The sequence below is a fragment of the Flavobacterium sp. ABG genome (assembly GCF_001027725.1).
In the GTDB taxonomy this organism is placed as follows: Bacteria; Bacteroidota; Bacteroidia; order Flavobacteriales; family Flavobacteriaceae; genus Flavobacterium; species Flavobacterium cupriresistens.
On sequence record NZ_LEKS01000010.1, the window covers coordinates 115343 to 173013 of the forward strand.

Genomic DNA, 57671 nt, shown 5'->3' on the forward strand with positions numbered 1-57671 from the left:
ATGCAATAATTCTTCAAAGGCAGGAGCAAGTTCAAATAGACGATTTGTACCGTCGGATTCTTCATCAAAATCAAATGTTGCATTTGAATTTTCGTGTTTGGTACATAATATGAGAACAAAATATTCATTGTTTTCTTTTACAAAGCTATAATCATTATCTCTATAGGTAAATACAATTGCTTTTTCCTTTGTTGTTTCATTGTTATTTTGAGATTCTAAGATATCAATAAGGTTATTTTTTGTGTCAATATCATCTAAACCAAAAAACGTATCGGATTCTATTTTTCGAAGTACAATTTTTTCAATTCCTGTTTTGCTGTTTACAAGTATTTTATTCGTAAAGTCTAGTTTTTTGTTTCCTAATAAAACAGATTTAGTGAAATCAATATCTATAGAATCTGGATAAACTAAATGAAATTTTGTAAAGGCTAGACAGATTTTATCTAGAACATTATTACTCTCCAAAAGTAAATAGCAGTTATTTAAAACAGTTTCATTCTCTTTGAGTTGCTTTTTTAAGAACTTTTTAGCAAATAGTATGTCATTTTTGTTTTCGAAGTATTCTCCAAATTCAACTTCTTTGTCAATTCTTTTAAATAACAGTTCTTCTTTGTTGTTTTTTACCGAACTTATTAAATAAAGCCACTCTTCTTTTATTTTTCCTTTAAAAATCTCCACAGCATAATCAAAATGAATTCCTTGATACTCACATTCAATTCTAAAAGTTGAAGGTTTGTCGAGATAGGTTTTGTCTAGCCTGAATCTTTTGCTTTGTGGGACTAATAGGTCAGCATCGTTTACAACAATAGATTTTAAAAATGCAATTGCTCTTACTAAATTACTTTTACCTGCAGCATTAGCTCCATAGATTGCTGCAGTTTTTAAAACTTCAACACCGGATTTAGTTTTTTTTATATGATTTGTAAGCTGACGAGAGCCATTTCCTTTTGCGGGAAGCATGTTAAATTCTGTCTCATCCTTAAAAGACATAAAATTACTGACAACAAATCGGATTAGCATGGTTTTACGATTTTTTCGTTAAAAATTAAATTTATAATGTAAAATAACAAATATAATAGCGTGAAAAAAAATAGTTATCGATTTTTTCGAAAATATTAACTAATCTAAGGTGACTTTTGTAATTGTAGACTACTGTTTTTCTAGTCTACAAATTTTCTAATGATGTATTCTTTTGTTTTGGTATCGTAGTAACCAAAATAATAGGCATCTGTTTTAAATAGTGTCTGAGATGAAACATCATTGTCTTTGTCGAGAAAAGTTCTGATTTTATCAAATGCCAATGGTTGCAAATCTCCTTTTACGTGTTTTCCTTCTTTATCGAAAAGACCTTCCATTTTAACCACTTTTCGGTTAGAATAAGCGTTAAAACTCTCCATAGTAGGATTAAATGCGAAAGATCCGATTAAAGAACCAATAAATCCAAATTGGTTCATTACAGATTGTCCGCCTGATTGCTGAGATCCTGCAGAAACACCTCCGAAAGTTATTAAAGTAGTATCACCAAGGCGATAACACGCAAGAGCTGAATTTAGATTAGTTGTTTTTCTAATAAATTGAGAAGAAGTTTCGAGCGTTTTTTTGCCACCAAAGAACTCATTGCCTTCCTGAGAAATCTCTGAATTTTTAAACTCAATTGGTTTATCTTCCGTAGCAGTATATTGCTGTAGCAGATTGCCGTCTAAATCGTTTATAGTAAAATGAAGGATATCAGACGAAGATTTTGTCTGGTATATTTTATGGTCAAAATAGAAAGAATTTGAGTTGATGTAGATCGAAAATCCTGAACTGCTTATATCAGAAATAGGTGGAGATTTAATAATCTTTTCAACGGCAGAATATTTCTCCAGATTAATTACAATGACTTGTGTGAAATTTACATTCAGGTCAATTGTTATAACGAGTTGGTTTTTGCTAAAATAACACTTTCTCTTTTTCGAACTATCGTTTAACGAAACAGGGTTTTCAGTATTGATGTTCTGTAATGAAAAAGGGGCTTCGGCAGGTAGTAAATTTTGTTCCAACACACCATATAAATCAGACTTTACATATTTGCTTTTGAAAAAATGAAATCCTTCCAGATCAATAACTTTTTCGATGTAATTGCCTTGTTTGTCAAAGATGTGAAGTTTTAGACTATTACTGTTTTTTAGTACAGTCAGAATATAAAAGTTGTCATTTTCGCTGAACTTTTGCAAAACTTTTTCGTTTTTTAATGCTAAAGTATATTCTTTGGTAGTGATTTTGCGACTAGTGAAATCATACAACTGAGCAAAGATATTTTTATAGTCATCAGAAGACCAAAAGAGTCTCGTATTGTTGCTGCTTCTATTGTAGCCAATCATAAAGTCGTATTTTTTTGCATCAGGTTTTGCTGTAGAAATACTATCTGTGATTTGCATTTTTTCATTAAGCTGAATAGCTTTTACATTTGTCTTGTCGCTTAGAAACAAAGTAACTTCTTTGGTATCATTGTTTACAGACGGAAAAATATTGAGATTCTTTTTTAAAGTAAGCGGAGTTGAGCTCACGATGTCCTGAGAAAAAGAAGTCATACTGTTTAATGTCAAACAGATGAACAGTATTTTTTTGATCATGATATAGTTTTTTGCAAATATCTTGATTTTCTGACAAAAAAAGGGTTATGTTGAATGTTAATTGTTTGAGCTACTGTTAAATATGCGAATCTGTTAAGTAAGTTTCATACGCTTTCTTGCGAAAATATCATTTTGAATAGCCTCCTAGCTTTAGCTCAATGTCATTAAGTTAAGGATCGCTTAAAAAAAGTCTCACGTAGATTCTGCAGATTTTAGCAGAATGTAATAAAAAAAATCCGCAAAATCCGCGTGAAAAAATCTCTTAACTTAATGACATTGTGCTCTAGCTGGAGGAATATAGTTAAGATTAAACATTAAATGGCTTTAGCCAAAATATATCCAGCTTCTTTTGGCTAAAGCCAATTGCTCATCTCTCAATCAATGTACCTCCAGCTAAAGCAGGAGGCTATTCAAATAGCAACAAATGGAAAAAGAATAATTAACTAGCAACGTTTGTGCAATCGGAAATAATAGATACAAGAAACCCTCGCTTTAGATGTGCAAAAATACTCACATGAGTAGGTTTCTCGTGTTTCCGTAGGGCCATCATGACGAGGGAGTGTTTATGTTAAATTTAAACGAACGAAACCCTCGCTTTAGATGTGACAAAATACCCATATGGGCAGATTTCCCGTGTTTCCGTAGGGACATCATGGCGAGGGAGCTGTTTATGTTAATTTTAAACGTAAGTTTAATGGTTATTTCCTGTAATTCTGTCATTTCGACGAAGGAGAAATCACACCAGAAATTCCACATAGAAAATCGCCAATCTTTGTCGAGTTACGCGTGTGATTTCTCCTTCGTCGAAATGACAAAACGAGGTTTTTTTTAATAAACTAAATTTTTACATCCAATTTTTTAGTTCTCCACAGTTTTTGAAATTGATCCTTTTTTTAGACAATTAATTATTGGTGTAAAAAATAAAACGCGCGAATCTATTGGTAGTTTCACGCGTTTTGCTTTAGTCGCTAGGCATTCATAATTTGATTACAAGCCTGCTCAATTTGTTGCTCCGAAAATGGTTCCAACGCTTTTGCTAACATGCGACTGGTTTTTAGACAGCATTTCATCTTAGCTCTTAGCTCGAGGTTATTACCCATTTCGGTTTCCAGAATCATGTCGAAGATTTCGGCTAGGTATTCTGGTTGATCTTTAAATTCTCCTTCGAACCAAAGTTCTGAAAGGAAATTTGCTACGGATAGCATTACATCTTGATGCGATGTGTTTTGATTTTCTTTAGTCATAATCGAAAAATTTAAAACGTACGAAACCCTCGCTTTAGGTGTGACTAAATATCTCGAAAGATAGATTTAGGGCAGTTTCCTGCTCCCGCACCATGGCAAGGGTTCGCTTATGTTAACTTTTAATAAAATTTATTGAAAGTTTTGTAAGATATTTAGTCGATACAAAAGTATTAATAAATATCGATTTGACTGTTTAATAAGTAGGAAATTCCTTTAATTATTTATATCTGTAGAGGCCTAATTTACCGTTTCACCATTCGGAGCATCAGCATCCGGATTAATGAAAACCAATTTGCCTTCTGCATTTGTAGTCATTAGAATCATTCCCTGACTTTCTACACCACGTAATGCTCTAGGTGCTAAATTGGCCAGAACAGAAACGCGTTTTCCGATAATTTCTTCAGGAGTGAAGCTTTCTGCAATTCCCGAAACAATCGTACGAACGTCAATTCCTGTGTCTACTTTAAGCACTAAAAGTTTGTTGGCTTTTGGCATTTTTTCAGCCTCAAGGATCGTTCCTACGCGAATGTCCATTTTAGCGAAATCTTCAAACTGAATTAAATCTTTCTGTGGTTCAGCCTTTTTGTTCTCAGCGATATTAGCCGTTTTGGTAGCTTCCAATTTATCTATTTGTTTTTGTATTTCTTCGTCTTCTATTTTAGCGAAAAGTAATTCAGCTTCACCAATTTTATGTCCTGTTGGGAATAAATTCCAATCGTTAAATTCCAAATTCCAATTTAGGTCTTTGATGTTTAGTATTTTAGAAAGTTTTGTAGCTGTAAAAGGTAAAAATGGTTCTGCCAAAATGCTTAGCGCTGCTGCGATTTGCAAGGCTACATACATTTGAGTTTTTACACGCTCCGGATTGTCTTTTATTACTTTCCAAGGCTCTTCGTCGGCCAGATATTTATTTCCTAAACGAGCCACATTCATCAATTCACCTAAAGCTTCACGGAATCTGTAACGCTCAACTGAGCTTGAAATCACGGCTGGGTAGGCTTTTAATTCTGCTAAAGTTGCTTCGTCAATTTCTGTAAATTCATTTGGCGTCGGAATAAATCCGTCGTAGTATTTGTTCGTTAAAACAACCACACGATTAATGAAGTTTCCGAAAATAGCAACTAATTCATTATTGTTTCTTGCCTGAAAATCTTTCCAGGTAAAATCATTATCCTTTGTTTCCGGAGCGTTAGAAGTCAATGCATAACGCAAAACGTCTTGTTTTTCCGGGAATTCTTCTAAATATTCGTGTAACCATACGGCCCAGTTTTTAGAAGTCGAAAGTTTATTTCCTTCCAAATTCAAAAACTCATTTGCAGGTACATTGTCCGGTAAAATATAACTTCCTTCTGCTTTTAACATCGCAGGGAAAATGATACAGTGAAAAACGATATTGTCTTTTCCGATAAAGTGCACCAATTTTGTGTCTTCATCCTTCCAATACGGTTCCCAGTCTTTTCCTTCACGTGCCGCCCATTCTTTGGTCGACGAAATGTATCCGATAGGAGCATCAAACCAAACGTATAGTTTTTTGCCTTCAGCACCTTCAACCGGAACATCAATTCCCCAGTCTAAGTCACGCGTTACTGCACGAGGTTCTAATCCACCGTCTACCCAGGATTTAACCTGTCCGTAAACATTCGGTTTCCAATCGTTTTTATGTCCAACCAAAATCCATTCCTGCAAGAATTCAGTATATCGATCTAAAGGTAAAAACCAGTGTTTTGTTGATTTCAGAATCGGAGTTTCTCCTGTAATCGTTGATTTAGGATTGATTAAATCGGTTGCATTTAGCGTAGAGCCACATTTTTCGCACTGATCGCCGTAGGCTTCTTCGTTACCACATTTTGGGCACGTTCCAACTACAAAACGATCTGCCAAAAACTGATTGGCTTTTGCATCGTACAATTGTTCTGTAACTTCTTCAATAAAATCGCCTTTATCATACAACGTTCTAAAGAATTCCGAAGCGGTATCATGATGAATTTTAGCAGAAGTTCTGGAATAATTATCAAACGAAATTCCGAAATCAGCAAATGATTTTCTGATAATTCCGTCGTATTTATCAATAACTTCCTGCGGTGTAATTCCTTCTTTTTTAGCTTTCATCGAAATGGCAACACCATGTTCATCACTTCCGCAAATAAAAGCAACATCTTTTCCTTGTAAGCGTAAATATCTTGAATAAATATCTGCAGGCACGTAAACCCCCGCCAAATGCCCAATGTGAATAGGTCCGTTGGTATAAGGCAATGCAGCTGTAATAGTATATCTCTTTGGATTCTGTATCATAACTCAATTTTATTGGGTGCAAAAATAAGCAATAGAATCGAGATTTTAGTATGTCACTGAGATTCGGTATGAAAAGACAGAATTTTAGAGAGGAGATGTTTGGTGTTTTTTAAGCGTTTTGAATTAATCTCGCAAAGTCGCGGAGTCGCAAAGTTTTTTTGGTTTTGTGTTTCTTTTAAAAAATGGGGTGAAGTTTTGTCTTTTGAATTAATCTCGCAAAGTCGCGGAGTCGCAAAGTTTTTTTTTGGTTTGGGGGTAAAGTTTGGAGTCTTTTTCTTTGCGTCTCTGCGACTTTGCGAGATTTTAGCTATCAGCGAGATTCGTTGTAAAAACATAGACCTTTGCAGAGAAGATGTTTTGTAAGTCTAAGGAAAGCCGAACAGTCAGGCTAAGCGAAGTCGAATTGTCAGGCTGAGCGAAGTCGAAGCCCCGATTTCTCCCCAACTCACAAACCCCAAAAACCGTATATTTGCAAACGCAATTACTAAGAGTAGAAATCATGGCAAAAGGACCCGAAAAAAACACCAAAAACAAGGCTTTACATACCAAATTGCTAAATCGGAAAAAGGCTAAGCTTCAGGAAGAAAAAAGAGAAAGAGCCTTGCGATTGAAAGAGCTGGTAACAAAAATGAATCAGAAAAAGAAAGATGACGAGGCTAATAACCAATAAATTCTTTTGTTTTTAAGTTGAAAAACGTTCGTTTAAATAGACTTAATTTAAACTAGCCTCTTTGAACTAAAAAACCTCCAGTTCTTGCAAATCCTTCGCAATATATTTTGCAATCTTTGTTGAAAAAACAAAGCAATTTTATGAGCAAGACTAAATTAATCATCAATAAAAACGGATCTATTAAGATAGAAGGTGATTTCGAAATAATGGACCCGGAAGGAACAGTATACGGATTACAAGGAAGAGCTGCATTAGGTCTTTGCCGTTGCGGATTATCAGCAAACAAACCTTTTTGTGACGGTGGACACCGTAATAATTTCGAACACGATTCAATTGCATTCGATTTGCCACCAATGAAAACGAATTAAGAATTTGATTTTTAGTTTATTTAAAATATAGGAAAACCGCATTACTGATGCGGTTTTTTTTATGTATTTGTTTTTTGAAAGAGCAATAAAAGCTGCTGATTTACATGGCATTTCAATCGATTATAAAAAGCTTGCATAATATTATAAATTGATAACTAATGGTTGTAAAGCATAAGTTTAATTAAAGCATTGTTTTTTTATTTGTTATGTGCCATTCTTTATCGGGATGATTTGGCTGATTATAAGGATTATGAAGATTACTTTTATTCCCGCAATAATTGTTTCTTTGTAATTCGGGCGATTTGTTTTGGTGGCGAGACGATCAATACCGCATTAAAAGGCAGACATTATTTTTTATATCAGGGAAAGGAATATTATCTTCGAATTATCGTTCATATTGTTTTATGTTTGGAGGTGATAAAAGTTCAAAACAACGTTTTTCATGCTGTTTTGGTAGCATTATTTATTGTTTGCGAACTTTCGTTTATTTTCAGATTATTTGATATGGAATAGAAGACCAATTTATTTGTAATAGGATATGGTACAAAAAAGAGTTAAAATATTATTTTTTATTCTTGTTTTTCTAAACAAAGGAATAGCTCAAAACAAGATAAATCTTTTTTCAGAAATCAACTACAATTCAATTCCCTCGGTAGCTTTAAAGGAATACAAATCGGTTCAGGATCGTGACAGTAGATTTCAAAATCCCAAGATTGCTTTAGGAGTCGGAATTTCAGGAGGTGGATCCAGAGCACAGTTTTTTAGTATGGGGGTGCTTTTGGGACTGGAAGAAATAGAAGAAAGCAATTCGCAGCGTAACTTTTTAAGTGAAATAGACTATTTTTCAACCGTTTCAGGAGGCTGTTATTCAGCCGGATATTATTTAACCATATTGAAAAATAAATTGCATCATGACAACTGTAGTTTTAATGAGTTTTATTTTTCTAAAGCAGACGCTTACAAATCAGATATAAATAAATCGGCTAATGTTTTCTCGCTTCTCAATAATAGCAGAAACGAAAAAGGGGAAAAAGTATCCATGTCACAGCGTTTAGATTTGGAGGTGTTGCAGTTTGACAGTTCAAATCCGGAAAACCCGGAGAAATTTAAAACTCAAATGCTTTTGTCTGATTTTTTTATTCCAAAAGAAAGCAAGCAGAATCCCGAGTTGCCAATGTTGGTTGCCAACGGAACGGCCTATAATAATGGGGAGCGTTTCCCGTTTATGCCGCATATTATTCGAGGTTTAAAAATAAATTCTTCACTGGCTCCCAATAAAGCAACGATTTCACTTAATGAAAATAACATCAACGATGGTTATGACTTCCCGTTGACGTATGCCATTACGGCTAGTTCTGCCTTTCCGGGTGTGCTTCCCAAAACAAAATTCGGGATCAAAGGTCAGGACAAAATACTATGTGTGATCGATGGCGGGGCTTCTGATAACATGGGATATCAAACCCTAATAGAATTACTTCATGACGATGTCAAAGTAGAAGATAAGAACAAAAAAGCCCTTTTTATAGATTGTTTGGGACAGGGAAAGAAGGAGCCCTTTATAAATGATGTAAAAATCAGATTGATTTCGTTGTTAGAGACCGCTTCCTTATATACCGTTCAGACGCGATACATCACTTTTGAAAATGATGTTGAAAATGTGCTGGAGAAGTATAAAATACCAATTAACAATTACCAAGTGATTGGTTTTACGACATTACGGGATTACTTATCAAATTTGAAGAAAGATCAGGATTATGAAGATTTGGTTATAGAACTAAAAAACACGGATGACACAGCCAGTAACTGGTTGAAACTACAAACGGATTTTAAAACGCAATTAGTTGCAAAGTTTGGGACTGATCGTTTTGCAAAAGACAAAAATGGCGAAGTAATTCTATCCAGTCTAGGAAAAGATATGTTTAAAGATTTTGGGGCGAGTGAAGTTTTAATGCTGTATGAATATGCCTCCCATGTGGAAACAAAGTTGAAGACAAAAAACGAAGAAAAAGAGATGTTGTTATTGGCCGGACGTTTTGCGGTTTTTATAAAAACTAACGAATTAAAGGAGTTGCTAGTGGAACATAAAGGATTTTAGAAAGGACTAAAAAGCCGCATAGTAATGTGACTTTTTAGCAGAAATAAGTAGTTAGATGTACAGTTCGCCACGCATTGTAATAACAGAAGAACCTCCAACTAAAATATCATTTTTGCGTTCCATAACCTCAATCAACGAAGCCTGGTTTAGTTTGACACCTTGCAGGATTTTATATTCTTTATTAGGTTCTGCATATCTGTTTTTTGTTAAAAAACCAATTAAAGGCCCAGCTGCAGTACCTGTAGCGGGATCTTCTTCAATTCCGATAATAGGATTAAAAAACCGTGCTTCAACAATATGATCCTCAGATTGATCGGAAATAGAGAAACAATAGAATCCCTCAAATTGATATTCTTTTGAGATTTCTATTAAAAGTTTACTGTCTGGAGTACACTCGTTAAGTAATTTACTATTTCTCAACGGAACCATTGTATGTGCAACCTCTGTCTCAACAACAGTCGGAACTAACATGTCGATTTCTAAGTCTTTTATTTTTAAACCAAGCGCAATGGCAATTTTATAAGTCGGTATCTGTTGTTTAATAACGGCAGATTTTTGGTGCATCTGCACAATAGGGTAGTGTGTTTCGGGATCAAATTTTACCGTTATAGGTATCGGAGCATTTTTCATAATCACAAAACGATTGTGCTCTTCTTGTTCTTCAAATATGGGGATTTTTTTTAATAATGCACCACAAACTGCACCAAGCAGATTGTGTCCGGCACCGTCAATTTCAAAACCAATCGGCGTAAACGATCGTACATTCAGCGCTTTTTGTTCTGCAGAATAATAAACAAATGAAGTTTCAGAATAGCCAAATTCTTTCGCAATATTTTGATAGACTTCTAATTCTAAATTACCATCGGTAAAAACAACAGACAATGGATTGCCTTTATAACTTGTATTAGAGAATACATCTAAAACATAATATTCTAAAGCGATCTTTGCTCTCATTGATTTTCTTTTTAAATAGATTTTTGTTGATTTTATAAAATGCTACAAGTTAGCGATTGTTTTTATTGCCCATAAAAATAGTGTAAATAAGATAAAGTAAAGTAGTACTTTGTTTACTTTTTGGTTTTCAAATTTCATAACAAAAAATAAAAGGTTTGTAAAAGTGTCATTTCGAGCGAAGTCGAGAAATCACTCCTGAAATTCGACGAAGCAATAAGTAGTATAGATTGAGTAAGCTAAGACTTCTGCTTGTTATAAAGGGCAAGATTTTGAAAACCAAAGGGCTAAAAGAACTATTGACAGAGTATTAAGGATTTTAGTTTTTATTTTTATCTCGTACTGGCTTTAAGAGTAGGAAATATCTATATATTTGCGATCTTAAAAAAAATAAATAAAGCCATTTATGATGAAAAATCTAAAGAAAATTGTGTTTTTTGCTATCGCTGTTTTTGCGTTTGTTCTATCGTCTTCTTGTAGTAGTGATGACGCTCCAAAAGAGAATCCGGATGAAATTCAAACAAAAGGAGAATTTATCAAATTCAAATACAAAGGAACTTCTTATTCTTTTGAACCTGGAGTATCGAGTTCATTAAATTTGCTTATAAAGGGAAGTCAAGGAATAGACAATACCTACAAAAGTATTGGTTTATGGATGCCTTTGATTGTAACAAAAGGTAGTCACCCGATTGTTCTTGATTTGTCAAAGCTTGAAACAACTTATCAGGTAGATTTTGCCTTTATGCCAGAATTTAGTAATGTAAATGCGACATCAGGGACAATGAATATTACGCTTATAAATAGCGAAAGAATTGAAGGAACATTTAATTTTTCTGCAACTAAAAACGGAGCAGCGGTTGAAGTTACAGAAGGTAGCTTTAGCGTGAAAGCACTAAGATAGATTTTAAGAATAAAAATTGTGATAAAAAGCAGCAGTAAGCAAAAGTTTACTGCTGCTTTTTTTAGTAGCACTTTTCTTTTCTCCATTATTTTAGTCGAAATTTGCATCAAAACCCATTAAAACAAAACTCAAATGGAATTCGGTAGAATCATTATATCAGAAACCGCAGCAAACAGCGCAAGCCCTCAAGATATTATCAACTCAAATATATCGGTAATTAATCTGATGCGCGAGGAAAAAATCGACGACGATTTGATTCACGAAGATGCGCTGATGAGTTATTATTTAGATTATTATACATCACAATATACCGAAGGCAATTTTGCACAATTCGTATACAACTCGGGTTGGAACAAAGAATTGAACGAATTGATCGAAGAAGGGCTAGCTTTAATTGGTGCTGAAAAACATTTAGAATTATTTCAAACACAGGCTAAAAGAGTTCGATTATTAAGCAGTGTCAAAATTGGTAAGTTTTTAAAAGGAAAACTGGAAGGTGTAAACCCAACAAGAGATTTATTAAACAATGATACCTTTTTCGAATTAGAAGAAAATCTGGTTACTCTTAATGCGGAATTTCTAAAATCACATCCCGATACAGAAGTGCTTTCGGTAGATGAAATGTTTGCAGTTTTAGAGGAATTTGTGGGGCATGAGATTAAGAGAGCTTAGTTTTTTTGTTCCACAGAGATTCGCAAAGAAAAAGTACAGAGGCACGCAGAGTTTAATATAAATCTTTGCGAATCTCTGTGTTAACTCTGTGCAACTCTGCGAAATTCTCTTTCTAGATTATTTAGGCTCATGAGATTAAGAGAGTTTAGTTTTTTGTTCCACAGAGATTCGCAAAGAAAAAACACAGAGATACACAGAGTTTAATATAAATCTTTGCGAATCTCTGTGTTAGCTTCGTGCAACTCTGCGAAATTCTTTTTTGGAGAACTGTGGCTCACGGAGTCCTATATAAATCTTATCGAATCTCTATGCCAGCTTCGTGCAACTCCGTGGAATTAACCTGAATTTTGGTAAATCGCCACATTAGTATTACGAAAGTCCGTGAAATTCTCTTTTACACACAACTTTGTCCTTAATCTTAACAAACATTTCCTTAAATTTGCTTCCTTTATATAAAAATAAAATAGTTACAAAAATCAAGCTATGTTACAAATCGCATTTATTAGAGAAAATCAGGAGAAAGTAATCAAGGCTTTAGCAAAACGAAATATCGATGCTAAAAGCGTTGTTGAAGAAGTGGTGCAATTAGATGAAAACCGTCGTGCTGCGCAGGCAGAATTAGACAATGTTTTATCTGAATCTAATAAATTGTCCAAAGATATCGGTGAACTGATGAAAGCGGGAGAGAAATCGAAAGCTGCAATCTTAAAAGAAAAAACAGTTTCCTTAAAAGAAAAAAGTAAAGAATTAGGCGAAAGAGCAGAAGCTTTGGCTGTCGAATTAACAAACAAACTATACACATTACCTAATCTTCCCGCAGATATTGTTCCGGAAGGAAAAACACCGGACGACAATCTGAATGTTTTTGAAGAAGGAGAAATTCCGGTTTTACACGAAGGTGCTCAGCCTCACTGGGATCTAGTGAAAAAATACGATATCATCGATTTCGAATTGGGTGTAAAAATTACAGGTGCCGGATTTCCGGTTTACAAAGGAAAAGGAGCTCGTTTGCAACGTGCTTTAATCAATTACTTTTTAGATAAAAATACAGCCGCAGGATATAATGAAGTTCAGGTACCTCATTTGGTAAACGAAGCTTCAGGATACGGAACAGGACAATTGCCGGACAAAGAAGGACAAATGTATCACTCAACGATTGATGATTTGTATTTGATTCCAACAGCTGAGGTTCCCGTGACCAATTTGTTCCGCGATGTTCTTTTAAGCGAAAGTGAATTACCGGTTTTACATACGGCATACACACCATGTTTCCGTCGTGAAGCAGGTTCTTACGGAGCACACGTTCGTGGATTAAACCGTTTGCACCAATTTGATAAAGTAGAAATCGTTCGAATCGAGCATCCGGACAATTCTTATAAAGCGCTTGACGGAATGGTGGAGCATGTAAAAAACATTTTACAGGAATTGAAATTACCCTACAGAGTTTTACGTCTTTGTGGTGGCGATATGGGTTTTACTTCAGCGTTGACGTATGATTTTGAGGTGTTTTCTACGGCACAAGATCGTTGGTTAGAAATCAGTTCAGTATCTAACTTCGAAACTTTTCAGGCCAATCGCTTGAAATTACGTTTCAAAGACAAAGACGGTAAAAACCAATTGGCACATACACTTAACGGAAGTTCATTGGCGTTACCTAGAGTTTTGGCCGGAATTTTAGAAAACTACCAAACTCCGGAAGGAATCGTAATCCCGGAAGTATTACGTCCTTACTGCGGATTTGACATTATAGATTAACTTTTATAGTTACAATACAAACCTAACAGGCTTTTAAAACCTGTTAGGTTTAATTTAGTAACGGCAACTACAACTCAAAAAAACTGAAATATGAAAAACATCTTTATCTATATCGTTTTGTTGTGGTCCACCCTTACATTTGCACAAAATGAGCAACTCGCTCAATATTACTACGATAAAGGCGATTTTGAAAAAGCTAAAGTCAGTTACGAACAGCTTTTAAGTGGTTCACCATCCAACAGTCAGTATTTTTTAAGAACTGTAGATTGCTATCAGCAATTGCAGCAATTTGATATTGCTCAAAAAGCGATTCAGGAAAGATACAACCGATACAAACAAGGTATTTTTTTAGTAGAATTAGGATATAATTTTCAACTTCAGAAAAACGAATCCAAAGCCAAAGACTATTACGAGCAAGCAATTGAAAAAATCCGAACAAACCCAAATGATGTTTACGGAATCGGAAATTCATTCGAGAAAAAAGTATTGTTGGAATATGCTTTAAAAGCGTATCAAACGGCAATGGAAATACAGCCGAATTACAATTTTAATTTTCAAATCGGAATGTTGTACGGTCAGTTAGGAAAGACCGATTTGATGATTGATCTTTTGTTAACCGAGTCCTATCAGAATCCGCAAAATGCCAATTTAATTCAGACACAATTGTCCCGTTTTATGAATGGCGAGGCAGATAATACGAGTTTTAAAGATGCCATGAGAAAGGCATTAATCCTGAGAACACAAAAAGATCAGGACGTGTTCTGGAATCATTATCTGAGTTGGTTTTATGTGCAACAGAAGGAATTCGGAAAGGCTTTTATTCAGGAGAAAGCCATTTATAAAAGAGAACCGGAATCGTTGATGAGTATTGTGAATCTGAGTCAGTTTGCATTGAATGAAGACGATACCGAAACGGCCTCAGAAATTTTAAATTTTATTCTTTTAAATACCAGAGATTTAGATTTATTGATTCAGACAAACGCACGTCTGATGGAGATTAAAATTGCAAAAGCACAAGAAAAAGACTACCCTGCAATCGATACAGAACTGCAACAATTGCTTACAACCTATGAAATCACTCCTTTTACCTTATCTTTGCAAATAATTCAGGCACATTTTCTGGCTTTCAATTTAAAAAAACCGGAAGAAGGCAAGGCAATTATTAAAAAAGCATTAGAGCTTAATCTGAACGATTATCAACAGGCTGATGCTAAAATGGAGTTGGGAGATATTTTGCTTTTGGAAGAAAAATTCAATCAGGCCTTGATTTATTATTCGCAAATTCAATTGGATTTAAAGAATGATGTCATGTCACATGAGGCGAGTTTGAAAGCGGCTAAAACAAGTTATTATAAAACCGATTTTGAATGGGCTTTAAAACAGTTTAAAGAACTTAAATCGGCCAATACACAATTGATTGCCAATGATGCTCTTGAATATTTTTTGCTGATAAACGATAATACCGTTGCCGATTCGACACAAACGGCATTGAAACAGTTTGCTAAAGGCGATTTTCTGCTATATCAAAATAAAAAACAGGAAGCTATAGCCCAGTTTCAGGGGATTTTGAAAACCTTTAAAGGGCAGGAAATTGAAGCGGTTACTATGTTGCGTTTAGGTAAAATTTATGAAAGTTTGGCAGATTATAGTGCAGCTTTAAGTCAATATCAGCAAATTATTGACCATCATAGTGACGGAATTTATGTAGACGAGGCGTTGTACTTTTCAGCAGAAATTTACAACGATGAATTGAAAGATACAGAAAAGGCAAAGCCTTTATATGAAAAGATAATTTTTAACCATCAGGACAGTATTTACTTTGTTGATGCGAGAAAAAAATACCGCCAATTGCGGGGAGATACCAATTTGTAAAATTCCAAAAAAAGGAAATTCCAAATTCCAAACTCTGAGAATAATAAGAATTAAAAGAAGAGACAGAATGATTATTTACAACGTTACCACAAACATACACGAGAGCGTTCATGACCAATGGTTAAAATGGATGCAGGAAAAACATATACCGGAAATTTTAGGGACAGGGAAATTTTCTTCCGCCAGAATTGTAAAGGTTTTAATTGAAGAGGAAATGGGCGGTGTAACCTACTCTGTTCAATATGTTACGGATAGCAAACAGACTTTAGAGCAGTATTATATGGAAGATGCACCAAAATTTCGTCAAGAAGCTTTAGAGCTTTTCGCAGATAAAATGCTTTCTTTCAGAACAGAACTGGAAGTAGTTTCAGAACATTAGTATTTCAGTCTCAGTGTCAGTCTCCGTTTTCAGTTTAGATCTTTAAGATAGAAGGATTCATTTTTATAAATAGATAATCTAATGGAAATTCGATTTCAAACTAAAGAAGAAAGCAATAAACAACAGCAAGAGGAATTTTTTAAGCTGTCTAAAGTAGAGAGATTCTATAGCTTTTTGCGTTTAATGGAGAGAGTTAGTCGATTTCCTGTGAAAAATAAGATTGATAAGAATAAAGACAATTTTCTTATTGTAATTAAAAGAGACTAGATATTTGTGAAATATTCAGCAGTTACAAGAAATAAATAAAAAATAAAGAGTTGTGTCTTAGCGCCTTTGTGGCTAAAGCAAACCTCGTAGGCCCTTGTGGCAAATAAAATAGAATAATGGAAAAAGTAAAAGCCAAAAAACATTTAGGACAGCATTTCCTGAAAGATGAAAGTATTGCCAAAGCAATTGCAGATACTTTGAGTTTAGAAGGATATGATGAGGTTTTAGAAATAGGACCGGGGATGGGTGTGCTGACTAAATATTTGCTTGATAAACCAATTAATACCCATGTGATCGAGATTGATACAGAATCAGTGGTGTATTTGGGTGAAAATTATCCAAAACTTAAAGATAAAATTATCTCTCAGGATTTCCTGAAATACAATATTAACGAGGTTTACGAGAACAAACAATTCGCTATTATTGGGAATTTCCCGTATAATATTTCGACTCAGATTGTTTTCAGAACCCTGGAGTTCAAACATCAGATTCCGGAGTTTTCGGGGATGTTTCAAAAAGAAGTTGCAGAACGAATCTGCGAGAAAAAAGGATCAAAAGCATACGGAATCTTATCCGTTTTAGCTCAGGCTTTCTATCATACAGAGTATTTGTTTACTGTTGACGAAAATGTTTTTATTCCTCCGCCCAAGGTTAAATCGGGTGTGATGAAAATGACCCGAAAGGAAGATTATAGTCTTCCTTGTGGTGAAAGGTTGTTCTTTACAGTGGTGAAAACTGCTTTTCAGCAAAGACGAAAAACATTACGTAACAGTTTGAAAACATTAAATTTATCAGACCAATTGCGAGAAGACACTATCTTTGATAAACGTCCCGAGCAGCTGAGCGTTGAAGAATTTATTGTTTTGACTCAAAAAATAGAAGCCGATGGAGTTCAAAGTTAGCAAAGAATTAGTCCAACAATTAGAAGAGCACATTGTTAGTAAAAACGACAAAGAACTTGAAGTTTTACTGAATGATATGCACCATGCCGATATCGCCGAAATCTTAGATGAATTAGATTTTGATGAGGCAACGTACATCTTTAAAGTTTTAGATAGTGATAAAACGGCTGAGATTCTTTTAGAGTTGGAAGATGATTTGCGGGAGAATATCTTAAGCCGACTTTCGCCGAAAGAAATTGCAGAAGAGCTTGATGAGCTTGAAACCAATGATGCGGCAGATATTATCGCCGAACTTTCGCAGGAAATTAAAGCCGAAGTAATCTCAGAGTTAAATGACGTTGAACACGCAAAAGACATTGTCGAATTATTGCGTTACGATGAAAACTCTGCCGGTGGTTTGATGGGAAAAGAGTTGGTAAAAGTCAATGAAAATTGGAATGTACTAACTTGCGTGAAAGAAATGCGTATTCAGGCAGAAAATGTATCCAGAGTACATTCTATTTATGTTGTTGATGACGAAAACCGATTGAAAGGAAGGCTTTCGCTAAAAGATTTATTAACAACTTCCACTAAAACTCAAATTAGTGATATCTATATCCGAAAGCTGAATTTTGTAAACGTAGATACCGAAGATGTTGAGGTGGCACGTATCATGCAGAAATACGATCTAGAGGCGATTCCTGTTGTCGACGAATTAGGACGTCTGGTGGGCCGTATTACGATTGATGATATCGTAGACGTGATCAAAGATGAAGCCGACAAAGATTACCAGTTAGCGGCCGGTATTACACAAGACGTAGAGTCAAATGACAGCGTTCTTGAGTTGACAAAAGCACGTTTACCCTGGCTTTTAATCGGAATGGTGATTGAAATTGTCGCTTCCTTTGTGCTGAAAGGCAATGAAGCAACCTTTCAAAAATATTCTACTTTAATTATTTTTGTGCCTTTACTTTCTGCAACAGCTGGAAATATCGGTGTTCAGGCATCGGCAATCGTTGTTCAGGGTTTGGCGAACGGAACTTTAAAAGAATTTAGCCGCGGTTATTTCAGCAAAGAAATTAGCGTATCGATGATTTCGGGAACGATTATCTCGTTACTTTTATTAGGCTACCATTCGGTGATGTATCAGCAATATTTAGTAGGATTGGCAATTTCAATTTCGATGATCGTGGTAATTTTATTTGCTGCAACCCTAGGAACTTTAGTGCCGCTTTTTCTACATAAAAATAAAATCGACCCGGCAATTGCAACAGGTCCGTTTATCACCACGACCAATGATGTCTTTGGAATTATGCTCTACTTTGGAGTCGCCAAATTGATTCTTGGATTTTAAATTTTTCCCACAAATTGATGGATTTCAGTGATTTAAAATGAATAAAATCTATGTAATTTGTAAGCGGAAAACAAACTGTTAATCAGCTCAGAAAACAGACCAAAAAACAACCAAAATGAAAGTACACATTATAGGAGGAGGAAACCTTGGTGTTTCTATTGCGCTCGGAATTGCACAATTCTCTAAACACAATCAGGTTACTGTTACAAGGAGAAACACAGCCAGTATTCAGTATTTGTCTGAATACGGAATTACAGTTTCATCCGACAATAAACAAAATATTCAAGAAGCTGATGTGGTGATCTTAACCATTAAACCGTATCAAGTTGATACCGTTTTAGCAGAAATTTTGCCGGTGATCAAAAACCAAACTATCGCTTCTGCTGTGAGTGGATTATCTCTTGAGATGCTTCAAACTAAAACAAATAATGAATTTCCGGTGATCCGAATTATGCCCAATATTGCGGCCCAATTTGGAGAATCCGCTACCTGTATCTCTTTCCCGGAAAAAGACAGAGAAAAAGCATTGCCAATTGTAGATTTGTTTCAGGATTTAGGGACTGCTCCTATAATCGATGAAAAACTGATGGATGCTGCAACTGTTTTGGGAGCTTGCGGTACAGCATATGCATTGCGTTATATTCGTGCTTCTATGCAGGCAGGAATCGAGATTGGATTTGACTCAAATACCGCTTTAGCCATAGCAGCGCAAACGGTGAAAGGAGCAGCAAAAATGCTTTTAGAGGAAAAGGTGCATCCGGAACAATTAATCGATCGTGTTACGACACCGCAAGGTTGTACCATTGTGGGACTTAATGAAATGGAACACAACGGATTTAGTTCTTCTTTAATTAAAGGAATCAAAACTTCGCTGAAACAGATAAAAGGATAAAATTCGGGAAGTAAAATTCCAATTTTTTAAATCCCAAATTCCAACTTATGAATGTTGGGATTTGGGATTTTTTCTTTTTTGGCTGATGATAGTTTAAACTTTTCCTTAATCAAATTTCTCAAGAGAACATACGAGTATAATTTTTGTTTTCACAGAAATAAAGTGAATAAAGTCGGTATGATAACCGAGAAGTACTTTGCATTGATTTATAAATTTTTGCAAGGATGAAAACAAAATTATTTATTTTATTATTTCCAATACTTGGTTTTGGACAAACACAAGTTGGAGTTGATATTGTCGGGGAGCTTAATTCTAATAGCGGCAGAAGTGTTTCGCTTTCCGCAGATGGCAAGACGCTGGCTGTTGGGGCGCCCAGCGCTACAGATAACGGAACATCTTCAGGTCAGGTTCGAGTGTATAGAAATACTGCAGAAGGCTGGACGCAGGAAGGTACTGCAATTAATGGAAAAGCGGCTTACGAAACCGTTGGTTCTTTTGTTTCTCTTTCTGCTGATAGTAATACGTTGGCTATTGTGACGAACAATGGTTTGATTCGGGTGTACAAGAAAGAGGATGGAGATTGGAAACAGCAAGGGATTGATGTTAAAGTAGCTTTTTCTAATGGTTGTTTTTACGGTAATGGTCTTTCGCTTTCATCAAATGGTAATGTTTTTGCTGTTGTAGCTAGGGGACAATCAGATGGTGATTCAATACAAGCCAAAGTCTATAAAAATTGGAATGGAAATTGGACACAGATTGGAAATACAATTATTGGAGGAGCAAGCAGCTATTGCAGTACACAAAGTATTTCCCTTTCTGTAGATGGTAGTATCCTTGCTATTGGAGCCAGTGCCGGTAATGCCAATGGTGAAAATTCAGGTCAGGTACAGGTCTACAAAAATAATGATGGGAATTGGATGCAATTAGGGACTACTTTTAATGGTAAAAAGGGGAGTTATTTTGGCGCAAGTGTTTCCCTCGCTGCAGATGGTGGTACTTTGGCTATTGGAGCATATGGAGCAAAGTCTAATGGGGAGTACTCAGGACAAGTTAAGGTGTATAAATGGAACTCAACACGCTGGACGGAGTTAACAGCGATTAATGGAGAAGCAAGTGGCTATTATTTCGGTATTAGTGTTTCGCTCTCTGCAGCCGGTAATGTATTGGCGATTGGAGCTACGGGAGGCAATGTCAATGGTGTCAATTCCGGTCAAGTGAAGGTCTACAAAAATAGGGTAGAAGGTTGGACACAGGTTGCCTGTATTAATGGTAACGCCAATGATTATAGCGGTAATAGTGTCTCACTCTCGGCAGATGGTAGCATTGAGGCTATTGGCGCAACCTCAAGTAATAATGGCTTTAGCGGCAAGGTCAGGGTATTTGGTCCGCTACATCTTTAGACTGGAATTGTTTTGCAGTTGTAAGTACTTTATGTAGGTTAATTTTTTAATCCAAAATTCCAACAACGTTAGGTTGGAATTTTGGATTTCGTTTTTTTCTTTTGATTCAAAGTATATTTCAAATAACAGAAGCCAAAAAGCCCGGAAACTACAGAGGCGATTAAAATGGCTATTTTAGAAAAAACAATGGTTTCGGGATCGTGAAAAGCTAAAATGGTAATGAAGATAGACATGGTAAAACCAATTCCTCCAAGCATTCCCGCACCTATGACATGAGCCCATTTGAGGTTTTTGGGAAGTGTACACATACCGGCACTTACTCCGATCAAAGAGAACAAAAAGATTCCAAGAGGTTTTCCAACTACTAGTCCTAAAATAATACCGTACGTGTTGGGATGGTTTAAACCTTCGTGCCAGTCCGATTCAATCGGGATACAGGTATTTGCCATAGCGAATAAAGGAAGAATAACAAAAGCAACAGGTTTGTGCAGGAAGTGTTCCAGTTTATGAGAAACAGAATTTTCGTCACCATTTCCAAAAGGAATTACAAAGGCTAGTATAACTCCCGTAATAGTAGCGTGAACACCGGAATTAAGCATAAAATACCACATCAGGACACCACCAATTAGATATGGAATAATATTGTAAACTTTCATTCGATTCAAGACAAATAAAAGAGCCCAAATTCCCAATGCAATGGCAAGATTTACAAATGCTATTGTTGTAGTGTAGAAAATGGCAATAACAATGATCGCTCCTAAATCGTCGATTACGGCCAATGCGGTTAAAAATACTTTTAAAGAGGCAGGAACGCGGCTTCCTAAAAGCGATAAAATTCCAATTGCAAAAGCAATATCCGTTGCCATTGGTATTCCGGCCCCGTTTTGCGTTGCGGTCCCAAAATTTAAAGCAAGGAAAATTGCTGCAGGAATAAGCATACCACCAAAAGCAGCCATAATTGGCAATGAGGCATTTCTGATGCTCGACAGCTCTCCATGATAAATTTCACGTTCTAATTCTAAACCAATCAATAAGAAGAAAATCGTCATCAAACCGTCGTTGATCCAGTGTGTGATTGAATGTCCTCCCAAATCATTATCCCAGAAGCTAATATAATCAGCTTGCATAGAAGAGTTAGCCAGATAAAGGGACAGTATAGTGACAAAAAGTAAAAGAAGCCCTCCTGATTTTTCGTTTGCAAAAAAGGCTTTAAAAGTTTTGGTTAATTTCATGTGGAATATATTCTAAAGATGCGGAAACAAGAGAAAGGCAAAAAAGCCTGAGATTTCTCGATTATTCAAAGTTAAAAAAAATAAAGCCAATAAAAAAGTCAGAACGTTTTGTTTGGGAGGAAACTATGTTTTTTGGAATTCAAAAATGAAGAATATGCTGTATTTTTGTTTTTCAATTCGTATAATTAAATTTATCTATGAGCACAAAAATTCTACATATCGACAGTAATAATCCTATTCTCTGGAAACAATTAGAGGAAGCTAATTTTGAAAATGAGGCCGATTTTAAATCTACTAAAGAAGAAATAGAAGCTAAAATTCACAATTATAACGGAATCGTAATCCGAAGCCGTTTTAAAATTGATAAAACCTTTTTAGACAAAGCCGTTAATCTGCAATTTATCGCGAGAGTGGGAGCGGGTCTAGAAAGTATTGATTGTGAGTATGCTGAAGCAAAAGGAATTCATCTGATTGCAGCACCTGAGGGAAATCGCAACGCTGTTGCAGAACATTCGTTAGGAGTAATTTTGTCTTTGTTTAATAATTTGAATCAGGCCGACACAGAAATAAAAAACGGACAATGGAACCGGGAAAGTAACCGTGGTCATGAACTTGACGGTAAAACAGTCGGTATTATTGGGTACGGAAATATGGGTAAAGCTTTTGCGAAGAAACTGCGCGGATTTGAGACAACGGTTCTTTGTTATGATATTTTGGATAATGTTGGTGATGAAAACGCTAAACAGGTTTCTTTGTCAGAGTTGCAAGAAAAAGCCGACGTGTTAAGTTTGCATCTTCCATGGACTCCGGAAACGGACAAAATGGTCAATGCCGATTTTATAAAAGCATTTGCAAAACCGTTTTGGATTATCAATACCTCTCGAGGTAAAAATATTGTAACGGCGGATTTAGTGGAAGCGATGAAAACGCAAAGGATTTTAGGAGCCGGTTTAGATGTTTTGGAATACGAAAAGTTATCTTTTGAGACGCTTTTTCAAGATAAAAATACACCCGAGGCTTTCCAATATTTACTGGAAGCAAAAAACGTTTTGCTGACACCTCATATTGCGGGATGGACATTTGAAAGTCATGAACGTCTGGCTCAGGTAATTGTCGATAAAATAAAAGCGCTTTATTCTGTTTCTTAACCTTTATTTTGGGTTTTAATAACGAGTCTTTTCCTGTAAATATTGTGACGATAATTAGTTTTATTTGTTAATTTTTAATAATATTGTTTTCGATTTTTTGAAGAATCAATCTAAATAGGATTTCTTTAGAATCTGAAGGAGTAACCGAAAATCCTAAAGAGTAGGAATTAACTAACAAACGATATTAATTATGATTGAATGGTACAAAAAAGTGGTTTTTGAAAACTATGCAAATTTTGATGGAAGAGCAAGAAGAAAAGAGTACTGGATGTTCTTTTTGGCAAACATTATTGTAAGCATTATATTTGGATTTATAGTAGGTTTTATTGCTGCATTAATCTCGCCTAGCATTACCCCTTTAGCAAACGTCTATAGCTTAGCCGTTTTTATTCCATCAATAGCTGTTGCAATCAGAAGAATGCATGATATCGGTAAAAGTGGTTGGTATATTCTAATTCCTATTTATAATATCATATTGTTGGCTACGGAGGGAGATAAAGGTACAAATGAGTATGGTGAAGATCCTAAAGGGTATAGTGATACAATTGATGAAATTGGAAAATCAGAGCTATAATAATCTATAAAAGAACTATAATATGGAAGAGACAAAAACAGAATCTTGGAATACTCCATTAGCTCCAAGACAAGAAAACAAAAAAGTTCTTGCCGGAGTTTTGGGAATAATCTTTGGGTATTTAGGAATTCATAAATTCGTTTTAGGATATACCAAAGAAGGGGTAATTCAACTCGTTTTAAGTATTGTAACCTGTGGTATTGCAGGGATTATTGGTTTTATAGAAGGAATCATTTATCTTACAAAATCAGATGAAGATTTTTATCAGACCTATCAGGTTGGTAAGAAAGGATGGTTCTAAAAACATACAAATCCCATTGTAATAAATGGGATTTGCGCTTTTGTAGCAGAAAGTGTTTTTTAATAAAATGATAGAATTAAATTAAGGATTGAAAGGAGTTATTAAAAATTCCGGAGAACAGAAATTAACTAATAAACGATATTAATTATGATTGAATGGTACAAAAAAGTGGTTTTTGAAAACTATGCAAATTTTACAGGACGTGCACGAAGAAGTGAGTATTGGTATTTTGCCCTTGCTAATGGGATAATCTCTATTTTATTAATTCTAGTAGGAGCTATAATTGGTGGTGTTTTTGGAGATGCATTAACGGGAGGTATTATAGGATATGTTCTTTTTGGAATTTATACCTTGCTGACACTTGTTCCTACTTTGGGAGTTGTGGTTAGAAGATTGCATGATGTTGGTAAAAGCGGTTGGTTTTATTTAATTGCTTTTATTCCATTTATCGGAGGAATCTGGATTCTTATTTTGTTCTGTACCGAAGGAAATCATGGACCAAACCAATACGGGTCAGACCCTAAAAACCCGACTGAGGAGATTAATGAAATTGGAAAAGTTGAATTGCAATAATTAAAAGAAAAAACAATATAAAGATGGAAACTACAAAACAAGAATCATGGAATGCTCCACAAGGAGTGAAACAAGAAAATAAAAAAGTGGTTGCAGGAGTTCTTGCAATTTTATTAGGTGGATTAGGAATCCATAAGTTTTATTTAGGTTATACAAAAGAAGGAGTTATTCAATTGATATTAGGTCTTTTGTGTGGAATTGGTGCCGTAATAGGACTTATAGAAGGAATTCTATATTTAATAAAAACAGACGACGAGTTTTATGAGACTTACCAAGTTGGTCAAAAAGGCTGGTTCTAAATAAGACAAGAACCATTTATTACGATGGTTTTTATACGAATACAATTCATCTCGAAAGAGATGGGTTGTATTTTTTTTATGCAATTTTTGAAGGAATGTCTTTCGTATTGTTATTGAGAAAGATAGCGGTATAATTTGGTTTTGGAACGAATTATTTCTGTTGAAAGTTAAATCCAAAGGAGGAACTGAAAATCCTTAAGAGTAAGAAAATTATTGAAAAAAAAGAATAATCATGATTGAGTGGTACAAGAAGGTAGTTTTTGAAAACTATGCAAATTTTAGTGGAAGAGCGAGAAGAAGCGAATATTGGTACTACTGTTTAGCTAGTGCGCTAATATCTATGATTTTAGGAGTGCTTGATTATTTTGCTAACTTAAGCCCTGGAGGTTTGGAATTGGGAGTTTTTAGAGGGTTATACGGTTTAGTAGTTTTTATTCCGGGTTTAGCAGTAATGGTGAGAAGATTACATGACGTTGGTAAAAGTGGGTGGTTTATATTTATTATTTTAATTCCCTTGATAGGTGTAATATGGTTCTTTATCTCCCTTTGTACGGAAGGAGATGATGGACAAAATGAGTATGGTGCCGATCCGAAAGATGAGTTTGATGAAATGGACGAGATTGGAAAAGAATTAGCCTAATCCGTTTTTAAGTAAAAAACAAAAAACCCGTTTCAGTTCGAAACGGGTTTTGTTTATTTAGTGTAAAGCGCTAATCTTCTTTTTCAGATAATTTACGCTCTAATTCTATTTGAAACTCTTCAATAACGGGTTTCATAGTGCTTTCCGGAATATCGGCGATTCTGATGTACATTAAGCCGTCTACAGCATTGTTAAACAACGGATCGACGTTAAAAGCTACTACGCGGGCGTTTTGCTTGATGTATTTCTTAATTAAAACAGGTAAACGTAAATTCCCCGGCTCTAGTTCATCAATGATTTTATCAAACTTGTTTAAGTCAGATTCGGCTTCATCAAAAATAAAATCTTTATCAGCATCTTTCAATTTAACCTTATAGGCTTTTTTCGGATGTATGTATTGCGCGATATAAGGATCGTAATAGTTTGATTTCATAAACTCAATCATCAGCGATTTAGAGAAATCAGAAAATTGGTTACTGATACTTACACCACCCAAAAGATATTTATGCTCAGGATAACGCAAAGTGGTATGAATAATTCCTTTCCACAACAAGAACAAAGGCATCGGTTTTTGTTGGTAATCTTTGATGATAAAAGCACGACCCATTTCGATCGATTTATGCATCATATCATGTAATTCCGGTTCAAATCGGAAAAGATCATTCAGATAAAAACCTTCAATACCGTATTTTGGATAAATTTCAGAACCTAATCCCATGCGGTAAGCGCCGGCGATTCTTTTGGTATCATCATCCCACAAAAACATATGGTGGTAGTATTTGTCGTACTGGTCTAAGTCAATAGACTCATTGGTTCCTTCTCCAACTTCACGGAAAGTAATTTCACGCAAACGACCAATTTCATGCAGCACATTCGGAATTGCTTTCGCTCTGGCAAAAAACACTTCGTAATTCTTGCTTTGTAATAAACGACAATCGCTGGATCGCAATGCGTTTACTTCAGCAATCATGGCGCTTTCACTAGCCGGTGTAACAATTTTTTTAGGTGCTTTCGGTATTTTTAAACTTGCAGTATCTATTAATTTGCTATCCTTTTCGAAAGGATTAGCAAGCATATAGGTTTTCTTTCTTAAAAATTCGGAATATTCTTCAAACGATTCAATTTCGTTTTGTTCGTTTACAGAAATCGGTTTTCCAATACGTACTTTGATAACGCGATCTTTTTGCGTTAACAGTTCAGACGGTAATTTTGCTGTGCGCAAAGTATCATCGATTTTGGAAAGCCAATAAAATAATTTGCTGTTTTTAGCGTGAAAATAAATGGGAACAACCGGAACTTTTGCTTTTCTAATCAGCTTCAAAGCACCTTCTTCCCAAGGTTTATCTACGACTAATTTTCCATCTTTGTAAGTAGAAACTTCTCCTGCAGGGAAGATTCCCAAAGGCTTTCCGTCGCTTAAATGACGTAAAGTTTCTTTAATTCCAACCACACTTGATTTGGCATCCTTATGATTTTCAAAAGGATTTACAGGCATGATGTATTTTTTAAGAGGAACGATTCTGTGTAACAGGAAATTGGCGATAATCTTAAAATTAGGCTCTCTTTCAAGCATTAATTTCAACAACAAAATACCATCAATTCCTCCAAGTGGGTGATTTGAAATGGTAATATAGGCGCCGTCTTTTGGTAAACGCTTTAGATCTTCTTCAGGAATTTCAAATTTAATTTGCAATTCATCAAGAACTCCGTTTAAAAACGGAACATCCTCTAAATGTTTATTGTGGTCGTAGATCTTATTGAGGGTTGATATTTTTAGAACCTTCATAAGCATCCAACCCGAAAAAGTACCCAACACTCCGTACTTGTCAACATTTATTGCCTTTGCAACTTCTTTCGCGGTAACTAAACCCATGTACTATTTTTAATTTATTAGAGCAGCGAACAAAGATAACAAAAAACTCTACTTTTTGCTGTTTCAAACGCAAACTTTCCACTTTTTTATTACATTTGAAATCCTAAAATAAAACTGTAATGAAAATCATTTCTTATAATGTAAACGGAATCAGAGCCGCAATTTCAAAAGGATTTATCGATTGGTTGCAACAGGCCAATCCGGATGTTATTTGTCTTCAGGAAATAAAGGCAACACAAGAACAAATTCCGGTAGACGACATAACAGCAGCGGGTTACCCGTATCAGTACTATTATCCTGCGACAAAAAAAGGGTACAGTGGCGTGGCTATATTGTCTAAGATAAAGCCAAATAATGTCATTTACGGAACCGGAATTCATCATATGGATTTTGAAGGACGTAACCTTCGTGCTGATTTTGACGACTGTTCGGTGATGAGTTTGTATCTTCCGTCGGGAACAAATATTGAAAGATTAGACCATAAATTTATGTTTATGGATGATTTTCAAACGTATATAAACGAGTTAAAACTTACAATACCAAATTTGGTTATTTGTGGGGACTATAATATTTGTCACGAAGCGATAGATATTCATGATCCGGTTCGTAACAAAACCGTATCGGGATTTTTGCCGGCCGAACGTGCCTGGTTGGATACTTTTATGAAATCGGGATTTGTGGACAGCTTCCGTCATTTCAATAAAGATCCGCATCATTATTCCTGGTGGAGTTATCGTGCAGGAGCCCGAGGCAATAATAAAGGCTGGCGTATCGATTATAATTTGGTAAGCGACTCCTTGCAACATAAATTAAAGCGTGCCGTTATCCTTCCGGATGCCGTGCACTCCGATCATTGCCCGGTTTTAGTAGAGATTGAGTAATCTTGGTATCGTTATTGTTATAAAAATTACGTTTTCAAGTGATGCCCCTGCTTTATGCTGTGGTTTTTCTTTGTTCGAAGGGACAAGTAAAAAGCACGGTTATCGTGGAGCTTCAGTAAACAAGATGTTTTAAATTAGTAAACGCCTCAAATAAAAATTAAATAAAAATGATTAAAAAAGCCTCAATCGGATTGCTAGTATTAGCCTTATCTACAACTTCTTGTGTCTCTAAGAAAATTTACAACGATCTGGAATCTAAATATTCGGATCTAAAAAAAGAAAATCGTTCTGTTAGTGATGAAAATGCAGATTTAAAGAAAGCAAAAAATCAGTTAGAATTAGACCGTGATAAATTAACTAAAGATCTAACAGGTACTAAAGCCGATCTTGAAAAACAAAAAGCGGATCTGGCTGCAGAACAAAAAAAATACAAAGTGCTACAAGATTCGTACAATGCACTTGAAAAAAACAGCAATGATGCTCTGGAAAGCAACATGAATAAAAACCGCGAATTGTTAGCACAATTAGAAGCGAAATCAAAAAAATTAGCCGAAGAACAAGCACGTTTAGACAAAACAGCAAGCCGTCTAAATGAACTTGAAGCTATGATTGCCGCCAAAGAAGCCGCAATGAAAAAACTAAAAGATACCTTGTCTAAAGCTTTAAACGGTTTTGAAGGAAAAGGTCTGACAGTAGAACAGAAAAACGGAAAAGTATATGTTTCTATGGAAAATAAATTACTTTTCAATTCAGGAAGCTGGGCAGTTGGAACAGAAGGTAGAAAAGCGGTTGTTGAATTAGGTAAAGTATTAGGTGATAATCCTGATCTTTCGGTGCTTATTGAGGGACATACTGACGATGATCCATATGTTGGTTCAGGACCAATTACAAACAACTGGGACCTATCGACAAAAAGAGCAACTGCAATTGTGGCTATTTTGACTGAAAATGAAAAAATCAATAAACAAAAATTAACGGCTGCCGGACGTAGTGAGTTTTCTCCTCTTGCCAGCAACGCAACTCCGGAAGGAAAAGCGAAGAACCGTAGAATTGAGATCATCTTAACGCCAAGACTAGATGAAATCGCAGAGATGCTGAATAGTATTAATTAAGTTGCTAAGGTTCTGAGTTGCTGAGACTCTAAGATTTATATACAAAAGGCTCAAGGATTTTCCTTGGGCCTTTTGTTATTTTAGTGAGAACTTAAAGCTCTGGTTTTTCGTAACTTTGATTTTTAAAAACCTAAAACTATGGGACTTCCTGAATTAAAAGATAAGATAAGACTTCAGTTGGATTTGGCAGATGAAAGAGTGCTGCAAATTGTATCTTCTGTTTTTGATAATTATTTAAATGAAGTAGTTTCGTATGATGCAAAAGGATACCCTGTATCATTATCTGAATACCATAATAAAGTTGAAGAGGGACTAGATGATGTCAAGTATAATCGAATAGTCTCAAAAGAAAATTTATCAAAAGAAATGGAAGATTGGGATATTGTGTTAAGTTGTTAAGGTTCTGATTTTCTGAGACTCTAAGATTTGTAGACAAAAGGCTCAAGGTGAAATCTTGAGCCTTTTATCGTTTCAAATAGAAAAACTCAGCACCTTAGCAACTCAGCACCTCAGTACCTTTAAAAAAAAGTGTAACTTTTTTTTAACTTTTGTCCTACTCCCCATTGCTAATTCCCTTTGTATATTTGAAGTCTTATAATTCAGAACAGGCAATCTCAGAGCCTTGGAAACTTAGTAACTTAGAACCTCAAGAAAAAAAATGAAATACACAACGTTACCGCACACCGATATAAAAGTTAGTAAAATCAATCTTGGTACAATGACTTTTGGTCAGCAAAACACAGAAGCCGAGGGACATGCTCAAATGGACTACGCACTCGAAAGAGGAGTGAATTTTTTTGATACTGCCGAAATGTATTCGGTTCCGGCGCGTCAGGAAACTTATGGAAGTACCGAAAAAGTCATTGGTTCCTGGTTTAAAAAATCAGGCAATCGTGATAAAGTAGTTTTGGCTAGCAAAATTGCAGGTCCAAATCCTGGTTTTACCTATATGAGAGATCAATTAGATTTCTCGCCTGCAAGTATTAAATATGCGGTAGAAAACAGCTTAAAACGTCTTCAAACAGACTATATCGATTTGTACCAAATGCATTGGCCGGAACGAAAAACCAATTATTTTGGACAACGTGCTTTTAACGGTCATGATGATGTTTGGGAAGATAACTTCAGAGAAATTCTGGAGACTTTTGATTTATTAATCAAAGAGGGAAAAATAAAACATATTGGAGTTTCTAATGAAAATGCGTGGGGAATGATGCGTTTGCTGGAAGAAAGTAAATACAACAATCTGCCAAGAATCAAAACCGTTCAAAATCCGTATTCTTTATTGAATCGTCTTTTTGAGGTGGGTTCTGCTGAAGTTTCAAAATACGAAAATATCGGTTTATTGGCCTATTCTCCTTTGGCGTTTGGCGTATTGACCGGTAAATTCTTAACCGGAGAAGAACATCCAAATGCAAGAATCAAACTTTTCCCGCAATACACGCGCTATAACAGTGAGCAATGTACACAGGCTACCCGTTTGTATCAGGAAATTGCACACAAACACGGTTTGACTCTGACTCAATTAGCCATGGGATTTGTGTTACAACAGCCCTTTTTGACCAGTGCCATTATTGGAGCTACAACTTTGGAACAATTAAAAGAAAACATCGATACAATTGATGTGGTGCTTTCCAAAGAAATCATTACGGAAATAAACGAAGTTCAGGCAATAATTCCCGATCCGGCACCGTAATAAAAAAACAAGCCCGACAGGTTTTTGAAATCTGTCGGGTTTAGTTTTATAATTTTTAAAGATCAAATTCGTCATCTACTGATAAAGAATCAACAGGAACCGCTGTTGAATCCGGCGCTTTAATTCGCAATAACGAACGGGCATTTCCGGATATGTAAACCGGTAATTGTCCAATAGTATCTTCAGGAATTAAAAGCCCCCTGCGAAACATCAAATTCCGTAAGAATTTCTGATTCTTTATGGCGTAGTCTTTCAAATTACCCTGGTCATTAAACTGGTACATGAATTTTCGTGGTTTAGGAATAATCGTCGCTAAATACAAACATTCATCAACATTTAAAGCCGACGGGCTTTTCTGGAAATAAAAATGACTTGCTTCTCCAATTCCGTATACGTTGGGTCCCCATTCGATAATGTTGAAATACACTTCGAGCATTCTTTCTTTGCTTGCGATGCGGTTATTTTCTAAGATATAAACCAATAAAATTTCTTCAAGTTTACGCGAAAGGGTCTTTTCACGCGTCAAAAACACATTTTTAATCAACTGCATGCTGATGGTGCTGGCGCCACGCGAGAATTTTTTGGTTCGGATGTTTTTTAGAATCGATTGTTTAAAAGCTTCATTAATAAAGCCACGATGCGAAAAGAACGAAGGGTCTTCCGTCGTTAAAACACATTTCCTTAAATAAGGCGAAATCTGGTCTAAAGGCGTGTAATTTGGATTTGCATTTCCAACTAAAACCGGACGCTGCATTACATTTTGAATAATAGCGCGATATACAAATTCACCATTTAATTTATTCAAATCAGCTTCCCCGTATTTTGTGATTCTTAAGTCTTCTTTGTTTAGTTTGCTGTCGAAAACCAAGGTGTTCGGTTTGTTTTTGTTGAATTTGAAATCTAGTTTGTAATCAAAATTCCCTGTTGCTTCCATTCCCTGAAAATGAGTAAACAATCCATCGGGAAGCGAGACAATAAAATCCTGCGCTTTCATTTTCGGAATAGCAACTTTTAAGGTGTAGATGGTATCTGATTCTGTATTATAAGAAACATAAGGACGTACTTTTATTTTGTTCAACTGCATGGTCGAAGTACTGTCGATCGAGATAAAATCATTGCCCAATAAGAAACGATAGTCAAAACGCGCATTTTTAATCACTACGTCCTTGCTGGCGATTTTCGGATGATTGATTTTTAGATTTGAAATCGAAGTGTAACCGTCAATGTGCAATTCGCTTCCGCTTTTCTCAATGTTTTCTACATTCAGACGTATAGAATCAAAACTCGCTTTTAGATTATAACGTTCATCTAAATACGGAACTTTTATAGCACCCGTGTCTAAATTGAAAAAACGAATGTCTGCTTTTTTGTTTCTGGGATCAGCAAATCCTTTTATGTTCCAACGCTGGTCAAAATCTTTGCTTTGTACATGAAGATTGGTTTCGAGTTGTTTGTTGTTTAAAACGAGTTTATTTATGGCAACAGACGTTTTTTTGCCATTGTCGTCAATTTTAAAAATCAGGTTTTCCAATTTCATATCCGTAGGAACCAAATTCAGCAATTTGGAGATAATACGATAAGCAAAAGTAGCATACTTGCGTTTTTCGTTTTTATCGGTGTCGGAAGGGTCTTTTTTAAGAAACGCATCAAAATTGCGGATTTTTCCTTTTTTGACCAATTGAATGTATCCGTTATCTATTTTTAAAGTACCAACCTGAACGTCACCAATTAATAAATTAGACAAGCTAACGCTGGTTTCTATTTTTTGAATATGAAAAAGAGTGTCTGCATTTTTTGGAGCCAGAATCACATCCGTTAATTTAATACCGGATAAACCTTCAAAAGAAGCGGATTTTACAGAAAAAGTACTGTTGTATTCCACATTCATTTTGCGGGTTACTTTTGCAATGGCTTGCTTTAAAAGCGAATCACGGAAAAAGTAAAATCCTAAAAAAAGCACTGCTAATACCAGGGCTAGTATTAAGAGTGCTTTTTTTATTTTTTGTTTTGGAAATTTCATAAAGTAGGTTTGTAGAAAATTAACCAAAAAGAATACTGGCTACATCTTCAATTTTAGCCACGAGTTCAATTTTGATTCCTGTGTTTTTTAAGGCAATTTTATTGTATTTGGAAACAAAGATAGTATTGAAACCTAATTTTTCGGCTTCCTGAATTCTTTGATCTACCCGATTTACCGGACGAATTTCTCCCGATAAGCCAACTTCACCTGCAAAACAAAATCCTTTTGTTACCGGAATATCTTCGTTTGAAGACAAGATGGCTGCAACGACCGCTAAGTCAATCGCGGGATCATCTACAGAAATTCCTCCCGTTACATTAAGGAAAACGTCTTTGGCGCCTAAACGAAATCCGGCTCTTTTTTCTAAAACGGCCAGAATCATGTTTAATCTTTTGGCGTTATAACCGGTTGTGCTTCGTTGTGGAGTTCCGTAAACTGCCGTACTTACAAGCGATTGTATTTCGATCATCAACGGGCGCATGCCTTCAAGAGTGCTGGCAATCGCAGTTCCTGATAATTCTTCGTCTTTATGTGAAATTAATATTTCGGACGGATTGCTTACTTCGCGTAAACCACTTCCTAACATTTCGTAAATTCCCAGTTCGGCTGTTGATCCGAAACGATTTTTTAACGAACGTAAAATTCGATACACATGATTTCGGTCGCCTTCAAATTGTAAAACGGTATCGACCATATGCTCCAGGATTTTTGGACCTGCAATGTTTCCGTCTTTCGTAATGTGTCCGATCAGAATAACCGGAATGTTGGTTTCTTTGGCAAACTTGATCAGTTCGGCTGTGGTTTCTCTAATCTGAGAGATACTTCCGGCAGTTGATTCGATATAATCCGTATGCAAAGTCTGAATCGAGTCAATAATGACAATTTCAGGTGCTATCGCTTCGATCTGTTTGAAGATGTTCTGCGTTTTAGTCTCGGTCAATATATAACAGTTGTCACTATCCGGCGTGATTCTTTCGGCACGCATTTTTATTTGTTTCTGGCTTTCTTCACCGGAAACGTATAGTGTTTTATAAGGTAATTTTAGGGAGATCTGAAGTAAAAGTGTACTCTTTCCAATCCCAGGCTCTCCTCCTAAAAGGGTTAAAGAACCAGGAACAAGACCACCACCAAGAACACGGTTAAGTTCTCCGTCAGTCGTGTTCATTCGAATCTCCTGAGCCGAATCAATTTCATTAATTTTTAACGGACGTGGCGCTTTACCTGTTGGAGTGGGTTCGCTCTTCCAGGCTACTTTTTCCTGTTTTTGAATGATTTCCTCGGCTATAGTATTCCATTCTTTGCAGGCATTACATTGCCCTTGCCATTTGGCATATTGAGTTCCGCAGTTCTGGCAAAAAAAAGAAGTTTTAACTTTTGACATTAGTTATGGTTTTTTTGAAAGCGTATTCATTTCGTCAATTTTCTCATACATCACATCCTTATTCAAATCTCCAATAGGCTCCATTTGGGAAGCATTTTGGTATTTTTTTGAGGCTCTTTTCGGGTCACCCATTTTTTCGTACATCAATCCTAACTCATATTCACCCAACATTGCTTTAGGATAATTGACATTTCCGATTTCTGCCATTTTGCCTAATTCGTCGTAAGCATTCTTTTTTAATATAATGTTCTCAATTACTTTAAAGTCGGTCATTCTAACCGGAATCTGGACTCCTAAAACTTTAGACATTTCATTGTACTTATTTTCCAGGTAATCCGCGTAACCAGTTTCGAGGATTGCAATTTTGTTGTTGTATTCGTCTGAGTTTATCGGTCTGTAAGCTTCAAAAATTTGATATAACGCACTTGGTATCGAATGCAGAACTTCGGTGTAATGAGTAGTGTTTTTAAAAAGATCGTATTTGTAATTTATCAACGGATTATTGGCAATTTTAATGTTGCCGTCTAATTTTTCTATTGGTTCTTTGATCTTTTTGATATCACCGTCGGCTACCGAAAGATAGTAAAAGAATGGTGTTTTTAGTTTTGCTAATTGTTCCGGAATTCGAACTTCCATTTTAGGAGCAAGTTCAGGACTTAAACAAATATAGGCATTAAAAAGAGGTTGTTCTTTGTACAAATAAAAATTGATAAAACTGGCTGTAGTATCATGTCCAGCAATAAGTCTGAAAGGAGAGGTGCGGTATTTTTTTTCAATATAAGGAACTAATTCAGCGCCAATAAATTCAAAAAAATCCGCTCCTTTTTCAAAAGGCAATCCGGTGTTTTGATCAATAGTAGTGTCGTCGTAGCGTTCGCCATCTTTGTTTTGATGAACACCAATAATAATCATTTCGGGTAAATCGTCCCAATAAACACCATAATTTACAGCTCCTGAGAACGGATCAAATAAATAATCGCCGTCTAGTAAGTATAAAACCGGGTATTTTTTTTCGGGATTAGCTTCGTAAGAGGCAGGAAGTCCGATAGTGATTCTTCTTTCCTCTCCCAGTTTCTCCGATTTGATGTTGTCAAATTTTTTCTGAGAGAAAACAGAAATTGAAATTAAAGTAAGTAGTAGGTAAACTTTTTTCATGATTTGGGGCATTTCAGTGAATTAAAAAGTATTGAAATAGTGTAGCAATATAACATTTTATTTGCTTTTTTAGTATTTCGGAATTCTAAAAACGGTAATGCCTTAATTATCACTTACTATTTACTTTAGATAGGGGTAAAAGAATTCCTCTCTGATAAAAAAATATCAAATGCTGAAGAAATACGCTGTAAAAGAAAAGCTTAGGTTAGCGAATTATCGTTTTCATTAGGGAAAATGATCCACGGTTTGAAGGTTTTAGCTTCTTCAAATTCCAGGGTTGCATAAGATATGATGATGATGATATCGTCTTTTTGAACTTTTCTGGCTGCAGGACCATTCAGGGTAATATCACCTGAATTTCGTTCTCCTTTAATAGCATAAGTTTCAAAGCGTTCGCCATTATTGATATTTACAATTGCTACTTTTTCGCCTTCAATAATGTTTGAAGCTTCCAGTAGTGTTTCGTCAATAGTAATACTGCCAATATAATTTAAATCGGCTCCCGTTACTTTCACACGGTGAATTTTGGATTTTATAACTTGAATTTGCATGGTGCAAAGGTAATTTAATTTAATGAAATGGTGTCAATCAGTCTTATAGAATTAACAAATACCGCTATAAACGCGCGGTAGTTTTTGTCTTTATTTCTGTTGTCGATAGGTAATAAGGTAGCTTCATCAGCAATAACAAAATATTCTAAGGTAAACCGCTCATTGTTTTGGAAAGATTCTTCAACAAAGGCAATAGTTTCTTCGGGAGTGCTGGTTTGAAAAAGTTCTTTAGCTGCTGTCAAAGTTTTGTAAATTAGGGCAGCTTCTTTTCTTTCTTCCGGTGTTAAACGCTCATTTCGGGAGCTCATCGCAAGTTGATTGTCTTCTCTGAAAATAGGACAGCCAACAACATTTACCGGCATATTGTTTTTTTCTGCCATTTTTTTGACGATTTGCAATTGCTGAAAATCTTTCTCTCCAAAATAAGCATTTGTCGGGGTTACAATTTCGAACAAGCGTTTTACAATTGTTCCGACTCCATCAAAATGTCCGGGTCTGAATTTTCCTTCCATTTGATTTTCTAATCCGTCGAAATCAAAATGCTGAGAAACCGTTTCACCTTCATAAATATCCTCTACAGACGGAGCATATAGAATTATTTTGTCGCTCAGAACACGCATTTTTTTGACGTCTTCTTCGAGAGTTCTAGGATATTTTGCCAAGTCTTCAGGATTGTTAAACTGAGTTGGATTTACGAAAATACTAACTACAGTATCGTCGTTTTCTTTAAGAGATCTCTGCATTAAAGCCAGATGCCCCTGGTGTAAAGCGCCCATTGTTGGTACAAATCCGATGGTCGAATTTGTGGTTTTGATAGTTTTTAAATAGGCTATCAAAGCTACTTTACCGTAGAAAATATGCATGTCGGTATTATTAAAATTTAGTGCAAACATAATATATTAGTTAATAACTGCATAAAATTTTGTAATTTTGCAACGTTTTTATTACCAAAAATTAAGTAAAATACTATTATGAAAGATAAGAGGATATTATATGTATCATCTGAAGTCGTGCCTTATTTGGCTGAAAATGAGGTTTCTTTAATGTCTTATGACGTGCCGAAAATGATTAATGATCAAGGCGGTCAGATAAGAATTTTCATGCCAAGATATGGAAACATCAACGAAAGAAGACATCAGTTACACGAAGTAATTAGACTTTCAGGAATGAATTTGGTAGTGAATGATTTGGATATGCCATTGATTATTAAAGTTGCCTCAATTCCTAAAGAAAGAATTCAGGTCTATTTTATAGATAATGATGAGTATTTTAAACGTAAAGCAACTTTTGCTGACGAAGAAGGGGTTTTGTATCCTGATAATGATGAGAGAGCGATCTTTTTTGCCAAAGGAGTTGTAGAAACCGTAAAAAAACTCAATTGGGTTCCTGATATTATTCATGTTCATGGTTGGTTAGCCGCTATGCTTCCAATTTATATGAAACATTATTACAAAAATGAAGCATTGTTTTCTGAAACTAAAATTGTGACTTCTGTTTACGGACAGTCATTTGATGAAAATTTAGATTTGGAAATGATTAACAAGGTGAAATTTGATGGTGTGCCACACGAATCAGTAGTTGATTTGGAAACACCAAATTATGAGAATATTTTAAAGGCCAGTATATTGCATTCTGATGCTGTCATTATTGCATCGCCAAACGTATCTTCAAGTTTAACAAAATTTATAGAATCTTCAGGAAAACCTTTTTTACCTTTCGCCACGAAAGATGCATTCGCTGATGCGTATACAAATTTCTACAAAAGTATGGGTCTTTAAATTTTAACATTATTATAAAACATGTATAATACTTCTTTTTTTAAGAAAACGCTATTAATTGCATCAGTTGTTCTTTTATATTCTTGTGACAAAGATTTTAACGCCATTGGCGACGATTTGATTGGAGATAATCATTTCGGATTAGAATCTGAAAAATACGATGTTGTGGCTTACGATCAGGAAATTAGCCCGATTCAGTCAAATGCATTCACAAATAGTGCTTTAGGTATTTATAACGATGGTGTTTTTGGAGAGCGAACAGCGAGTTATGCTACTCAGGTTGCACTTGAGAGTTACGCTCCGACTATTAGTAAGGATCCTAATCCGGAAGTTGAAACTGTAACACTATCTATCCCTTATTTTAGCCATGCGACAAGTACTAATAATGGTGTAACGACTTATGTGTTAGATTCTATTTATGGTAAACCCGGAGAAAAGTTTAAATTAAGTGTTTATGAATCAGGTGTTCAAATGCGTTCTTCTTATTTTGATAACGGATCTCAGTTTGCACAGTTGTACTATACAGATCAAAATGCTGATTTTAATACGTTTAAAGATCAGGTGAATAGCGGTAAACTTTTGAATGATAGTGGCGATAAGTCACAAAATGCGGAGTTCTTTTTTGATTCATCTGAGCGTTCTGATGATGTAAGAGACCCGACGACGGGTGTGATAACTACAACTAAAGCTATTCCGCAAATGCGTCTGAATTTGAATAAGGAATTTTTTAAAACTAAAATTTTAAAAGCGACTGCTGCAAATCTTTCTTCGCAAGATGTGTTTCAACAGTATTTTAAAGGCTTGTATTTTAAAGTTGAAAAAGCAGGCGGTAGTCCTGGAAATATGGCTTTGTTGAATTTTGCGCAAGGGAAAATTACGATAAAATACAAAGTGAAAACGGATAGCACTACGGATCCGGAAGCTACAACAGAGGATAAATCTATGGTTATTAACCTAAGTGGTGCAACAGCAAGTTTGTTGAATGATGTTAAGGTCCCAACGTATCAAAATGCTATTTCTGCTCAAAATAAGGTTACAGGTGATGAATCACTTTATTTAAAAGGGGGTCAAGGGTCTCTTGCTGTTATTGAGTTGAATGCTTTTGGTTCAAAACTGGAAGACATCAGAGCAAAAAAATGGATGGTTAATGAAGCTAATTTAGTTTTTCATATTGACTCAGAGAAGATGCTTGGAATACCGGATGCAACAGTTGGCACTCGTGAACCTAAAAGAATTTATTTGTATGATTTAACAAATAATACCCCTATTTTAGACTATTTAACAGATGCTACCGGTAGTGGAGCAGCGATGGGAAAAGTAGTGTATAGTGGTATAATTAATGTTGATCCTACCAGTAAAAAGGGAACTACTTATAAAATCAGGCTAACAAATCATATTCGAAATATTATAAGAAACACTACGGCAGTTAATGTTAAATTGGGCTTAGTGGTTACCGGAGATATAAGTACGGCCGGTTCGAATAAATTGAAATTGAAAAATGATGTTATTACAGATGCGCCAAAAGCATCCGTTATAAGTCCGTTAGGAACAGTATTGTTTGGAGGAACATCCACGGTTCCTGAGGCTAAAAGGTTGAGGCTTGAAGTTTACTACACGAAACCAAATTAATAAATATATATGTGTGGAATTGTTGGATATATAGGTCATAGAGAGGCGTATCCTATTATTATTAAGGGATTAAAACGACTCGAATACAGAGGATATGATAGTGCCGGGGTTATGTTGTATGATGGCCAGGAAAGCATAAAACTTTGTAAAACAAAAGGTAAGGTTTCAGATCTTGAAGCTAAGACTAAAGAAGGATTTACTACAAACGGAACTATAGGAATCGGACATACCCGTTGGGCAACTCATGGGGTGCCAAATGATGTGAATTCACACCCACATCTTTCTAATTCCGGAGAATTGGTAATTATTCATAATGGAATTATTGAGAATTATGCACCTCTTAAAGAAGAATTAATAAAAAGAGGCTATACTTTTAAATCAGATACGGATACAGAAGTGTTGGTAAATCTGATTGAAGAAGTGCAGAAAAATGAAGGTATCAAGCTTGGTAAAGCAGTTCAGATTGCTTTAAATCAGGTTGTGGGTGCTTACGCAATTGCGGTTTTTGATAAAAAGAATCCAAATGAAATTGTGGCGGCAAGACTAGGTAGCCCTTTGGCTATTGGTGTTGGAGAAGGTGAATTTTTTATTGCTTCTGATGCATCTCCTTTTATTGAGTATACGTCAAATGCAATTTATCTTGAGGATGGTGAAATGGCAAACATCAGATTGCATAAACCACTTAAAGTTAGAAAAATAAAGGATGATTCTTTGGTTGACCCTTACATTCAGCAGCTTCAGATGAATTTGGAGCAGATTGAAAAAGGAGGCTATGATCACTTTATGTTAAAAGAGATTTACGAGCAACCAAGTGTAATTAAGGATACATACAGAGGAAGACTTCATGCAAATGAAGGAATTGTTCAAATGGCTGGTGTTGAGGATAATATTGAGAAATTCTTAAATGCAAAGCGTATTTTAATCGTGGCTTGCGGAACTTCTTGGCATGCCGGTTTAGTGGCTGAGTATATCTTTGAAGAATTCACTCGTATTCCGGTTGAAGTAGAATATGCTTCTGAATTCAGATACCGTAATCCGATCATCAATAAAGATGATGTGGTAATCGCTATTTCTCAATCAGGAGAAACGGCTGATACTATGGCGGCTATTAAATTAGCAAAAGAAAACGGTGCTTTTGTATTCGGAGTTTGTAATGTGGTAGGTTCTTCTATTTCAAGAGAAAGCCATGCAGGTGCTTATACACACGCAGGTCCGGAAATTGGAGTAGCTTCAACTAAAGCATTTACAACTCAGATTACGGTTTTAACAATGATTGCTTTGCGATTAGGTAAAGCTAAAGGAACTTTGTCAAATAGTGATTTTCATGCCTACTTACAGGAATTAGAGATAATCCCAGAGAAAGTAGCCGAAGCATTAGAAACAAACGATCGTGCAAAGGAGATTGCAGCAGCTTTTAAAGATGCTCCAAACTGTTTGTATTTAGGTCGTGGATATAATTTCCCTGTAGCGCTTGAAGGTGCTTTAAAACTTAAAGAGATCTCTTATATTCATGCAGAAGGATATCCGGCGGCAGAAATGAAGCACGGTCCAATTGCCTTGATTGATGAGCATATGCCGGTAATTGTAATTGCGCCTAAACAAGGTCATTATGATAAGATCGTTAGTAACATCCAGGAAATTAAATCACGTAGTGGTAAAATTATCGCTGTTGTGACCAAAGGGGATACTCAGGTTCGCGAATTAGCGGATTATGTGATCGAAATTCCGGAAACTTCGGATGCTTTATCTCCGCTAATTACTACTATACCATTGCAGTTACTTTCGTACTATATTGCGGTAATGAGAGGATGTAATGTAGATCAGCCACGTAATTTGGCAAAATCAGTTACAGTAGAATAGATACTAAAAACATATAGATTTTAGAAAAGCGAGATTTAGGTCTCGCTTTTTTTGTGGCAAACTTTTGTCGCATTTTTTTGTTTTCTTTTTGATTAATAAAATGTCTCGGAGTATTTAGCTTTTTAATTATTATCTGGTCATCATGCTGTATAATAAGAGAGGTTGAAATAATTAAAATAAGAACTGGTGATGCCTTAGGTGAGTTCGGAAATGTTTAAAAAAGTGTATGTTTTGTAAGGAATTAAGTCGGGAAGTTTATTAGTTTAGAAAAGTACATGTCAAAAGATAGTTATATAAATGCAAAGAATGCTATAAGTAAGGTAATTGATATTGCGATTTATTGTTTTAGAAATTATACACCTAATGAGTGGGACACTAAAACATCAGATGTCTTTGTAGAAGCTTATTTAGAATGTAGAGAAAGAGCTTTAAACCCGGAACCACGATATGAGACTTTGAAGAGTTTGAAATATGTGATTAATGATGTGTTTATATACTTTCAAGAAGGTGGTGGTAATTGTGTTGAGGAATTTTGGAAAGAAATAAAAAAGCAAAACTTGCCTTATAAACGAGAGAATAAGATGTTGAAAATCCTAAAGCGAAAAAAGATTAATAACATTCGTGAATATGATTTTGTAATAGATGTGATAGTACCCTACCAGCAAGAAGGATTGATTAATAGTGAGGAAGTTGTACTATTAAATGAGTTAATAGGTAAATTTGAAAGGTTAGGAAAAAAATAGAAAGCTCAAATATATAGAATAATGTGAGTCAACCACGTAGCTAATAAAATCAGTTACGATAGAATAAAAGATTAAAATATATTAAATGTTAAAAAAGCGAGATTTAGGTCTCGCTTTTTTTTATTATCAGATTTTTTTTCTGAACGGTGTATTTTTAGTAAATCCGTAATTTTTCCTTCAAAAATAATATGTATGCATAGTAATTGTTTTGCATAGGGTTTATTATTTGATTTTAATTTAATAAAAGGCATTGCTAAATCGTCATAATTATCAATTAAAACATGTCGAATATCAGTTTATTTTAACATTTTTTTATACATATGGAAATTATTTGTATTTTGGTAGTATAAACTAACAAAAACTAACCAAATGAGAGTCTATTTATTAATTATGTTGTTTTTCAGCGGAATATCTTTTGCGCAGAATTCAATTACCGGTTCTGTTACCGATGCGAACAGGCAAGCAATCCCAGGTGCTAATATTGTCGTGGTTGGAAGTTCTACCGGAGCTTCTACCGATTTTGATGGTACATTTAAATTGAATGTCTCTACTAAACCGCCTTTTACAATTAAAGTGACGGCTGTAGGTTTTGAGGCTAAAACAATCAATGTAACCTCCTTGAATCAAAAAATAGAGGTAATGTTAAAAGAAGAAGAAACTAAATTGAATGAGATCGTAGTTTCTGCTTCCAGAACTCCTGAGAGAGTGCTTGAATCTCCGGTAACTATTGAAAGAATGGGAATTCAGGATATTAAAAAAACAGCTTCTCCTTCTTTCTATGATGGTTTGGAAAACCTCAAAGAAGTACAGATGAATACCAGTAGTATGTCTTTTAAATCAATCAATACAAGAGGTTTTGCGACTGTAGCCAATACCCGTTTTATGCAATTGGTAGATGGTATGGATAATTCATCACCTCTTTTGAATTTCGTTTTAGGGAATTTAATAGGTGTTTCCGAAATAGATGTTCAAAGTGTTGAGTTGTTGCCGGGTGCATCATCTGCTTTGTATGGAGCAAATGCTTTTAACGGAATTTTATTTATGAATAGTAAGAGTCCATTCAATTATCAAGGGGTATCTGCTTATTTTAAATACGGAATGACCTCACAAGATGCCGCAGGAGTAAATAATTACTACGATTTTGGAGTGCGTTTTTCACATGCGTTTAATAAATATTTTGCCGCCAAAGCCAACTTTACTTATATGGAAGCTACAGATTGGTATGCAACAAATTATAATGATAAAACAATTGCGGGAATTGACAGAAGCAATATTAACTATGATGGAATAAATGTATACGGAGACGAAGTTTCTACAAATATAAAAGGCGTAGGACAGTCTTTAGCTGCTTTAGGTCTATTGCCGGCAGCTGCTGTGAATTTGTTGCCAAATACAAATGTTAGTAGAACGGGTTATAACGAAATTGATCTTACCAACAACAAAGCTGGAAATACTAAAATTGATTTTTCATTACACGGAAGACCTTTTGGAGATGACAGATTAGAAATTATCTGGCAAAGTAAATTTGGTACCGGAAATGCGGTTTATCAAGGAGCGAATAGATATTACTTGAATGACTTTTTTATGCAACAACATAAAATCGAATTTAAAGGAAGAAACTTCTTCTTAAGAGGATACACAACTTCAGAAGATGGTGGGCATTCTTATGATATGGTATTTACAGGGATTAATGTAAATAGAAAATGGAAAGATGATAAAACCTGGTTTGGTCAGTATGCGGGAGCTTATGCGCAAGCAACTTTAGGAGGAATGACACCTGAAAATGCTCATAGAGCTGCAAGAGCTACTGCAGATACTGGGCGTTTTTTACCGGGAACATCAGCGTTTAAGAATGCTTTTAATCAGGTAATTGCTGATGAGAGTGTGCTTACAGGTTCAAAACTGGTTGATAATTCAAGAATATACCATTCTGATTTAAATTATAATTTTAAGGATTTGATAAAAGTTGTTGAAATTCAAGTCGGAGGATCTTATAGATTGTATGAGTTAAATTCTCACGGCAGGATTTACACAGATGCAGATGGGCCTATTAATTATAGTGAATATGGTGCCTATACACAGGTGATGAAAAAGTTTTTAGATGAAAGATTGAAATTTACGGGTTCTATTCGTTATGATAAATCAAAAAATTTCGATGGTAATCTTTCTCCTAGAGTGTCTTTGGTTTATTCCGGAGGAGAGAAAAAGAATCATAATTTCAGAGGATCATTCCAAACCGGTTTCAGAAATCCATCTACACAAGATCAGTATATTGGATTTAATGTTGGAAATGCGGTGTTGTTAGGTTCTGCACCGGATAATTTATTGCGTTTTACTGAGACTTTAAATGTTGCAACGGCACAAGGTCAGATGTTTGCCGGCGGGCCTACAGTTATAATGAATGGTCAAAATGCTTATGGTAATTCTTATACGGCAAGTTCTGTGGGAGCCTTTAGTGCATTAGCGGGAAGTAATCCTATTGCTGCATCAGCACTTTTGAGAAAAACAAATGTAGATTATGTTAAACCGGAAGAGGTTAAGGCTTTTGAACTTGGGTATCGTTCTTTTATTAATGATGTTTCTATAGATCTTAATGCTTATTACAATATCTATAATCACTTTATTGGGAATTTAAATGTGGTAGCGCCTTATTATGGTACAGCACAAGATTCGCCGAATCCTTTGTTAGGGCCTGCAAATCCAGGAGTCCAAACGCTTCATGCACTTCAGAACGGGAATTACAGAGCGTATCAGTTGTATACCAATACAGATGTTGAGATTAAATCGTTTGGGTTTGGTGTTGGTCTTTCTAAAAAAATAATTGCTGATTACGAATTAGGTGTGAATTACAACTATGCTCAATTTGACTTTGATCAGGCAAAAGATCCAAGTTTTGAAGCTGGGTTCAATACGCCGAAACACAGAGTGAAAGTATCTGTTGGGAATGAGAAATTATTCGAAAACTTCGGATTTAATGTTAGCGGAAGATGGAACAGCGAATACAAATGGGAATCTACATTTGCTGATGGTATAATCAAATCGGCTACTGTAATTGATGCACAGATTAACTATGCACTTCCAAAACTAAAATCAGTTGTAAAATTAGGAGCTGCAAATATTGGAGGAAAAGAATATGCTCAGGTACTTGGTGCCGGATTAATCGGTCAACAGTATTTTGCTTCTTGGACAATCAACCCATAATTTGAATTAACGGACGTAACAAACATTTTATTCGCTTTTTGGAATCTCGAATTCGGAAAAGGATAATTATAAAACATACTAAATCATGATAAAAAATTTCAAATGGCTTTTATTGGTTTCGATTACCTTTATGGCCTGTAATAGCGATGATGATACTGCGGCTGTGGTAAACTCATCTGATGGACAGCCCTTGACCTCGGGGACAGCGAATTTTTCGAAATACGTAGCTTTAGGAGATTCTTTTGCGGCTGGTTTTTCAGATAATGCTTTGTTTAAAGCAGGTCAGACAAATGCCTATCCAAATATACTGGCACAGCAATTTGCATTAGTAGGAGGGGGTGTTTTTTCAACTCCTTTTATGGCGGACAATCTTGGAGGGTTTTCTTCGGGAGGTGCTCAGGTACCGTCGCTTGGTGTTAGATTGTATTTGGATGTAGCAACAAGTACACCTCTTCCGGTAAGTGGTATTTCGGGTACAGATATTAGTACACATTTGACCGGAGCTTTTAGCAATATGGGTATCCCGGGTGCAAAAGCAACACATTTGGCGTTTGCCGGATATGCGACTGCCAATCCTTATTTCGGTAGAATAGCGTCTTCGCCTACGGCAACTGTTTTGGCAGATGCTTTGGCTCAAAATCCTACTTTCTTCTCTTTGTGGATTGGTGGTAATGATGTTTTAGGGTATGCTACAACTGGTGGAGACGGATCAAACCCGATTACTGCTCCTGCTACTTTTGATGCTGTTTACAAAAATCTGGCAACAGAATTATCTAAAAACGGGAAAAAAGGAGTTGTGGCAAACTTGCCATATATCAATACACTGCCGCATTTTACAACAGTTCCTTATAATCCATTAACGATTTCGGTTTTGGGTAATGGGAATGCTGCTGTTGGAACGGCTACTATTAATGCGCTTAATGCACAATTGTACGGACCGTTAAAAGGGGCGTTAAATTATCTAGGTGTAACCAATAGAATTGAATTATTGTCTCTTACTGCTGCAAATCCATTGTTGATAAAAGACGAGTCTTTGCCAAATTTAGCCGCACAGCTTACAGCAGTTCTTACGCCTTCAGTAGGAGCGCAGACCGCTGCTTTTTATGGATTGGTTTTTGGTCAGGCACGTCAGGCTACAGCAACAGATTTAGTGCTTTTAACCACAAGATCGGCTATCGGGACAGCTCCGACTGCTGCTAATTCAGGAATTGGAATGGCGCCACCGGCTCCATTAGACAAGTTTGGAATTACTTATCCGTTACAGGACAAGTTTGTTCTGATCCCAGCCGAAATAGCCGAAATCAGAACGGCTACAGATGCTTATAATGTGAGTATTAAAGCAGCTCAGGAAGCAAACGGCTTAGCTTTTGTTGATGCGAAAAAGGTGATGGAAGATTTGTCTACTGCCGGAATTGTGGTAGATGGTTACACAATGACATCGACGTTTGTAACCGGAGGAACCTTTTCTTTAGATGGTGTGCATCCGTCACCAAGAGGGTATGCATTGATTGCAAATAAATTTATAGAGGCGATCAATCTTAAGTACGGATCAAACTTAAAAGGAGTTAATTTAGGAAAGTATCAGATACTATATCCTAAAGTAATACAATAAAGCCAATTTTTTTTAGTAAAAGAGCCACTTGGTTTTAGACCATGCTGGCTTTTTTTTATTTTGTTAAAAAATACTTTTTTGGCGATTTTGGGCCTGACTTTTAGGAATCAAACAAAATCGTAGTATTTTTTATAAAAAAAATATTGATTTTATATTTTAAAAATTTATCTTTGCGCTCTGAAAAAAGAGGTATTTTCGATAAACCTAAATAGCTATTTAATAAATACATAAGTAATGTCAAAAGTAATAGGAAAAGTTGCTCAAATCATTGGACCAGTAGTTGACGTAGTTTTCAACGGAAAGGATGTTGAACTTCCAAAAATTTATGATTCATTAGAAATCACAAAAAAAGACGGAACATTATTAGTTCTAGAAGTACAATCTCATATTGGAGAAAACACTGTTCGTACCATTTCTATGGACTCAACTGACGGTTTGAGTAGAGGATATGAAGTAGTTGGAACAGGAAATCCAATCCAAATGCCAATCGGTCCAGACGTATATGGTAGATTATTCAATGTAATTGGAGATGCAATTGATGGTTTAGGAAACTTGCCAAAAACAGGAGAAAACGGTTTGTCTATTCACAGACAAGCTCCAAAATTTGAAGATTTATCAACTTCATCAGAAGTTTTATTCACAGGTATTAAAGTAATCGATTTGATCGAGCCTTATGCAAAAGGAGGTAAAATTGGATTGTTTGGTGGTGCAGGTGTTGGTAAAACGGTATTGATCCAGGAGTTGATTAACAATATCGCAAAAGGTCACGGTGGACTTTCTGTATTCGCAGGAGTAGGAGAAAGAACACGTGAAGGAAATGACTTACTTCGTGAGATGTTAGAGTCAGGTATTATTAAATACGGTGATGATTTCATGCACTCTATGGAAAATGGAGGATGGGATTTATCTAAAGTAGATATGCCAGGAATGAGAGAGTCTAAAGCTACTTTCGTTTTCGGACAAATGAATGAGCCACCTGGAGCTCGTGCTCGTGTAGCACTTTCAGGATTATCTATTGCGGAGTATTTCCGTGATGGAGCTGGAACTGATCAAGGTAAAGACGTATTGTTTTTCGTTGATAACATCTTCCGTTTTACACAAGCAGGTTCTGAGGTATCAGCACTTTTAGGACGTATGCCTTCTGCAGTAGGATACCAACCAACTTTGGCAACAGAGATGGGAGCTATGCAAGAGCGTATTACTTCTACAAACAAAGGATCTATTACATCTGTACAGGCGGTTTACGTTCCTGCGGATGATTTAACTGACCCGGCACCGGCTACAACTTTTGCTCACTTAGATGCTACAACAGTATTGTCTCGTAAAATTGCTGAGTTAGGTATTTATCCTGCGGTTGACCCGTTAGATTCTACTTCAAGAATTTTGACTCCTCAAATTTTAGGAAATGAGCACTACGATTGTGCACAAAGAGTAAAAGAGATCCTTCAAAAATACAAGCAATTGCAAGATATTATCGCGATTCTAGGTATGGAAGAGTTATCTGAAGAAGATAAATTATCTGTATCAAGAGCACGTCGTGTACAACGTTTCTTATCTCAACCTTTCCACGTAGCGGAGCAATTTACAGGTATTCCTGGAGTTTTGGTTGATATTAAAGATACTATCAAAGGATTCAACATGATCATCGACGGTGAATTAGATCACCTTCCTGAAGCAGCTTTCAACTTGAAAGGTTCTATCCAGGATGCAATCGAAGCTGGAGAGAAAATGTTGGCTGAAGCATAATCAAGCCAAGCTTGATAAACTTAAAAAAATAAAAATTCCAAATTCCAATTTTGGATTTTGGAATTTTATAATTTGGAATTTTAAAAAATAGTTATGACTTTAGAAATAGTATCACCAGAAGCAAAATTATTTTCAGGAGAAGTAACTTCGGTTACAGTACCTGGAGTTGATGGAAGCTTTCAAATATTGAATCATCACGCTCCTATTGTTTCTATTTTAGAAAAAGGAACTGTTAAAATTGTAGCTTCAAGCTTCAGTTTTTCTAAAGAAGTAGCGGGTAAATTCACGAAAGTAAATGATCAAACCTATACTTTGGAAATTGAATCAGGTACTATCGAAATGAAAGACAATAAGATTATTGTTTTAGCAGACTAAGACGATTTTAGAATAAGTAAAAAAGCCAGACATTGTCTGGCTTTTTTGTTTTTTGTTTATTTTAGATTGACGACTTTGTGTTATTGTAGTATTCCCCAAAAACCACTCGAAATATAAGTATGTACAGTAAGTCCTGATATAATTGACCAGGATATGATCCCCAAAGCACTTACTGCAAAGGTTTTTGCAAGTTGAAGTTTGGTGTCTTTATTTAAAAACTTATAATAAAAGAGTGTAAAATAAAAGAGCTGAAACAGTAGAAAAAACAAAGCTTGATAATTAGTCGATAAGTGGAATAATAAAGATATGGGTAAAATTAAAAGCGTATTGACGAGTATACAAAAGCCCAGCATGTACATACCTGCCACAAGATGTTCTGTATAGTTGTAGTTTTCTTTTTTGTAAAACAGCCAGAAAAAAAAGGCAAGTAGCGGTAGCGCCATCATCGCCATTAGATTAGAATATTTTTTTATGAAATGAAACATTTTTTCTTTTCGTTCATAAAGATGTATGATTTTCTCTTTTTGAACAGGATCTGAAATAGCGCTAAGTTCCTGATTTTCTTTTGGGATATCAATTGGAGGTGTTTCTTTTGGGATATTGGAAATGAAAACAAAGATAGCGGCAACCAATAAGAAAAAATTAAGTGGGGGAAAGTACTTCTTTCTTTTGCCATTGATATATTCCTTAGCTACAGTTCCGCTTTTTAATGTCAAAGACATAATAAGTTGAAAAATCCCTTTGTCTGCATGTAAAAAATAATGAATTGCTTCATGAAAAATCTCGTGCGGACTTATACGATGCAAATTTACTCTTTGACTGCACTCAGGGCAATAATTAAAATCCGGATAATTTTCTGTTTCACAGTTTTTGCAAATAATCTTCATTCTTCTCTTTTTTAATGCAATATACAAATTACTCATAATCAGTTTGTGAATTGAAAATTAGAAATATTAATATTTTAATTAACAATACTATTTATGTTAATCGCTAATGATACGTTGCGTTTTTTGCAGAGCCGAATGATTTTTATAAATAGTCTCATTCGCTTAAACAAACAGGATTTCGCGCAAGCTTTTTTGAAAAGATAGAATTCGAAAAGTTGGAATTTGGAATTTCATAATTTGGAATTTCATAACTTTGCTTTTATGAAATTACCCGAAAATCTTACCCAAAAGCTTGAAAACAGAAAGCAAAATAATTCGCTGAGACAATTACCAAGTTTTAATAATCTTGTTGATTTTTCTTCTAACGACTATATTGGGTTTTCTAAATCGGAATCTGTTTTTAAACTTGCACATCATTATTTAATCGAAAACGAACTCATTCAGAATGGAGCGACGGGATCACGATTAATTTCAGGGAACCATTCGTTGTATCAAATCACTGAATCTTTTATAGCGCAGTTTCATGATGCTGAATCAGCTTTAATCTTTAATTCGGGTTACGATGCCAATGTTGGTTTTTTTGGCGCTGTACCGCAAAGAAATGATGTTATTCTGTATGATGAATTGAGTCACGCTTCGATTCGTGATGGGATTATCATGTCTAATGCCAAATCCTATCGATTTAACCATAATGACTTTGAAGATTTAGAACGACTTATTCTTAAATTTCCGGATACGACTATTTACATTGTTACCGAAACTGTTTTTTCTATGGATGGAGATAGTCCAAATTTAGAAGAACTGGTCGTACTCTCTGAAAAATACAATTGCTTTCTGGTGGTTGATGAAGCACATACTTTGGGTGTCTTTGGGGAAAAAGGAGAAGGATTAATGCAGTATTTGCAGTTGCACAATCGTATTTTCGCCCGCATCATGACTTTCGGAAAAGGGTTGGGTTGCCATGGAGCAGCTGTCTTAGGGAGTGTTGAACTTAAAGAATATCTAATCAACTTTGCCAGAAGTTTTATTTATACTACGGGATTGTCTCCACATTCGGTATCTACAATTCTGACTGCTTACCAACATTTGGAAACTGAAAAGTTGGTTATCGAGAAGTTACGAATGAATATTATCTTTTTTAATCAGCAAAAAAACTTGTTGGGTTTGAAGCCCATGTTTGTTCGAAGTAAATCGGCTATTCAGTCAGCGATCGTTCCGGGCAATGAAAATGTAAAAAAACTAGCGCAACAACTACAAGATAAAGGGTTTGATGTAAAACCAATACTTTCTCCAACCGTTCCGGAAGGGCAGGAAAGACTTCGTTTCTGTATTCATAGTTATAATTCGGAAGAGGAAATCAGTCAGATTTTAATATTATTAGGAAATTTCGTATTTTAGCTCACCGATTAAACTGATTAAGCGGGTTTACACTGAAAATAATGAGTGATTTATTACATGGAGAAGTTTCTAAGCCCATTCTAAGTGTGTTTTACGATGTTTATAACGAGCTTGGCTATGGTTTTCTTGAGAAAGTGTATCAAAATGCGATGTATCTTGAGTTAAAATCTCAGGGTTATGAAGTAGAGGCGCAGAAACAAATTAAGGTATATTATAAAAATCAGATTGTTGGTGAATATTATGCTGATTTGATAATTGAAGGGTCAATAATTGTTGAACTTAAGGCGTGCGAATGTTTACTTAGTTCGCACATTTCTCAATTATTGAATTATTTGAGGTGCACGCGTATTGAAGTTGGTTTAGTTCTGAATTTTGGTGAAACACCGGATTTCAAACGTTTAATCTATACAAACAACAGAAAAACCAACATTAATAACCCGCGTTAATCCGTATAATCCGTTAGATCAGTGACCAGCCATAAAGGGTATGGATTAAAAGGTTTGCTACTCTAGAAACTGCTGTGTTTTCTCGCTTTCTGAAAAAAAAATAATTTTTTTTGTAACGTTTTTATGCTTTGATTACTTACGAGTCGTAATCAAATAAATCAAAACCATTATGAAAACAATATCACTTTTATCAAAATCAAAAAGCTTCCATTTTATTTCTATCTTTTTTACTTCGGCTGTATTTGGATTTGCGGTGGTGAATCAATTTTTGTTAAACCATCCGAACAAACACTTTCTTATTAGTGCTGTGTCCTGTTTTTTATTGGCTGTAGTTTTTTGGCAAAAAAGTAAGATCAGTGAATAAATAGAAGAATTTTTAAATAATTAAACCAAATAATTTTAATCAATCAACAAAATGAAAAATTTTATAAAATCAACAATTGCTATAGTACTATTTATTTTTAATGGAACAACCAACGCTCAGACCAATACTCCTAAATTAGAAAATTCTCTTCTATGGGAAGTGTCAGGAAAAGGATTAACTAAACCATCTTATTTGTATGGAACCGTTCATATGATTTGCGCAGGAGATTATTTTCTTTCTGAAAAAACAAATAAGGCATTCGAGAAATCAGATAAATTGGTACTGGAAATTAATTTTGCCGACCCTAAAGAGATGGTGGAGTTGCAGGGAGTGGCAATGGGGAAAGAGCCGTTAAGCAAAAAGTTAACTGCAGAGCAATTGTCAAAACTGAATCTAATTCTGCAAAAAAATGCCGGAATGACGATACAACAGGTGGATAGTTTTAGTTTGTTGACCGTAATGAGTCTGATCTCAATGAAAAGCTTTGGTTGTACTGACCTGAAATTTTATGAATTGAATTTTATCGAAATGGCAAAAAAACGTCAAATTGAGGTTGGAGGGCTTGAAACCGTAAAATCGCAATGCGAGAGTTTTGAAAATGCCTATTCTGATGTTGAAATGATTGCTATGCTCGAAGAAACAAGTGCTGATGAAACGACTAAATTAGTAGCCAACTATAAAAATGAAGATATGGAGTCTTTGTATAAATTGACGACAGATGAAAAAATAATGAATCTTAAAGCTAAGAAATACATGCTTGACGATAGAAATGCTAATTGGATCAAGATTATGCCGGAGCAGATGAAAAAGGAAAGTGTCTTTTTTGCAGTTGGAGCGGCTCACTTGGGTGGTGATACAGGAATAATTAATTTGTTGAGAAAAGCGGGATACACAGTAAAACCAGTGATGAATTAGAGCTATTTTGAAAGAGAAAGAAAAAGAATTTTTAAATCGAATAGAAAGTCATAAAGGAATCTTGTACAAAGTGTCGAAAATGTACATGGATACGGCCGATGATCAACAGGATTTGTTTCAGGAAATTGTTTGTCAGCTCTGGAAATCGTATGAGTCCTTTAGAAATGAAAGCCAATTTTCGACCTGGATGTACCGGGTGGCTATTAATACGGCAATTGTTTTCCTAAAGAAAGAAAAACGGAAGGTTGATAAATACGAGATTGCTTCAGAGAATATTAAAGATGAGGAGGATGATTCGCACATAAAAGAAAGTCAGATTGACCATTTTTATAAAGCAGTTCAAAAATTAGAAAAAATAGACAAAGCAATTATTTTTTACCAATTAGAAGGATTTTCACATAGAGAAATTGGAGATAATTTAGGGATCTCGGAGGGAAATGCCAGAGTAAAATTAAACAGAGCAAAAGAAAAACTAAAAGAAATAATAAAAAATCAGGGATATGGATTTTAACGACATACAAAACGCATGGAACAATGAAAAATCGGATTCGATCATTCTTCCGGATAATTTAGAGAAAATCAGGTCTGCCAATACACCTTTGGACAGGATCAGAAAAAATCTGAAATACGAGCTAATTTTACAGGTTGTCTTAGTTTTTTTAATCGGATTTGTGCCTTATATCTGTTCGTTTGAACAAAAATTTATTGTGCCTTTCTATTTGTTATACAGTATGGCTGTCGCTGTTACGATATATTATTTGGCGAAGCTGTATTTATTTTATAAGCGATTGAACACCGTTGCATTAAGTACAAAGGACAGTTTATACGAGACTTATTTTGATATCAGATTAAATATGGAATTGTATAAAACGTTCGGGTTTGCATTGACGCCATTTATGATCTTGTATTTAGTTGTTTTTGTTTATTTTAAGTCTTCAAAAGAGGCTGATTTTGTGATGTTTGAATTTAGCAATGCAGAAATTATAAGTGTTTTTTCGGTGGTTGTTTTTGCGATTCTTTCGATGGGATTGGGCTTAGAGTGGTGGGTTCATTTTTTTTATGGCAAGTACGCCAAAGAAATAAAGAAGGTTATAGATCAATTAAAAGAAGAGTAGTTAAACAACAAACCCATCGTAATGATGGGTTTGTTGTTTTTATTGGTATTTTTGCATACTATTAAAAGAGAGCAATGAAAATATTTATTACAGGAATTTCTACAGATGTAGGTAAAACGGTGACTTCTGCAATTGTGGTTGAAGCTTTAGAAGCCGACTATTGGAAGCCTGTTCAGGCCGGAGATCTGGATAACTCGGACAGTGATAAAATCAAGTCAAAAATTTCAAATTCTAAATCCCGTATTTTAGAAAACAGTTATCGGTTGAATACACCTGCAAGTCCGCACTTGGCAGCAGAAATTGATGGAGTAAGAATTGAATTGAGCGAAATCAAAGAGCCAAAAACCGATAATCATTTGGTAATAGAAGGAGCCGGTGGAATTTTTGTTCCGCTGAATGAAACCGATTTAATTGTCGATTTAATTCAATCCGATTACAAAGTGATTGTAGTCTCAAGGCATTACTTGGGAAGCATCAATCATACTCTATTGACTATTGAAGCAATAAAAAACAGAGGTTTTGAGGTGGCCGGAATTATCTTTAGCGGAAACGAAAACAAAGCTACCGAAGATTTGATTTTGAATAAAACAGCGGTAAAATGCATCGGAAGAATAGAGGAAGAACCTTATTTTGATCAAAATGTAATCCGGGAGTACGCAGATTTGTTCCGCGAGAATTTGTTAGCAATCTAAAATCAATATTCTAAAATCTAAAGTTAGATGACCTTAACAGAAAAAGACAGCCAATATTTATGGCATCCTTATACACAGCATAAAACCGCGCAAACTCCAATAGCCATTTCGAGAGGAGAAGGCGCTTTGTTGTGGGATGAGAATAATAAAGAATATATTGATGCGATTGCATCGTGGTGGGTAAATCCGTTCGGGCACAGTAATAAATTTATTGCCGATGCGATTTACAAGCAATTAACGACTTTAGAGCATGTTTTGTTCGGCGGTTTTACGCATGAACCTGCGATAAAAGTGGCGGAGAAGCTTATTGAAATTTTACCAAAGAATCAGCAGAAAATATTTTTTTCAGATAATGGTTCAACAGCGGTTGAAGTGGCTATAAAAGTAGCACTGCAATATTTTTTCAATAAAAATGAAAAAAGAACCACTATAATTGCTTTTGAAAATGCTTTTCACGGAGATACTTTTGCGGCTATGGCGGCAAGCGGAATCTCTTTTTATACACAAGCTTTTCAAGGAATGTTTATTGATGTAGTACGAATTCCGGTTCCTGTGAAAGGATCGGAACAGTTAAGTTTTGATGCATTGAAAGCCGTGATTAAAAACCATACTTGTGCCGGATTTATTTTTGAACCTTTAGTTCAGGGTGCAGCAGGAATGGTTATGTACGAACCAGAAGCTTTGGCTACCTTACTTCAAATTTGTAAAGAGAATAAAGTTTTAACCATTGCCGATGAAGTAATGACGGGCTTTGGTAAAACCGGAAAAACCTTTGCAATGGATTATGTTACCGAAGAACCCGATATGATTTGTTTGTCGAAAGCATTGACGGGAGGTACTATTCCAATGGCTATTACGACTTTTACACAGGAGGTTTTTGATGCGTTTTATGATGATGATATTAATAAAGCCTTGTTCCACGGTCATACTTTTACGGCAAATCCAACCGGATGTGCAGCGGCTTTGGCTAGTATTGATTTGTTGCAAACGGATGAAATGCAGGACAACATTCAAAGAATAAATAAAAGTCATCTAAATTTTCAGAAGAAAATCGAGAACCATCCAAAAGTAATTACTGCCCGAGCTTTAGGGGTTATTTTTGCAGTTGAAATAAAATCAGATTCAGAAGAAAGTTATTACGGTTCGATGCGAACCAAACTTTACAATTTCTTTATTGAAAAAGGAGTTATTTTAAGACCGGTTGGTAATATTGTTTACATTTTACCTCCATATATTATGACTGATGCGCAGCTTCAAAAAGTCTATTCGACTATCGAAGAGGCAATTGATATGGTCTAATTGATTTAAGCCATATGAGTTATATAAGTTCATTAAACAAAGTTTAGTTGACTTTAGTAGCTTAAATATTTAAAAACGTTGCAAACTTTGCAGGAACATTGCGAACTTTGCGGTTAAATAAAAAACATTGAATAAAAAAATCTCCATAACAGCTTTCTCTTCTATTTCTCCATTGGGTAATAATGCGGAAGAAATCTGGGAAAAATATCTGGATAATCAACATTGTTTTTCGAAGCAATTTTTAGATCAGCAGCAAACTTCTGTTGCGGCTTTGGATGTTGAATCAAAACAAATTGTAGCCGAGGTTCGTGAATCGGATATTAAATACAAATTTTTAGACGACTCTGTTCTGTTTGCTTTGACTGCTTCGCGAAAAGCGGTCGAAAAAGCAGGTTGGAATAAAGAGGACGTTTTCGGAATAAATATAGGTTCTTCCCGTGGTGCGACCGATTTATTCGAAAAGCATTATAAGGAATATATCGATACCGGTAAAGCACAGACTTTAGCTTCCCCAACCACAACTTTGGGTAATATCTCGTCATGGATTGCGCACGATCTACAAAGTATTGGTCCGGAAATTTCGCATTCGATTACTTGTTCAACAGCGCTTCATGCTCTTTTAAATGGTGTGGCGTGGTTGAGATCAGGAATGGCGGATAAATTTTTGGTAGGAGGGAGTGAAGCGCCTTTGACCGATTTTACGATCGCTCAGATGAGAGCCCTAAAAATATATTCCCGTGTTGATCAGGAGGAAGAGTCGTGGCCTAATCTTGCTTTTGACTTTGAGAAAACGCAAAACACCATGATCTTGGGCGAAGGAGCTGCGGTGTGTTGTCTCGAAGCCGGAGAGAAGGAAAATGCTATAGCCTATATTACAGGTGTTGGTTACGCAACGGAAATTTTAGAACATAATATTTCGATTTCTGCAGAAGCGGATTGTTTTCAAAAGTCCATGAAAATGGCCTTAAATGATACTAATTCGGAAGAAATTGATGCGATAGTCATGCACGCTCCCGGAACCATAAAAGGAGATCTTACGGAGTTGCGCGCCATCGAAAAAGTCTTTGGGGCTAAAATACCTTTATTAACGACTAATAAATGGAAGATCGGACATACTTTTGGAGCTTCCGGAATATTGAGTCTGGAACTTGCTCTTTTGATGTTGCAGCACAATACATTTGTTAATGTTCCTTTTGCCGAAGTACAAAAACAGAGTAAGCCATTAAAGAAAATATTGATTAATGCCGTTGGCTTTGGTGGTAATGCGGTCAGTATTCTAATTGAAAAGGCTTAATTGAAAACATTAAAATAAAGCATAAAAAAAATCCATTTGTCTGAACAAATGGATTTTTTTTATGCTTAAATCGGTGTTTATATCTTATTGAAATATAACTTTTTTGGTGGTTGTATGATTGTTGTCTAAGATGACCTTAATCAATAAAACCTGATTAGCGGATTGTAAATTTGCTATTTGCAATTCCGTTTCACCAATTTTCTTTTTGTTATAAAGTAGTTTTCCTGAAACGTCATAAATCGTAACTTCTTTAATCGTTTCTTTTGCAGAGAT

At 35.4% G+C, this 57671-nt stretch carries 53 protein-coding genes (2 of these 53 running past the window's edge); 39 read left to right on the top strand and 14 right to left on the bottom strand.

The window, feature by feature from the left end; all coding sequences use genetic code 11:
* The 4 genes from AB674_RS21880 to metG all read right to left on the bottom strand — a co-directional run.
* A protein-coding gene (locus tag AB674_RS21880; RefSeq protein ID WP_082210632.1) for an AAA family ATPase crosses the window boundary here: on the bottom strand, positions 1-1020 show its 5' portion. Its footprint begins 339 nt before the window's first position; 1020 of the gene's 1359 nt are visible here — the first part of the coding sequence; it begins with the start codon at positions 1018-1020; its stop codon lies off the left edge, out of view.
* Between the two features lie 140 nt (positions 1021-1160).
* Entirely contained in the window at positions 1161-2615 is a 1455-nt protein-coding gene (locus AB674_RS12360) for a hypothetical protein (protein WP_047777000.1), read from the bottom strand.
* Positions 2616-3583: 968 nt separating this feature from the next.
* Complete coding sequence (locus tag AB674_RS12365; RefSeq protein ID WP_047777002.1) at positions 3584-3859, bottom strand: hypothetical protein; 276 nt, start codon at positions 3857-3859, stop codon at positions 3584-3586.
* Between the two features lie 237 nt (positions 3860-4096).
* The gene (gene metG, locus AB674_RS12370; RefSeq protein ID WP_047777003.1) at positions 4097-6151 is read right to left on the bottom strand and encodes a methionine--tRNA ligase; all 2055 of its coding nucleotides are present in this window, start codon (positions 6149-6151) and stop codon (positions 4097-4099) included.
* Between the two features lie 469 nt (positions 6152-6620).
* Here metG and AB674_RS22685 point away from each other — a divergent pair, with 469 nt between their 5' ends.
* From AB674_RS22685 to AB674_RS12390, 4 genes are all read left to right on the top strand, one after another.
* Complete coding sequence (locus AB674_RS22685) at positions 6621-6821, top strand: hypothetical protein (RefSeq protein ID WP_131701541.1); 201 nt, start codon at positions 6621-6623, stop codon at positions 6819-6821.
* 140 nt (positions 6822-6961) lie between these two features.
* Complete coding sequence (locus AB674_RS12380; protein ID WP_047777006.1) at positions 6962-7189, top strand: CDGSH iron-sulfur domain-containing protein; 228 nt, start codon at positions 6962-6964, stop codon at positions 7187-7189.
* A 201-nt stretch (positions 7190-7390) separates the two neighbouring features.
* Positions 7391-7702 carry a hypothetical protein gene (locus AB674_RS12385; protein WP_131701542.1) on the top strand — a complete coding sequence of 104 codons (312 nt, stop codon included), beginning with the start codon at positions 7391-7393 and terminating at the stop codon, positions 7700-7702.
* A gap of 25 nt (positions 7703-7727) precedes the next feature.
* Positions 7728-9284: a patatin-like phospholipase family protein gene (locus AB674_RS12390; protein ID WP_047777007.1), complete on the top strand. Its 1557-nt coding sequence runs from the start codon at positions 7728-7730 to the stop codon at positions 9282-9284.
* Positions 9285-9335: 51 nt separating this feature from the next.
* On the opposite strand, the gene AB674_RS12395 is transcribed toward AB674_RS12390, so the two are convergent.
* Positions 9336-10238 carry a PhzF family phenazine biosynthesis protein gene (locus tag AB674_RS12395; RefSeq protein ID WP_047777009.1) on the bottom strand — a complete coding sequence of 301 codons (903 nt, stop codon included), beginning with the start codon at positions 10236-10238 and terminating at the stop codon, positions 9336-9338.
* A 403-nt stretch (positions 10239-10641) separates the two neighbouring features.
* Here AB674_RS12395 and AB674_RS12400 point away from each other — a divergent pair, with 403 nt between their 5' ends.
* From AB674_RS12400 to AB674_RS12445, 9 genes are all read left to right on the top strand, one after another.
* Positions 10642-11136, top strand: coding sequence for a hypothetical protein (locus tag AB674_RS12400; RefSeq protein WP_131701543.1), 495 nt, complete (start codon positions 10642-10644; stop codon positions 11134-11136).
* Positions 11137-11268: 132 nt separating this feature from the next.
* Positions 11269-11808 carry a DUF4375 domain-containing protein gene (locus AB674_RS12405; RefSeq protein ID WP_047777012.1) on the top strand — a complete coding sequence of 180 codons (540 nt, stop codon included), beginning with the start codon at positions 11269-11271 and terminating at the stop codon, positions 11806-11808.
* Positions 11809-12291: 483 nt separating this feature from the next.
* Positions 12292-13563 (top strand): serine--tRNA ligase, encoded by a 1272-nt coding sequence (gene serS / locus AB674_RS12410; protein ID WP_047777014.1) that lies wholly within the window; start codon positions 12292-12294, stop codon positions 13561-13563.
* Positions 13564-13653: 90 nt separating this feature from the next.
* Entirely contained in the window at positions 13654-15435 is a 1782-nt protein-coding gene (locus AB674_RS12415; protein ID WP_047777016.1) for a tetratricopeptide repeat protein, read from the top strand.
* A gap of 67 nt (positions 15436-15502) precedes the next feature.
* Positions 15503-15814, top strand: coding sequence for a DUF4286 family protein (locus AB674_RS12420; RefSeq protein ID WP_047777108.1), 312 nt, complete (start codon positions 15503-15505; stop codon positions 15812-15814).
* Between the two features lie 383 nt (positions 15815-16197).
* On the top strand, positions 16198-16983 hold the full coding sequence (rsmA, locus tag AB674_RS12430) for a 16S rRNA (adenine(1518)-N(6)/adenine(1519)-N(6))-dimethyltransferase RsmA (RefSeq protein WP_047777019.1): 786 nt from the start codon (positions 16198-16200) through the stop codon (positions 16981-16983).
* Positions 16967-18316: a magnesium transporter gene (mgtE, locus tag AB674_RS12435; protein ID WP_047777021.1), complete on the top strand. Its 1350-nt coding sequence runs from the start codon at positions 16967-16969 to the stop codon at positions 18314-18316. Before rsmA ends, mgtE begins: the two co-directional genes overlap by 17 nt.
* Positions 18317-18431: 115 nt before the next feature.
* Positions 18432-19208 carry a pyrroline-5-carboxylate reductase gene (proC, locus tag AB674_RS12440; RefSeq protein ID WP_047777022.1) on the top strand — a complete coding sequence of 259 codons (777 nt, stop codon included), beginning with the start codon at positions 18432-18434 and terminating at the stop codon, positions 19206-19208.
* 224 nt (positions 19209-19432) lie between these two features.
* Complete coding sequence (locus AB674_RS12445) at positions 19433-20608, top strand: WD40 repeat domain-containing protein (protein WP_047777024.1); 1176 nt, start codon at positions 19433-19435, stop codon at positions 20606-20608.
* A gap of 68 nt (positions 20609-20676) precedes the next feature.
* On the opposite strand, the gene nhaA is transcribed toward AB674_RS12445, so the two are convergent.
* Positions 20677-21840 (bottom strand): Na+/H+ antiporter NhaA, encoded by a 1164-nt coding sequence (gene nhaA, locus AB674_RS12450; protein WP_047777025.1) that lies wholly within the window; start codon positions 21838-21840, stop codon positions 20677-20679.
* A gap of 197 nt (positions 21841-22037) precedes the next feature.
* Between nhaA and AB674_RS12455 the strand changes: the two genes are divergently transcribed.
* The 6 genes from AB674_RS12455 (at position 22038) to AB674_RS12480 (ending at position 25375) form a co-directional block, all read left to right on the top strand.
* Positions 22038-22988, top strand: coding sequence for a 2-hydroxyacid dehydrogenase (locus AB674_RS12455; RefSeq protein ID WP_047777027.1), 951 nt, complete (start codon positions 22038-22040; stop codon positions 22986-22988).
* Positions 22989-23178: 190 nt separating this feature from the next.
* Positions 23179-23562, top strand: a complete 384-nt coding sequence (locus tag AB674_RS12460) for a DUF805 domain-containing protein (protein WP_205625357.1) — start codon at positions 23179-23181, stop codon at positions 23560-23562.
* 22 nt (positions 23563-23584) lie between these two features.
* Positions 23585-23863 carry a TM2 domain-containing protein gene (locus tag AB674_RS12465; protein WP_047777029.1) on the top strand — a complete coding sequence of 93 codons (279 nt, stop codon included), beginning with the start codon at positions 23585-23587 and terminating at the stop codon, positions 23861-23863.
* A gap of 147 nt (positions 23864-24010) precedes the next feature.
* Complete coding sequence (locus tag AB674_RS12470; RefSeq protein ID WP_047777030.1) at positions 24011-24436, top strand: DUF805 domain-containing protein; 426 nt, start codon at positions 24011-24013, stop codon at positions 24434-24436.
* Positions 24437-24459: 23 nt separating this feature from the next.
* Entirely contained in the window at positions 24460-24735 is a 276-nt protein-coding gene (locus AB674_RS12475; RefSeq protein WP_047777032.1) for a TM2 domain-containing protein, read from the top strand.
* Positions 24736-24967: 232 nt separating this feature from the next.
* Positions 24968-25375 (top strand): DUF805 domain-containing protein, encoded by a 408-nt coding sequence (locus AB674_RS12480; RefSeq protein ID WP_047777033.1) that lies wholly within the window; start codon positions 24968-24970, stop codon positions 25373-25375.
* A 70-nt stretch (positions 25376-25445) separates the two neighbouring features.
* Here the strand turns inward: AB674_RS12480 and AB674_RS12485 are convergent, their stop codons facing one another.
* Positions 25446-27248, bottom strand: coding sequence for a GNAT family N-acyltransferase (locus AB674_RS12485; RefSeq protein ID WP_047777035.1), 1803 nt, complete (start codon positions 27246-27248; stop codon positions 25446-25448).
* Between the two features lie 119 nt (positions 27249-27367).
* On the opposite strand from AB674_RS12485, the gene AB674_RS12490 reads away from it, so the two are divergent.
* The 4 genes from AB674_RS12490 (at position 27368) to AB674_RS12505 (ending at position 30937) form a co-directional block, all read left to right on the top strand.
* A complete protein-coding gene (locus AB674_RS12490; protein ID WP_047777036.1) occupies positions 27368-28129 on the top strand; it encodes an exodeoxyribonuclease III in 762 nt (253 codons plus the stop codon).
* Positions 28130-28296: 167 nt separating this feature from the next.
* Positions 28297-29241 carry an OmpA family protein gene (locus AB674_RS12495; RefSeq protein WP_047777038.1) on the top strand — a complete coding sequence of 315 codons (945 nt, stop codon included), beginning with the start codon at positions 28297-28299 and terminating at the stop codon, positions 29239-29241.
* 138 nt (positions 29242-29379) lie between these two features.
* Positions 29380-29640: a hypothetical protein gene (locus AB674_RS12500; RefSeq protein WP_047777040.1), complete on the top strand. Its 261-nt coding sequence runs from the start codon at positions 29380-29382 to the stop codon at positions 29638-29640.
* A 259-nt stretch (positions 29641-29899) separates the two neighbouring features.
* Positions 29900-30937, top strand: a complete 1038-nt coding sequence (locus AB674_RS12505; protein WP_047777041.1) for an NADP(H)-dependent aldo-keto reductase — start codon at positions 29900-29902, stop codon at positions 30935-30937.
* Between the two features lie 55 nt (positions 30938-30992).
* On the opposite strand, the gene AB674_RS12510 is transcribed toward AB674_RS12505, so the two are convergent.
* The 5 genes from AB674_RS12510 to panC form a co-directional block, all read right to left on the bottom strand.
* Complete coding sequence (locus AB674_RS12510; RefSeq protein WP_047777043.1) at positions 30993-32957, bottom strand: transglycosylase domain-containing protein; 1965 nt, start codon at positions 32955-32957, stop codon at positions 30993-30995.
* A gap of 19 nt (positions 32958-32976) precedes the next feature.
* Positions 32977-34338: a DNA repair protein RadA gene (gene radA, locus AB674_RS12515; RefSeq protein WP_047777044.1), complete on the bottom strand. Its 1362-nt coding sequence runs from the start codon at positions 34336-34338 to the stop codon at positions 32977-32979.
* 3 nt (positions 34339-34341) lie between these two features.
* On the bottom strand, positions 34342-35493 hold the full coding sequence (locus AB674_RS12520; RefSeq protein WP_047777046.1) for an alpha/beta hydrolase: 1152 nt from the start codon (positions 35491-35493) through the stop codon (positions 34342-34344).
* A 200-nt stretch (positions 35494-35693) separates the two neighbouring features.
* Positions 35694-36044 (bottom strand): aspartate 1-decarboxylase, encoded by a 351-nt coding sequence (gene panD / locus AB674_RS12525; protein WP_047777048.1) that lies wholly within the window; start codon positions 36042-36044, stop codon positions 35694-35696.
* Positions 36045-36058: 14 nt separating this feature from the next.
* A complete protein-coding gene (gene panC, locus AB674_RS12530) occupies positions 36059-36937 on the bottom strand; it encodes a pantoate--beta-alanine ligase (protein ID WP_047777055.1) in 879 nt (292 codons plus the stop codon).
* Positions 36938-37015: 78 nt separating this feature from the next.
* Here panC and AB674_RS12535 point away from each other — a divergent pair, with 78 nt between their 5' ends.
* The 8 genes from AB674_RS12535 to AB674_RS12575 all read left to right on the top strand — a co-directional run bounded on the left by AB674_RS12535 (position 37016) and on the right by AB674_RS12575 (position 48988).
* A complete protein-coding gene (locus AB674_RS12535) occupies positions 37016-37822 on the top strand; it encodes a glycogen/starch synthase (protein ID WP_047777057.1) in 807 nt (268 codons plus the stop codon).
* A 21-nt stretch (positions 37823-37843) separates the two neighbouring features.
* A complete protein-coding gene (locus AB674_RS12540) occupies positions 37844-39451 on the top strand; it encodes a DUF4270 domain-containing protein (RefSeq protein WP_047777059.1) in 1608 nt (535 codons plus the stop codon).
* Between the two features lie 9 nt (positions 39452-39460).
* Entirely contained in the window at positions 39461-41311 is a 1851-nt protein-coding gene (glmS, locus tag AB674_RS12545; protein WP_047777060.1) for a glutamine--fructose-6-phosphate transaminase (isomerizing), read from the top strand.
* A 275-nt stretch (positions 41312-41586) separates the two neighbouring features.
* A complete protein-coding gene (locus tag AB674_RS12550; RefSeq protein WP_047777062.1) occupies positions 41587-42054 on the top strand; it encodes a hypothetical protein in 468 nt (155 codons plus the stop codon).
* Between the two features lie 369 nt (positions 42055-42423).
* Positions 42424-45255, top strand: a complete 2832-nt coding sequence (locus AB674_RS12560; RefSeq protein WP_047777065.1) for a TonB-dependent receptor domain-containing protein — start codon at positions 42424-42426, stop codon at positions 45253-45255.
* Positions 45256-45340: 85 nt separating this feature from the next.
* Complete coding sequence (locus AB674_RS12565) at positions 45341-46867, top strand: SGNH/GDSL hydrolase family protein (RefSeq protein ID WP_047777066.1); 1527 nt, start codon at positions 45341-45343, stop codon at positions 46865-46867.
* A gap of 234 nt (positions 46868-47101) precedes the next feature.
* On the top strand, positions 47102-48613 hold the full coding sequence (gene atpD / locus AB674_RS12570) for a F0F1 ATP synthase subunit beta (RefSeq protein WP_047777068.1): 1512 nt from the start codon (positions 47102-47104) through the stop codon (positions 48611-48613).
* A 93-nt stretch (positions 48614-48706) separates the two neighbouring features.
* Positions 48707-48988, top strand: a complete 282-nt coding sequence (locus AB674_RS12575; protein WP_047777070.1) for a F0F1 ATP synthase subunit epsilon — start codon at positions 48707-48709, stop codon at positions 48986-48988.
* Between the two features lie 80 nt (positions 48989-49068).
* On the opposite strand, the gene AB674_RS12580 is transcribed toward AB674_RS12575, so the two are convergent.
* Positions 49069-49875, bottom strand: a complete 807-nt coding sequence (locus tag AB674_RS12580; protein WP_165579377.1) for a DUF3667 domain-containing protein — start codon at positions 49873-49875, stop codon at positions 49069-49071.
* A 261-nt stretch (positions 49876-50136) separates the two neighbouring features.
* Here AB674_RS12580 and AB674_RS12585 point away from each other — a divergent pair, with 261 nt between their 5' ends.
* From AB674_RS12585 to AB674_RS12625, 8 genes are all read left to right on the top strand, one after another.
* Positions 50137-51273: an aminotransferase class I/II-fold pyridoxal phosphate-dependent enzyme gene (locus tag AB674_RS12585; RefSeq protein ID WP_047777111.1), complete on the top strand. Its 1137-nt coding sequence runs from the start codon at positions 50137-50139 to the stop codon at positions 51271-51273.
* 41 nt (positions 51274-51314) lie between these two features.
* Positions 51315-51719, top strand: a complete 405-nt coding sequence (locus AB674_RS12590) for a GxxExxY protein (RefSeq protein ID WP_047777076.1) — start codon at positions 51315-51317, stop codon at positions 51717-51719.
* A 415-nt stretch (positions 51720-52134) separates the two neighbouring features.
* Complete coding sequence (locus AB674_RS12600) at positions 52135-52998, top strand: TraB/GumN family protein (protein ID WP_047777079.1); 864 nt, start codon at positions 52135-52137, stop codon at positions 52996-52998.
* Between the two features lie 7 nt (positions 52999-53005).
* Positions 53006-53509, top strand: a complete 504-nt coding sequence (locus tag AB674_RS12605) for an RNA polymerase sigma factor (RefSeq protein ID WP_047777080.1) — start codon at positions 53006-53008, stop codon at positions 53507-53509.
* A complete protein-coding gene (locus AB674_RS12610; protein ID WP_047777082.1) occupies positions 53499-54113 on the top strand; it encodes a hypothetical protein in 615 nt (204 codons plus the stop codon). The genes AB674_RS12605 and AB674_RS12610 overlap by 11 nt, the downstream gene beginning before the upstream one ends.
* Positions 54114-54187: 74 nt before the next feature.
* A complete protein-coding gene (gene bioD, locus AB674_RS12615) occupies positions 54188-54805 on the top strand; it encodes a dethiobiotin synthase (RefSeq protein WP_047777084.1) in 618 nt (205 codons plus the stop codon).
* A gap of 27 nt (positions 54806-54832) precedes the next feature.
* A complete protein-coding gene (gene bioA, locus AB674_RS12620; protein ID WP_047777086.1) occupies positions 54833-56104 on the top strand; it encodes an adenosylmethionine--8-amino-7-oxononanoate transaminase in 1272 nt (423 codons plus the stop codon).
* Between the two features lie 127 nt (positions 56105-56231).
* Positions 56232-57398 (top strand): beta-ketoacyl synthase N-terminal-like domain-containing protein, encoded by a 1167-nt coding sequence (locus tag AB674_RS12625; RefSeq protein ID WP_047777088.1) that lies wholly within the window; start codon positions 56232-56234, stop codon positions 57396-57398.
* An 84-nt stretch (positions 57399-57482) separates the two neighbouring features.
* Here the strand turns inward: AB674_RS12625 and AB674_RS12630 are convergent.
* Positions 57483-57671 carry part of the coding region annotated (locus AB674_RS12630; RefSeq protein ID WP_053004255.1) for a T9SS sorting signal type C domain-containing protein on the bottom strand (this coding region is incomplete at its 5' end). 2352 nt of the annotated region lie beyond the right edge of the window, so 189 of the 2541 annotated nt are shown.

Bases quoted from the DNA above. Each gene is read 5' to 3' on its own strand.
- AB674_RS12585 (WP_047777111.1), top strand. From the start codon at position 50,137: ATGAAATTACCCGAAAATCTTACCCAAAAGCTTGAAAACAGAAAGCAA.
- AB674_RS12520 (WP_047777046.1), bottom strand. From the start codon at position 35,493: ATGAAAAAAGTTTACCTACTACTTACTTTAATTTCAATTTCTGTTTTC.
- AB674_RS12485 (WP_047777035.1), bottom strand. From the start codon at position 27,248: ATGGGTTTAGTTACCGCGAAAGAAGTTGCAAAGGCAATAAATGTTGAC.
- AB674_RS12505 (WP_047777041.1), top strand. From the start codon at position 29,900: ATGAAATACACAACGTTACCGCACACCGATATAAAAGTTAGTAAAATC.
- AB674_RS12490 (WP_047777036.1), top strand. From the start codon at position 27,368: ATGAAAATCATTTCTTATAATGTAAACGGAATCAGAGCCGCAATTTCA.
- rsmA (WP_047777019.1), top strand. From the start codon at position 16,198: ATGGAAAAAGTAAAAGCCAAAAAACATTTAGGACAGCATTTCCTGAAA.
- AB674_RS12470 (WP_047777030.1), top strand. From the start codon at position 24,011: ATGATTGAATGGTACAAAAAAGTGGTTTTTGAAAACTATGCAAATTTT.
- AB674_RS12610 (WP_047777082.1), top strand. From the start codon at position 53,499: ATGGATTTTAACGACATACAAAACGCATGGAACAATGAAAAATCGGAT.
- bioD (WP_047777084.1), top strand. From the start codon at position 54,188: ATGAAAATATTTATTACAGGAATTTCTACAGATGTAGGTAAAACGGTG.
- AB674_RS12455 (WP_047777027.1), top strand. From the start codon at position 22,038: ATGAGCACAAAAATTCTACATATCGACAGTAATAATCCTATTCTCTGG.
- proC (WP_047777022.1), top strand. From the start codon at position 18,432: ATGAAAGTACACATTATAGGAGGAGGAAACCTTGGTGTTTCTATTGCG.
- AB674_RS12480 (WP_047777033.1), top strand. From the start codon at position 24,968: ATGATTGAGTGGTACAAGAAGGTAGTTTTTGAAAACTATGCAAATTTT.
- AB674_RS12390 (WP_047777007.1), top strand. From the start codon at position 7,728: ATGGTACAAAAAAGAGTTAAAATATTATTTTTTATTCTTGTTTTTCTA.
- bioA (WP_047777086.1), top strand. From the start codon at position 54,833: ATGACCTTAACAGAAAAAGACAGCCAATATTTATGGCATCCTTATACA.
- panC (WP_047777055.1), bottom strand. From the start codon at position 36,937: ATGTTTGCACTAAATTTTAATAATACCGACATGCATATTTTCTACGGT.
- AB674_RS12415 (WP_047777016.1), top strand. From the start codon at position 13,654: ATGAAAAACATCTTTATCTATATCGTTTTGTTGTGGTCCACCCTTACA.
- AB674_RS12535 (WP_047777057.1), top strand. From the start codon at position 37,016: ATGAAAGATAAGAGGATATTATATGTATCATCTGAAGTCGTGCCTTAT.
- AB674_RS12405 (WP_047777012.1), top strand. From the start codon at position 11,269: ATGGAATTCGGTAGAATCATTATATCAGAAACCGCAGCAAACAGCGCA.
- AB674_RS12395 (WP_047777009.1), bottom strand. From the start codon at position 10,238: ATGAGAGCAAAGATCGCTTTAGAATATTATGTTTTAGATGTATTCTCT.
- radA (WP_047777044.1), bottom strand. From the start codon at position 34,338: ATGTCAAAAGTTAAAACTTCTTTTTTTTGCCAGAACTGCGGAACTCAA.
- AB674_RS12600 (WP_047777079.1), top strand. From the start codon at position 52,135: ATGAAAAATTTTATAAAATCAACAATTGCTATAGTACTATTTATTTTT.
- AB674_RS12510 (WP_047777043.1), bottom strand. From the start codon at position 32,957: ATGAAATTTCCAAAACAAAAAATAAAAAAAGCACTCTTAATACTAGCC.
- AB674_RS12380 (WP_047777006.1), top strand. From the start codon at position 6,962: ATGAGCAAGACTAAATTAATCATCAATAAAAACGGATCTATTAAGATA.
- metG (WP_047777003.1), bottom strand. From the start codon at position 6,151: ATGATACAGAATCCAAAGAGATATACTATTACAGCTGCATTGCCTTAT.
- mgtE (WP_047777021.1), top strand. From the start codon at position 16,967: ATGGAGTTCAAAGTTAGCAAAGAATTAGTCCAACAATTAGAAGAGCAC.
- atpD (WP_047777068.1), top strand. From the start codon at position 47,102: ATGTCAAAAGTAATAGGAAAAGTTGCTCAAATCATTGGACCAGTAGTT.
- AB674_RS12580 (WP_165579377.1), bottom strand. From the start codon at position 49,875: ATGAAGATTATTTGCAAAAACTGTGAAACAGAAAATTATCCGGATTTT.
- AB674_RS12420 (WP_047777108.1), top strand. From the start codon at position 15,503: ATGATTATTTACAACGTTACCACAAACATACACGAGAGCGTTCATGAC.
- AB674_RS12445 (WP_047777024.1), top strand. From the start codon at position 19,433: ATGAAAACAAAATTATTTATTTTATTATTTCCAATACTTGGTTTTGGA.
- AB674_RS12500 (WP_047777040.1), top strand. From the start codon at position 29,380: ATGGGACTTCCTGAATTAAAAGATAAGATAAGACTTCAGTTGGATTTG.
- AB674_RS12575 (WP_047777070.1), top strand. From the start codon at position 48,707: ATGACTTTAGAAATAGTATCACCAGAAGCAAAATTATTTTCAGGAGAA.
- nhaA (WP_047777025.1), bottom strand. From the start codon at position 21,840: ATGAAATTAACCAAAACTTTTAAAGCCTTTTTTGCAAACGAAAAATCA.
- AB674_RS12400 (WP_131701543.1), top strand. From the start codon at position 10,642: ATGATGAAAAATCTAAAGAAAATTGTGTTTTTTGCTATCGCTGTTTTT.
- serS (WP_047777014.1), top strand. From the start codon at position 12,292: ATGTTACAAATCGCATTTATTAGAGAAAATCAGGAGAAAGTAATCAAG.
- panD (WP_047777048.1), bottom strand. From the start codon at position 36,044: ATGCAAATTCAAGTTATAAAATCCAAAATTCACCGTGTGAAAGTAACG.
- AB674_RS12465 (WP_047777029.1), top strand. From the start codon at position 23,585: ATGGAAGAGACAAAAACAGAATCTTGGAATACTCCATTAGCTCCAAGA.
- AB674_RS12460 (WP_205625357.1), top strand. From the start codon at position 23,179: ATGATTGAATGGTACAAAAAAGTGGTTTTTGAAAACTATGCAAATTTT.
- AB674_RS12590 (WP_047777076.1), top strand. From the start codon at position 51,315: ATGAGTGATTTATTACATGGAGAAGTTTCTAAGCCCATTCTAAGTGTG.
- AB674_RS12565 (WP_047777066.1), top strand. From the start codon at position 45,341: ATGATAAAAAATTTCAAATGGCTTTTATTGGTTTCGATTACCTTTATG.
- glmS (WP_047777060.1), top strand. From the start codon at position 39,461: ATGTGTGGAATTGTTGGATATATAGGTCATAGAGAGGCGTATCCTATT.
- AB674_RS12495 (WP_047777038.1), top strand. From the start codon at position 28,297: ATGATTAAAAAAGCCTCAATCGGATTGCTAGTATTAGCCTTATCTACA.
- AB674_RS12360 (WP_047777000.1), bottom strand. From the start codon at position 2,615: ATGATCAAAAAAATACTGTTCATCTGTTTGACATTAAACAGTATGACT.
- AB674_RS12365 (WP_047777002.1), bottom strand. From the start codon at position 3,859: ATGACTAAAGAAAATCAAAACACATCGCATCAAGATGTAATGCTATCC.
- AB674_RS12475 (WP_047777032.1), top strand. From the start codon at position 24,460: ATGGAAACTACAAAACAAGAATCATGGAATGCTCCACAAGGAGTGAAA.
- AB674_RS12550 (WP_047777062.1), top strand. From the start codon at position 41,587: ATGTCAAAAGATAGTTATATAAATGCAAAGAATGCTATAAGTAAGGTA.
- AB674_RS12560 (WP_047777065.1), top strand. From the start codon at position 42,424: ATGAGAGTCTATTTATTAATTATGTTGTTTTTCAGCGGAATATCTTTT.
- AB674_RS12540 (WP_047777059.1), top strand. From the start codon at position 37,844: ATGTATAATACTTCTTTTTTTAAGAAAACGCTATTAATTGCATCAGTT.